This is a genomic window from Cohnella sp. GCM10020058 (genome assembly GCF_042683485.1).
GTDB lineage: Bacteria > Bacillota > Bacilli > Paenibacillales > Paenibacillaceae > Cohnella.
Genome location: NZ_JBHUJV010000009.1, coordinates 518,454 through 575,699, shown reverse-complemented (window position 1 = coordinate 575,699; position 57,246 = coordinate 518,454). Strand labels below are relative to the sequence as shown.

Genomic DNA, 57,246 nt, shown 5'->3' with positions numbered 1-57,246 from the left:
TTATCCTTTGACGGACCCCGCGGTCATGCCGTCGATGATGTAGCGTTGCAGCAGCAAATAGACGATAACGACGGGCGCCGAGACCAGCACGACATTGGCGAAGATCAAATTCCAGTCCGAGCTGTACGTGCCCAGGAAGTTGAAAATGGTCAGCGTCACCGTATAGTTGCGGGGACTGTTCAGGAAGTAGATCGTAATGCCGAAGTCGTTCCAGACGCCCATAAAAGAGATGATGATCAGCGTGACGGTCACCGGCCGCAGAAGCGGGAAAATGATGCCGAAGAACAGGCGGTACGGTCCGACCCCGTCCACGATGGCCGATTCGTCGATCTCGCGCGGAATGCTCTTGTAAAACCCGGTGTACAGGAAAGTGCCGAACGAGAAATTCGTTACCGACAGCATGACAACGGCCGCCAGATACGTCTTGACATGCAGATAGTACGTAATGAAGTAAGCGGGAATGATCTGCAGCGGGATCATCAAGCCGAGCAAGATGAATAAATAGAGCAGGCCGGACATTCGCGTGTTTTTGCGCTGCAGCGTAAAGGCGGTCATCGAGCAGAGCACGATGAGCAGCGCCACCGTGGCAAACGTGACGATCGCGCTGTTTTTCAGCCCGGTCAGCACGCCGCCGGCGTCGATCATCTCGGCATAGTTGGAGAGGAGGAACCACTTCCTCGGCAGCGCGAGGCTCATAGCCGCCGCGCCGGCTTTATCCTTGAACGAATTGACGACGATAAAATAGAGCGGGACAACGACGAGCAGGCTGAGAAGCAGCCCGGCCGCCTCCGCGGCCCAGCGCGGCCGCTTGCGGCTCATAGCTCCACCTCCTTGCGCGCGATCAGCTTCCACGTGGGCAGCGTGATCGCGATGACGATCAGCGACAGCAGGATGCTCGCGGCTGCGCCTTCGCCTAACCGGCCGCTGCCGAACGACTTGAACACCAGCGTGCCGAACACCTCCGTCGCCGAGCCGGGACCGCCTTGCGTCACCGCCTGCACGAGGTCGAACACTTTCAGCCCGCCGATCAGGTTGACGATCAGCGCGTTATTAAAGTAGGGGAGCACAAGCGGGAACGTAATCGATCGGAATTGCTGCCATTCCGAGGCACCCTCTAGATTGGCGCTTTCGTAGTAGTCCTTGGAGATCGACTGCAATCCCGCCAGCACGATCGCCATCGTGAAGCCCGACCACTTCCACGTCTCGATGCCGACGAGCGAATAGATGGCCAGATGCGGATCGGTCAGCCAGTCCGGCGCGATCGCGGCGAGGCCGACGGCGTGCAAGAAGCGGTTGATCATTCCGTTCGTCGGATGCATCGCCGAGGTAAAGAAAACGCCGACCGCCACCGTGCTGAGCACTGCCGGCAGGAAGGCCACCGTACGCAAATAGTTGGTCGTCCGCAGCTTGCGGTTGAGGAAGACGGCGAGCGCCGTGCCGATGCCGACCTTGAGCAGCGTCGTGGCGAAGGCGAAGACGAACGAATTGCGGATGGCCGCGCTGAGATAATCGTCGGTGAGCACATTCATGTAGTTGGTCCAGCCCGTGAAGCGGATGTCCGAGAATGAAAAGCGGCCGATGTTCGCAAACGAGAGCACGCCCCCGAAGAGCGACGGCACGAGGAAAAATACGGCGTACAGCAGCATGCCCGGCAGGATGAGCGTATACGTGTAAGGCTTGTTTTTCGTTGGTTTCATCTTGCTCCGCTCCTATTTGTGTAAGGAATCGCCCCTCCCGGGGAATGGAGAGAGGGGCGACCGGCTTTATTTCCAGTTCGGATCGTCTTTGGCCTTCGCGTTTTTGGCCGTTTCCTGATCGAGCGCCTGCGCTACCTGCTCCGCAGTCTTGCCTCCGGCGTAATAATCCTGCATGAACTTGTCGAACGAGCCGTACGGATACAGCTCTCCGTTGCCCTGCCAGTGCAGGATGCCCTTGCCGTCCTTGAGCGCCGCGTTCAGGTCGGCGATCGCCGGCGACAGCGCCACTTCCACTTTTTTGTTCAGGTAGATGCCCGGCTGCGCTTCGGCGAAAATTTGCTGCGCTTGCGCCGAGGCGATGAAGTCGACCGCGCGTTTGGCCAGCTCGACGTCCTTCGCGGAGGTCGTCACCGACAAGGAGCCCGGCGGCGAGATGTTGACGTAGTTGTCGCCGTTGAGCGGGAACGGGAACGCGCCGATGTCGTTCACCTTGTCCGGGAACTTCTTGATGATCTCCCCGATGAACCAGGTGCCGTTCACGTGCATGGCCGCCGTGCCGTCCGCGATCGCCTGCTGCGCGGAATCGTACGTATCGGACAGGTACGATTTGTTGACGTAGCCTTTGTCGATCAGGTCCTTGGACTTCTTGATCGTATCGATGAAGTTCGTCAGATCCGCGTAATGCTTCTTGTTCGTGTTCATGTCCTGCCAGAAGTCAGGGAACGACTTGCCGCTCTGCACGATGTCCTGCGAGAAGCCGAAGTGCGGAACCGTCTGCAGCGTCCACGTATCCTTGCCCGAGTAGTAGACCGGCGTCTTGCCCGCTTCCTTGATCTTCTCGCACACCGCCAGGAACTCGTCCCATGTTTTCGGAACCGTCAGGTTCAGGTCGGCGAACACCTTCTTGTTGTAGAACACGCCCATCAAGGTCGTCGCGTCGATCGGCACGGAATAATACTTGCCTTTGTACTTGTAAACGCCGTCCAACGCGCTCTCGTCGTAATCCGCGTAGCTGGCGAGCCCCGTCAGATCGACGAGCTTGTCGAGCGCGTCCGCGTTTTGATCCATCCATTTCGGCCCGTAGTTTTGCAACAGGTCCGGCAGATCGTTGGTGGCGATCTTCGTCTTCAGCAGCTGCTCGCCCTGGCTGCCGCCGGCAATTTTCTGAATATCCAGCTTGAAGCCGAGCTCGGAGGCATGATCGCCGATGTACTTCTCCAGCGCTTGCCAGCCCGGCGTGTACCAATCTGTGAACATGAGCAGCGACAGCGTCTTGACCTCCTGCGGCTTGCTGCCGGTCGAATCCGATGCCTGCGCCGTTTGCGAGGCCGCCGAGGATGCCGGTGCCGCCGAGGTTGCCGGAGATGCGCCTTCGTTTTTCCCGTTCGCTCCGCACGCCGCCAGCGAGAACGCCATCGTCGCCGAGAGCGCGGTCAGGAACAACGCTTTTTTATGCAGCCGCCTTTGTTGCATTTTTGTTTCGCCCCTTGTCGGTTGTTTGTTTTCGCACTTTGAATATAGCGAAGATTCGGAGGCGGAAGGATTGTATTTTTTTTAAAAACGCTTTATTTTTATTAAATATCCGCGCCATTACCTCGCGAGAGAAGCGACGCGATTGGGAGATGACACCGATGCACCGGCCGCTTCGCACCCGACTGAACAGCATCAAGTTCAAGCTGTCCGCCGCGATCCTCCTCTTGTTCGTCACGTTTATGTCCGTAACCGTATACATGTGGTACGCCAACTCGACGGCCGATGCCGAGCGGCAGGCGGGACAGGCCGCGGCCGCTATGATCAACGTTTCGAGCGACAATCTGGAGACGTCGCTGCGCGACATCGACAAGATCGTCGCGCTGCTCTCCGTCGACACCGGCGAATACATGAACGATCTCGTGCGCAAGTATATCGAGCAGTACGACACGATGGACAAGGTGGAACTGATCCATACCGAGCGGGAAATTCAGGACTATCTGGTCAACGTATCGATGTTCAAGCATTATCTGACCGGCGTCACCCTCTCCGATCTGGCGGGGCACACCATCGAGTACGGCGTGACGACCCCGTTCGACGCGCTGCGTTCGCAGCCTTCGTTCGGCGAGCTGACAGGCATGGAGAACGAAGCGCTGCTGCTGCCTCCCCACTTGAATCCGCGTCTTGGCAGCAGTGCAGACCCGCAGAAGGGCAAGGTTATTACGATCGCGCGGCCGATCCGCAGCGGCGGGCGGGCGATCGGCTTCGTCGCCGCGGACGTCGACTACGAGATCGTCGAGGACCTTTTCGCCACCAACATCCGCAATGCCGGCCGTATGCTCATCTTTAATACGCGAACGGGTCAGCCCGTGCTCGACCAGCCGGACCTCGGCCTGGCTCCCTCCGATCTTGAACGCCTCGTCTCGCGCCCGGATGCCGACGGGGGCAGCTTCTACGCCCGCTTGTCGACGGGAAATACGTTCGCGGTATATCGCACCTCCGCCTTCACCAAGTGGACGACGATGGTGCTGATTCCCAAGGCGAATCTGCTCGCGGGCTCCACCTCCACGCGCGACAAGATGCTGAACGTCTCGCTGCTGTTTTCCGCCGTCGCCGTCCTGCTCATCCTGTCCATGTCCTCGCTCCTCACCCGCAATCTGCTGCGGCTGGGACGGGCGCTGAAGGAGGTCGCCAAAAACAATCTCGACGTCGCGATCGAGACCAAGTCGCAGGACGAAATCGGCCAGCTGTACCATCAGTTCAATTCCATGACCCGCCGCATGAGCGACCTCGTCGCCGAAGTCCGCTCGACCGAGCGCGAACGCAGCCGGGCGGAGATCCGTGCGCTGCAGGCGCAGATCAATCCGCATTTCCTGCACAATACGCTCAATACAATCAAGTTCCTGTCGATCCTGCAGGGCGCCGACAACATCAAGCTGGTCGCCGAGTCGCTGTCCGGTCTGATGCACGCGCAAATGGACGGGCGGCCGTTCGTCAGCGTGGACGAGGAGATGGATTGCCTGCGCAGCTACTTCAGCATTCAGAAGTTCCGGTACAGCGATAAATTCGCGGTTCATTTCAGTCTGGAGGAGGGCGTCGGCAAGCTGATGATTCCGAAGATGCTGCTTCAGCCGATCGCGGAGAACGCGCTGCTGCACGGTATCGCGCCGCTGAAGACGCAGGGGGCGATCCAGGTCAAATTGTTCACGAGCGAGGCGCAGCTCAAAATTCGCGTGCAGGACAATGGCGTCGGCATGAGCCCCGGGCAGCTCGAGGCGCTGGAAGCGCCGGATGCCTCGCCCCCGGGCGCGGACCATATCGGTCTGGCCAATGTCCGTTCCCGGATTCGCACCCTGTTCGGGGAACCGTACGGCTTAAGCGTCTGGAGCGAGGCGCAGCGGTTCACGACGGTGGAGATGTCCTTTCCGATGCTGAGCGAGGAGGAGGCGATGCGTTATGTATAAAGCGCTGCTGGTCGACGATGAATTGCTCGTGCGGACGAATCTGAAGCTGATGCCGGACTGGCGGCAGCAAGGCTTCGCGCTATGCGGCGAAGCGGCGAACGGCGCCGAAGCGCTGGAAGTGATCGAGCGGGAGCGCCCCGATCTGGTCGTCTCCGATCTGCGCATGCCGGTCATGGACGGCCTGCAGCTCTCGGCCGAGCTTGCCCGCCGCTATCCGGGCTCCAAAATGATCGTACTGAGCAACTACGACGACTTCGACTACGTGAAGGGCACGCTGCAGAACGGCGCCGTCGACTACCTGCTCAAGCACCGGCTGAACGCGGCGTCGCTGGCCGCGGCGCTCGCCCGGGTCAAGGCGCTGCTCGACGCCCGGCCGCAGCGCACGGACGGCGAGCGCACGGACGCGAACCAGCGGCTGGCGCTGCGCACCCGGTTCATCACCCAATTGATCGCCGGGTTCCATTACAGCCCCGAGGAGATCGGACACCAGACCCGGACGCTGGATTTGAAGCTGGATACCAGTCAGCTCATCCCTGTCATTCTGTCGATCGACGATTACCGATCCCGGCAGTCCCGCTCGACGCTCAAAGCGGCCGAGCTGGAGCGCTTCTCCATCTTGAACATTGTCGAAGAGATCGCGGGCGAGCTCGGCAACGGCGCGGTCGGCCACATCGGCGGCGACCGGTTCGTCATCCTGTTCTCGTTTCCCAACGTTCGCAGCGAGAACGCATTGGCCCTTGCCGTCGGCGAAGCGATATCCCGCATCGCGAGCTGTCTGCGGACCTTCCTGAATCTGTCCGCCAGCTTCAGCATCGGGCCGACCTGCATGACGCCCGCACAGATTCCGCACGCCTACAAGCAGGCGGAGAAGCAGATGCAGGACCGCTTTCACCTGGGGAAAAACGTCGTGCTGCGAAATGCGTCGATCGTGCAAGAAAATGAAACGCTCGCCGGGCTGGAGATCGGGACGGAGAAAGACATGCTCGCCTGCCTGAAAACGCAGGACGCCGCCGGCCTGCTGTCGATTCTGGACGGTCTGTTCGCGCGAATCAAGGCGGCGGCGCTCAGCATGGCCGGCTCCCAGCTGCTGTTCAACGACCTGCTCAGCCTGCTGCACCGCGCCATCCGCGAGCATGGCCTGGAGCTGGGGGCGCTCTATGCGGACGCGGTTCCGCCGCATGAGCGTCTTGCCGCTTTCGAAACGCTGGAAGAGGTCAGGGCATGGTTCCGTTCGCTGTTCGAACGGTACTTCGAATTGCTGCAGGCCGACGAGGGAGGGAACTATTCCGGCTATACCGCGGAGGCGATCCGTTATATCCGCAGCCACCTCGCGGACAACATCTCGCTCACAGAAGTGGCGGAGCGAATCGGCATCAGCGGCGCTTACTTAAGCACGTTATTTAAAAACGAAGTCAAGATCGGCTTCGCCGAGTACTTGTCCGACGCCCGCCTCGAGCGGGCCAAGGCGTATTTGGAGGACGGCCGCGAGGACATCAAGGACATCGCCGCCTTGTGCGGCTTCAATAGCGCCAGCTATTTTTTTAAAACTTTTAAAAAGAAAACCGGCATGACGCCCTCGGAGTTCGCCCGCGGCCGCAGCTCGACTTGACCGTAGGGGCGTTGTCTGTAGCTCAAGTTTAGGATCGCGGCCGGACGGGAATTCGCGAATAAATCCATGTCCGTTGTACAGCCTATGCTTACGAAAAGACCGCCGAGAGGAAGCGAACGGATGCAGGTAGAAAACCGACTCCCTTCCGACGTACACGCCGTACGAACGTTAATCGCGAACGTCATCCTGATCGGCGAGACCGGAAGCGGCCGATGGGCGCTGGTCGATGCCGGCGTCGTCGGTTGCGCGGACGATATCGTCGAGTCGGCGACAGCTCGATTCGGAGATGCGCCTCCGGACGCGATCGTGCTGACGCACGGCCACTTCGATCATGTCGGTTCGCTGCGCCCGCTGCTGCGGCGCTGGCGCGTGCCCGTGTATGCGCATGAGCTGGAGCTGCCCTACTTAACCGGCCAAGCCGACTATCCCGAAGCGGATCCCGACGTCGGGGGCGGGCTCATGGCGCGGATCTCCCCGTTGTATCCGCACAAAGGGATCGACATCTCGGGCGTCGTACGCCCGCTGCCCGAGGACGGTACGATCCCGACGCTGCCGGAATGGCGCTGGGTGCATACGCCCGGCCACACCGAGGGACATGTCTCGCTGTTCCGCGAGCGCGACCGGACGGTGGTGGCCGGCGATGCCTTTATCACCGTGAAGCAAACGTCCGCGTTCGCGGTGCTCTTGCAGGAGGAGGAGATTCACGGTCCTCCGCCGTACTTCACCTTCGACTGGCGCCATGCCGCCGAGTCCGTCCGCAAGCTGGAAGCGTTGAAGCCGGCTGCCGCGATCACCGGCCACGGCAAGCCGATGGCGGGCGAGGCGCTGGCGGAGGGGCTGGCGGAACTCGCGCGTTCGTTCGAGGAGCTGGCGGTTCCGCGTCGCTAAGCAGAGAATCAATTGCCGATACCGACCTATTTGCATGCGCATGCAAAGGTGGCCGGGCGCTGACCTCGGGCGTTGCAGAATAGCGCAATTTTGAGCTATAGCGGCGCTTATGCGAGGCGGCGGGCGAGGCGCTGACCTCAGGCGTTGCAGAATAGCGCAATTTTGAGCTATTGCGGCGCTTATGCGAGGCGGCGAGCGAGGCGCTGACCGCGGGCGTTGCAGAATAGCGCAATTTTGAGCTATTGCGAGGCTTATGCGAGGCGGCGGGCCAGGCGCTGACCGCGGGCGTTGCAGAATAGCGCAATTTTGAGCTATTGCGGGGCTTATGCGAGGCGGCGGGCCAGGCGCTGACCTCGGGCATTGCAGGGCGGCGGGTGTTGCGTTGAATTTGGTGAACCGCCGATTAGCGCATTTTTACGCCCCTGCAAACCGGACATTTCTTTCCCGCCATCCTCCCGGCCGCCCCGCCACCATCAATCAACCCGCGCCATGCCAAGCTTTTTCCGTCCGACAGCTCCCCGCGGCGCGCGGACATCAATTGCATCGACGAAGGACCGGCTGACACAGCCGGTCCTTTTCAATTTATGTCCGTATTCCGCTGATCGCCGCGCGCCTACACTGGAGGCAGATCCAGATTAGGTCCGCCAGCGGACGGAAACGAGGTGCTTCGGATCATGGAGAAGGCATTAGCCGCATTACCGGTCCGAAAGGAAAAAGGCTATTGGTCCCGGCTCGGCGCGCGCATTGTCAAACATCGGGCGATGTATGTGCTCGCGCTGCCGGGCGTGCTGTTTTTTATTTTGTTCAAGCTCACCCCGCTGTGGGGCCTGCTGCTCGCCTTTAAGGACTACAATCCCTACTCGGGCTTCGCGGGCAGCGAGTGGGTGGGCTTCAAGCATTTTGCCGACCTGTTCGCCGACCGCAACTTCTACATCATGCTCCGCAACACGTTCGCCATCAACGTCTTCGGGCTCGTCTTCATGTTCCCGCTGCCCATCCTGCTCGCGCTCATGCTGAACGAGGTCCGACACGGCGCCTTCAAGCGCTTCAACCAATCCATCGTCTACCTGCCGCATTTCCTGTCCTGGGTCGTCGTGGCGAGCATGACCTTTTTCGTCCTTTCCTCAGACGTCGGCATCGTCAACAAGCTGATTGGCGAAGCCGGGCACGAGCCCATCAGCTTCCTTTCCGAATCGAAGTATTTCTGGAGCCTCATCACGGCGCAGACGATGTGGAAGGAAGCCGGCTGGGGCACGATCATCTTCCTCGCCGCGATGGCGGGCGTGGACCCGCAGCGATACGAGGCGGCTGTCGTGGACGGCGCGAGCCGGTTCCGCCAGATCTGGCACATCACGCTGCCGGCCATACGCCCCACGATCCTCATTCTGCTCATCCTGCGCCTCGGCCAGATGGCGGACGTCGGCTTCGAGCAGATGCTGCTCATGATGAACCCGCTGGTCATGCAGGTAGCCGAGGTGTTCGACACGTACGCTTACACGCAGGGCATCCTTCGCGGTCAGATCAGCACGGGCGTGACGGTCGGCATGTTCAAGGGCGTCGTCGGCTTCGTTCTCGTGATGGCATCCAACTATATCGTCAAAAAATCCGGCCAGGAAGGCATCTACTAAGGCCAGAAAGGGGCATTTCGCATGAGCTTCGTATCCCGCAAAAAAATGACGGCGTTCGACTGGATCAACTACACGCTGCTCGCCCTCATTTCCCTCGTCTGCGTATTTCCGTTCCTGTACGTGTTCAGTGTCTCTTTTACAGACCCTGATGTGTACGTGCCGCTTCGTTTCTATCTGTTCCCGGAAAAATGGTCGCTGGCCGCCTATTCCTACATTTTGTCGACGGACAGCTTTGCCAATGCGTTAAAAAGCACGGCATTCATCACCGCCGTCGGCACGATTCTGAATCTGGTTGTCACCTTCTCCCTCGCCTACGTGCTGACCAAGAAGGACGTGCCGGGACGGGGCCCGATGATGGGCTTCGTCATCTTCACGCTCGTCTTCAGCGCGGGCATCGTGCCGAACTACCTGCTGGTTCAAAACCTCGGACTGCTCAACTCCTACTGGTCGCTCATCTGGCCGGTTCTGACCAACGCCTGGAGCCTCATCATCATCAAGAGCTTCCTGGAGTCGCTGCCCTCGGAGCTGGAGGACGCCGCCCGCATCGACGGCTGCTCGGACATCGGCGTCTTCCTGCGCGTCGTCCTGCCCTTGTCCATGCCGGCGGTCGCGGCGTTCACGCTGTTCTTCGCCGTGTCCCACTGGAATACGTACTTCAACGCACTTATCTATCTGTCCGACGCCAAAAAGTGGACGCTGCAGGTGCTCGTCAAAACGCTCGTCATCGACTCGGACAACGCCGGCATGGCGGGCGCGGGAGGCGACGAACGCTCGGTCCCGCAGGAAACGATCCGCATGGCCTCGATCATGCTGGCGATGGCGCCGATCCTGCTCGTTTACCCGTTCCTGCAAAAGCACTTTGCGAAGGGCGTCATGCTCGGCTCGGTAAAGGGATGAGTTTTATGAATACGGGAGGTCGAACTCTTTTGGAAAACAACGAACGCGGCTGGTGGCACAAGCCCCAGCGCATCATTCAGACGAATCTGCAGGTCAAAGACACGCATCTGATCGAACCCCGCCGCCTGGCGCGACAAATGAAAGAGCTCGGCGCGACCGCCCTCGTGTTCAACGTCGGCGGCATCTATGCCTGGTACCCGTCCGAAGTCGAAGGCCATCATGTCAACGAATATTTGCCGCAGGACTTCGATTTGCTGAAGGGCGTCGTAGACGCCTGCCATGACGAGGGCATCCGCTTCATCGCCCGGCTCGACTTCAGCAAGACGGACGATATCGTCTATCTGAAACGGCCGGGATGGTTCGTGCGCAAGCAGGACGGACAGCCGGAGATCATCGGCGCGCATCGCCCCGGCGCATGGTCGCTCCTCATGAGCACGTGCTTGAATGCGGGCTATCGCAACGAAGACGTCGCCGTCCCGGTGCTGGACGAGGTGCTCTCGCGATACGACGTGGACGCCGTCTTTTTTAACGCGCCGCACTTTCTCCCATGCTGGTGCGGCATCTGCCAACGCAAGTACGAGCGGCTGTACGGCGTGACGCTGCCGCCGGACCCGGCTGCTTTCGCGGCGGATTGGCCGTCGGCATGCATCCGGGACAACATGGACAAGATGTACCGGTTCATCAAGGGCAAGCGGCCGGAGGTTCAGATGATTCTGTACTACAACCTGTACAAAGACAATCTGTACGACAGGCTAGAGACGACCGATCTGTTGTGCACGGAGCCGCAGGATGTGCTGTCCGAGGGTCACCGGCGGATTCCGGAGTTCTGGAAGCCTGCGCTCAGCATCAAACTCGGCCGCTCCGCGCACGGCGTCCCCGCGCCGCTCGGCATCGTCCACTCCAGCCCAGGGATGGAGTGGCGGCACATCGGCCTGCCGCCCGCGGAATACCGGTTCTGGCTGTCGCAGATCCCTGCGCACGGGGGCAGCATCTGGCATTCGCTCACCGGCATCCCGGAGACGATCGGCGACAAGCGGATCTTGGAGACGGTCGCGGCGCTCAACCGCGACGTCGCCAAGGTTGAGCCGTACATGGACGGCGCCGGGACGCTGGCGCAGGTCGCGCTGCTGTGGACGGCGAACGCGGCCGCCGAAGGTTGGGCGGACGGCCTGATCAACCGCCAGGTCCCGTTCGACGTGCTGCTCGAGGAGCAGGCGACGCCGGAGCGGCTCGCTCGCTACAAGGCGCTTATCGCACCGGAGGGCCTGGCGCTGACCGAAGGCATGGCCGCCACACTGGCCGGCTATGCCGCTGCGGGCGGGCATGTCATCGCCGAGGGCGATGCCGCCGACAAGCCCGAATGGCGGGACCTGCTCGGCGTCCGCGACCAGGGCGCTGCCGGCGAATTGCTGTCGGCCGCCTACCTGCGGTTCGAGGGCGCGGACAATCCGCTCCAGGCCGGGCTCGCGGACACGGAGCTGATCGCGCTGCGGGGCGCCGTCTACTATGCGCAGCCGACGGCGGAGACCGCGGTGCTGGCGACGCTCGTGCCGCCATTCGCCCCGCTCGAGTGCGTGGGCGCGCCGCCCGAACGGGCCTCGCTGCCCGTGATCCGCACCGACCTGCCGCTGGCGCTGCATCGCCGGAGCGGGCTCGGAGGCTTCCTGTACTTCCCGTTCTCGCTCAGCGGCATGCTCAATGAATTCAAGCTCGGCGAGCATTACCAGCTGCTCGCCAACGCGATCGACCTGGCCCTTGGCGAGGATAAGCTCGTCGAAATCACGAACTATCAGGGGCTGCAGGTCACGTTGTTCGAACGGGACGACTACGTATTGGTCCACCTGGTCAACGGCGCCGGCAGGAGGCCGCTCGCCACCAATCTCCCGCTGCACGATATCTCGCTGAAGCTGCGGCTCCCCGGCCGGCGCGTGGCGGACGTGCGCAGACTGATCGCGGAGGACGCGCTGCCGTACAGCGAGGTGGATGGCGTGGCGGTTATCGACGTTCCGAAGCTGGAGGTGTGGGAGTGCCTGCTCGTCCGGACGGAATCTGACAGTACAGCTTAGGGGGATCGCGGGTTGGCTGCGGAGTTGCACGGTCTTTCCGGGCAACTCGTCCCCTACGGCAAAGAAGCCCGCCCCATCGGGCAGGCTTCTACTGTTCCGCGTTCAGCGCAGAGACATGCGGTACTGCTTCGGCGACATCGACAGATGCCGCTGGAACGCCCGGTTCAGGTTGCGCTCGGAGTAGCCGATGAGCTCGGCGATCTCCGCCACGCTGTGATTCGTCTCCTCCAGCAGCTTTTTCGCGCGATCGACCTTGTACTTCATCAGGTACTCGATAAACGTCATGCCCGCCTCCTGCTTGAACAGCCGGCTCAGATACGACGGGCTCATGCTCACGTACTCCGCGCACTCGATCAGCGAAGGCATGCCCTGATGCGTCTCGATATAGGCGCACACCCGTTGCACGGCGATCCGCGTCGCGTTCGCCCGGCTCTCCTCGGTGATCTGCCGGTGCATCGGAAACAGAAACTCCACGAACCACTCCTGCACCTCGCGATACGTCTGCCTCGCTTTAAGCTGCTCGAACAGATTGTCCCCGAGATTGTCCAGCACCCCGTAGCCCATCTCCTCGAGCGATTGGATGATGGACGACAGCAGAATGTGATAACAATGCATCGCCGTATTGTACGATTCGGACTGCCGGATGCGCTCGTAAAAACGTCCCAGGGACGCTTCCGCCAGACCAAGCTCTCCTTGTAGCAGATGCTCCGTAATCTCCAGCTCCAGCTCCTTCGGATAATTGAACGTCGCCAGCTTGCCCGAAGGGGCCGGCAGCGCGTCGTAGCGGAAGATCCGGCGATGCTCGTCGAAAAGGCGCTGCTGCAGCGCAGCCTCGGCCTCCCGATACGATTCGGCCAGCAGATGAAGGCCTTGGCGCACGCCGCCAATGCCGACCGATACCGTGAACGACAGATGCGTCTTCAGCGCCTCGCATACCCGCTCGGCATAAGCGTCCAGCATGCCCGCGGCCTCCTCCTCGCGAACAGGCGCATCCCAGCGAAGTACGGCGACGGCCTCCCGATCCTCCTTGCCCACCACGTAGCCGCTCGCAAACGGCCCGTCCTCCAGCAGCTCCTGCATCACGTTTTTCACCGCAAACACGATGATCGGCCCCTCGCTGGGCAGAAACCGCTTCTCTTTAAACAGATTCTCGGGCCGCACGACCAGCACCGCGAATCCTCCCGTCGCCGGCATGCCGTACGCCTGTGCCTCCGCCTCGACCGCCTGCGGCTTGAGCGGCGCGGACGCCGTCAGCAGCTTGAGCACGAAGCGGTCGCGCAGATCGGGCTGAATCCGCTCGATGTAGGCGCGCAGCGACTCCGCCTGGTCGTTCAGATAGGCGAGGCTCGACCGGATATAACCGATCTCGTTGCCCCTGCCCGCCGCGCCGGGCCCGTGCCGCAGCTGCCGGCCGTACAGAATGAGCTTGTCGATCGGACTGTAGGCGAACTTGGACGAAGCGACGGTCAGCACGATGCCGAGCAATAGAATGACGAGTACCGAGCCGAGAACGAACAGCCGCATCCAGTTCAGCTGTCCGGCGATCGCGCTCTCCGGCAGCATCGAGATATAGGTACGCCCAAGCGCCGTCTTGTACGTCGCCGTCAGCACCTTGCCGCCATCCGCTTCCCCCATGACAAACTGTCCCTCGCCGCCGCTGCCGGACAGCACGCTCCGGAACAGCTCGACCGAGTCGGCTTGCTTGCCGAGGAGTGCCGCGTCGGAGGAGTGGAGCAGGATCGTGCCGTCCGCGTCCACGACGGCGTACGACTCCTCGCCAGCCGCCCCGCCGGACTGGAACAGCTGTCGGCCGAGATCCGCCGCCTTGAGCTCGTAGATCAGCGCGCCCACGGGCTGCCCGGTCCGCATGACCGGCAGCTGGCGAACGTACGAAATATAGCCGTTGCTCGCATAAGCCGGCAGATAGGACCAGCCCTCGCTGCGCGCCCCCTTCAGGACCGCCGCTATGTTCGCGCGCTCCGGCGAGTCTGCCAGCGTCGTCTTCCCGTAAGCGTTGGACAACACCGTATCCGATGCGGTCGCGTAGAACACGATATCCTGCACGAGGCTGCTCGCGTTTTTTTGCACGGTCATCAGGTCTAGCAGGCTCAATTGAATCACGTATTGTTCGGCAAAGCCCGGTCTGCCGAGCCACGAACGGATCGTAGCGTTGGCGGCGAGCTGCATCGACTGGTATTCGATATCCGTCATCAGATTCTCCGTCCGCTCCTGGAGCAGCGTCAGGGAGGTGAGGCTGTCGGCCTGGAATTGCGCCTCGATCTTGTTCACGGAGTACCGGTAATAAGCCAGGCCCAGGATCAGGATCGGAATCGTGACGGAGACGCATCCCAGCCAGACGAGCCTTCTGAAATAATGCGATCGCGGAAACGCCCGGTAGGCGGCTTGTCGGACTTTGTTCAGCAGCGGCTTCATCAGGACCTCCCTCGAAACGGCGGTTGGGGCGCGATAGACAAGGAAGGCAACCGGCTCCCGGCCGGTCGCCTTCCGCTTTTCTACAAGTCTTGCTTTGCCGGGTTTACGGGTTCATCGCTTTGTAGTTCTCGGCGAATTCCTTATAAGCTTTTTTGGCTTCCGGCAGATTGTTGATCTTGTCGACGAACTGCTTGTACTGGTCCATCGTGATCTGTCCGACGATCGCCTGCGTCACCATGGACTTCCACTCGTTCTGATACTTCGCCCAGACGTCGTTCCAGGTGTCGGAGATCAGATAAGCGAACGGGTCGATGCTCCCGATCTCGCCGAAATTCTGCACCTCTGCGATCTTGGCGTCGTTGTAAGCTTTATCGCCCGACGCGCTGATGACCTTGCCCCATTTTTGAGTGGCCAGGACGCCTGCGTTCTTGCTCGTCGTGTTGACTTCCTTCACGCCCTGCTCGGTCAGCACCTTCTGTCCGCCCTCGACCGTATGATGCACGCCTTCGACGCCGTAGTACGCCAGATCGGTCATTTCCGTCGAAGCCGTCTTCTCGAAGTAGTCGAGCAGCTTCCATACCTTCTCCTCCGGCACTTTCTTCGAGATCAGGAAGCTGCCGGTGCCGCCGAGCGTCAGATTGACCGCGTACGCCTTCGGGCCTTTAAGCGTCAGGTTCAGAATTTGCGCGTCCGGCTGGCCGTTTTTCTTAATCAGGTCCTCCCACTCCTTGTCCCACCAGATGCTGCGGGTGTAGGAGGCGGCGCGGCCGGTCGTGAACAGGTCCTGTGCCTGCGTGCGCTTCATGACGGAAAATTCCTTGGACAGCGCGCCCGTCTCGTACAGCTTGCGGAAGTAGGCGATCGCGTCCGTGTAGCCCGGGTTCAGGTTCGTGAAAATGAGCCCGCCCTCGTCGTTGTACGTCGGCTCCATCGCGCCGAATGCCGAAGCGAAGGATGCGTCGCCGTCACTGATGATGACCCCCCCGCCGATCAGGCCGAGCGTGTCCGCGCGTCCGTTGCCGTCCGGATCGCCTTTCGTGATTTTCACCAGCGCGTTCGCATATTCGTCGAGCGTCGTCGGCACCGGGATGCTCAGCTTATCGAGCCAATCCTTGCGGATCTTGATGCCCGGGTCGATCTGCGACCGGGAGCCGGGCAGCGAATAAATCTTGCCGTCGACCGTCCGGTACTTATAAGCGTTCTCCGGTACGTTGTTCTTCAGGTTCGGATACTTGCTGAAGTCTCCGAGGAACGGCGTCAGATCCCAGAACGCGCCGCCCTTGATCGCGTTGATCAGCGTCGGCCGCTTGAAGTCGGGCGCCGCCAGCACCTCCGGCAGCTGCGCCGAGGCCAGCAGCAGGTCCAGCTTCGTGTCGAGATCGCCGGACGGCACCCACTCGACGTTCAGCTTGGTGTTGGTCTCCTTCTGCCACGCGGTCCAGAAGGCGTCGTTCATGTCGGGTACTTCGTTGTACAGTCCCGCGAACATCTGGATGGGGAGCGGCTCGCCGTTGCTCTCGGTCTTGCCCGCTCCCTGGGAGCTCGCCTTCGTCGCGCCGCTATTGTCGGACGGAGCTGCGTTATTGTCCCCGTTGCCTCCGCACGCCGCGGTGCCTGTAATCGCTGTCAAAAGTACGGTTGCCAGCCATGCATTCTTTATCGTCGGCTTCATCCTGTCATGTCCTCCCCGGATTGAAATGCTCGGCGCAGGCTCGCTGCCGCCTTGGCCTGTCGCTGCAACCCTATCGTACGACCGCCGCCCAAGGCAAGGTAGGGACATTACTTGAATCGGCCCGGAAGAAAGAAATGTCCGCCGAAAACCCAGACAGGGCAAGGCTTGCGAGCGACGGCGGCAGCGTGCGGGTAAGAAAAGTCCGGTCTGGAGACGGGTGGTCAACCGCCCTCGCGGCCGCTCATCCGGGTGACGAATTCCTTGGGCGAGCACCGGTTGAAGCGCTTGAACAGCTTGTAAAACTGCGCGATGCTCGGCACGCCGGCTTGGAGCGCGGCCTCCGCGATGCTGATGTCCCGCGTCAGCAGCAGCCGCTCCGCGGCCTTGATCCGCTTGCGATTGACATAATCGACGAACGAACACCCCATCGCCGAACGGAAGTAGCGGATGAAGTAGTGATAGCTGAAATTGAGCAGCCTGCTGACCTCTTCGACCGTAATTCGGTCCTGCAGATGCCGGTCGACATAGTCCAGCGCCGGCCTGAGGCGCAGCAGGTCCGGCTCCGCCGCGGCAGGAAGCAAGCCTTCGTCGCCGTTCCGGACGAACAGCCAGAGCAGCCGCTGGATCGCGGAGCCCAGCGCCAGCTCGTAGCCGCGCGCGCGTCCCCGATACTCCTCGTACATATGCGCGATTAACGCGTACGTCTCTTGTCGGACCTCGGGCTTGTCGCGGAACAGGCTGTTCAGGCGCTCAAGCGGCGCAGCGCCGTCCCCCAAGCCGTATAGATAGGGCAGCGCGGCGCTTGCCATATGCCGGCCGAGGTCGACTTGCAGCACGACGAAGCGGACCGGCGCAGCGTCGGCGCGATGCGTGCGGTGCAGCTGGGAAGCGCCGAACAGCGCGACGTCGCCCGGTGCAAGACGCATGTAGCCTTCCTGCGTCTGCATCCCCATCTCGCCTTCGACCATCGCAAGCAGCTCGACCTCTTTATGATGATGCCAGGGCCCATACGCCTCCTGCGCGGGAGCCGGCGGGTTCATCCCGACCTCCCATATTTTCATGTACAGGAGCGGATGGCCATAGACAACGGCCTCTTCGCGGACCGGCTCGCGGAGATCGTCCGCCAACGTTGTCATCGCTTACACCTCGCTTGGGGCACAGGAGTTTTTGGAGCCCCCAGTATAGCACATATGTCATTTTTGGAGAATAATCGGTCAGCTTTGAAACTATTCTTGCCTGCGCGGCGAAGCCTATAATGTGGGGGTCACGGCTGAACGAAAACGAGGAGGATGGCGGCATGAAGGACGAATTGCGCGTGTTGATCTGGAACGAATTCCGTCACGAGAAAAATAACGAGAAGGTGAAGGCCGTCTACCCGGACGGCATCCACCGCGCAATCGGAGAAGGGCTCGGGCACGATCTGACGATCGGATACGCGACGCTCGACGAAGAAGAGCACGGCCTCTCCGAGCAGCGGCTGGAGGATACGGACGTCCTCGTCTGGTGGGGGCACAAAGCCCATCGCGAGGTGTCCGACGATATCGTCGAGCGCGTGCATAAGCGCGTCCTTGCGGGCATGGGCCTCATCGTGCTCCACTCGGGTCACTTCTCCAAAATCTTCAAGAAGCTGATGGGCACGACCTGCAACCTGAAATGGCGGGAAGCCGACGAGAAGGAGCGGCTGTGGGTCGTGTCGCCGGGTCATCCGATCGCAGAGGGCATCGGCGAATTTATCGAGCTGGAGCAGGAAGAGATGTACGGGGAGAGCTTCGAGATTCCCGCCCCCGACGAGCTCGTCTTCGTGAGCTGGTTCGAAGGAGGCGAGGTTTTCCGCAGCGGCTGCACTTACACGCGGGGACAGGGCAAGATCTTCTACTTCCGCCCCGGTCACGAGACGTATCCGACCTATTACAACGAAGAAGTCCGCAAGGTCATTCGCAACGCCGTGCATTGGGCCGCGCCGACGGGCCGGCCGGCCTCGCTGTTCGGCAACCGCCAGCCGCTTGAGCCGCTCAAGTCGCGGCAAGAGGCGTAACGGCATGACTGCGAGCAGGACCGACTTGCAAAAAACAGCCGATACGACCGGTACCGCCGATACGACGAATACGATGGGCAAAACCGAGGCGACCGCGATGACCGATACGATCGACAAGGCTGCCCGCAAATTCCGCCTCGTCCAGGTCGGCTGCGGCAATATGGCCCGGCGCTGGGTCAAATACGCGACGGGCCGGCCGGACATCGAGCTCGCCGCGCTCGTCGACATCCATCTGCCGGCTGCGGAGGCGCTGGCCCGGGAATTCGGCCTCGACTGCCCTTGCTACGCCGACCTCGGGACGGCGATCCGCGAGACCGGCGCCGATCTCGTCTTCGACGTGACGATCCCCCAGGTCCACAAGACCGTCGTGACGACGGCCGTCGGGCTCGGCTGCGACGTCATCGGCGAGAAGCCGATGGCGGTGACGATGGCGGACGCTTACGAGATCGAGGACATCGTGCGACGGCACGGGCGCCGCTACGCCATTATGCAGAACCGGCGCTTCGCCCGGCAGATCCGGGAAGCCCGCGGCTTGATCGCCCAGGGTTCGATCGGCAAGCCGGCGCATGCAACGGCGAATTTCTTCCTTGGCCCGCACTTCGGGGGCTTCCGGGAGACGATGGACCATCCGCTGCTGCTGGACATGGCGATTCATACGTTCGATCAGGCCCGCTATCTGCTGCAGGCCGATCCCGTGTCGGTGTACTGCCATGAATTTAACCCGTCCCACTCCTGGTATGCCGGCAACGCTTCGGCCGTCTGCATTTTCGAGATGAGCGACGGCTCGGTGTTCACTTATAACGGCTCCTGGTGCGCGGAAGGCGAGCCTACCTCCTGGCAGGGCGATTGGCGCGTCGTCGGGTCCGAAGGCACTTTGATCTGGGACGGCACGAACGATTCGTACTGCAGCGTGGCGGAAGGCGATCTGGGGCCCGGCGACCGGATGCATGCGTACAAGCGCATCGAGCCGTCCGCGCCCTGGACCGGGCATGAGGGACATGACGGCTGCTTCGACGAGATGTTGGCCGCGCTCGCCGAAGACCGGCCGGCCGAGACGGACTGCTCGGACAATCTGAAAAGCATGGCGATGGTGTTCGCCGCGATCGAGAGCGCGCGGAGCGGGGAAAAGGTACGCATCGGTCCCGGACAAGCGTATGATAGAGGTTAGCACCTCATACTAGCTGTCCATTTGGGAGGAGAACCCGCCATGCGCTTCGTAATTGCCCCGGATTCATACAAAGGCAGCCTGTCCTCGCGCGAGGTCGGCGCTATTATGGCGGCTGCGATCCGCCGTGAAATCCCGCAAGCCGAGATCGACGTCTTCCCGATGGCGGACGGCGGCGAGGGTACCGTCGAGGCGCTCGTCGGCGCCTGCGGCGGCCGCAGCGAGGAGATCGTCGTGCACGGCCCGCTGGAGCCGGGCGCCGCGGCGCTCATCGGCCTGATCGAGCAAGACGGCGAGCCTGTCTACGTCATCGAGACGGCGAATATATGCGGTCTGCCGATGATTGCTGCGGATCGCCGAGATCCGTACGCCGCGACCTCGCGCGGGCTCGGCGAAGCGATCGCGCACGCGCTGGACCGCGGCGCCCGGCGCCTGATCGTCGGGCTCGGCGGCAGCGCCGTGAACGACGGCGGCATCGGCATGCTGGCAGCGCTCGGCGTACGCTTCACGGATCGGGCCGGCCGTCTGCTGGAGGGCCGGGGCGCAGACCTGCTGCGCGTGGCCGCGGTCGACTGGAGCGGCCTGGATCCGCGGCTCGCGGCGTGCGCGATCACGGCGGCCAGCGACGTGACGAGTCCGTTGACGGGACCGGCGGGCGCTTCGCTCGTGTTCGGGCCGCAGAAGGGCGCAACGCCCGAGCAAGCGGCGGCGCTCGACGAAGCCATGGGCGCGTATGCGGCGCTGCTGGAGCAGCCGGACGGGCCCAGTGTCGGCGGAGCCCGGACGGTCATGCCGAGTCCGGCGGACGAGGCAGGCGAGATCGGGCTGACCGGTGCCGAGGCGGATAAAGCCGTCGCGAATGGACTGCGTCTGGCGGAGCGGCCCGGCGCCGGCGCCGCGGGCGGACTCGGCTTCGCGCTGCTGCGGCTCGGCGCCCGGATCGAATCCGGCGCCGAGGTCGCGGCGCGGGCGACGGGGCTAAAGCAGCGCATCGTCGGCGCCGATTGGGTGCTGACCGGCGAGGGGCGCACCGACGCGCAGACGCTGAGCGGCAAGCTGCCGTTCCGCGTCGCGGAATGGGCGGCGGCCGAAGGCGTCCCCGCGATTCTCGTGTCCGGCGGTCTCGGACCGGACATCGAGCCGCTCTACGAGGCGTTCGCCGCCGTCTTCCCGATCGTCGGCCGACCGTCGACGCTGGACGAGTGCCTGGCCGAGGCCGAGGACAACCTGGCGAGAACCGCGCGCAATGTCGCAAGACTGATCAAGACGAAGACATAACGCCGAGGAGCGTGAAAGACTTGAAAAAGATCGGATTCATCGGATTGGGGAACATGGGCTTGCCGATGACGAAAAACCTCTTAGAGGCTGGCTACGAAGTATACGGCTTGAATCGCAGCAAGCCGGCCGAAGAACGTCTGGCCGCGTCGGGCGGCCGAACCGGCTTAGAGCGCGCGCAATTGGCGGCGGAGATGGACCTGATCGTAACCTGCTTGCCGATGCCCGCCGACGTGGAGGAAGTTTACCTCGGACCCGACGGGCTCGTCGCTAGCGGCAGAGAAGGCCTGATCCTGGTCGACTGCAGCACGGTCGGACCCGCCTTGTCCCGTAAAGTCGGCGCGGCTGCGGCCGGACGCGGGCTCCGGTTCCTCGACGCGCCGGTCAGCGGCGGAACGACCGGCGCAGCCGCGGGCACGCTCAGCATCATGGTCGGCGGCGACGATGAGACGTTCCGTCTTGCGCAGCCGGTGCTGGCCGCAATGGGCAAGCAGATCGACCGCGTCGGTCCCGTCGGCAGCGGCTCCGTCGTCAAGCTTGTCAATCAGCTCATGGTCGGCATCCACACGCAGGCTGTCAGCGAAGCGCTGGCGCTGGGCAGAAAAGCGGAGTTGGACGAGGAGCAGCTGGTGAACGTGCTCCTGGCCAGCTTCGCCAGCAGCCGCATCCTCGACAGGCATTATAACAACCATATCGGACCCGAACGCTTCGAAGCCGGCTTCGCCATCAAGCTGCTTGCCAAGGATCTGACGCTGGCGGCCGAGCTCGCCGCAGAGTCGGGCGTCGGCCTGTCCGCGGGACGCCGGATCAAAGGTCTGCTCGACGGCGCCGTTCGCGACGGCTTCGCCGAACAGGATATGGCGGCGATGCTGAATTATCAGCTCCGGCGCGACGAACCAAGCGAGGCGGTCAAGCACTTCGCCGTCTTCCTGCCGATGAAGGACCCCGAGCTCAGCGTGAAGTACCGCGGGCAGCACCTGCAATTTCTGGCGGATCGCCGCGCCGAAGGCAAGCTTCATGCCAACGGCAGGTTCGTCGACGGCGCCGGCGGCCTCGTCATTTACAAGGCGCGTTCCCTGGAGGAAGCGGAATCCTGGGTGAAGCAGGATCCGTACGTCGTCCAGGGCGCCCGGGGCTATGAGATCCACGAGTGGGATATCGTCCTGGCGGACGAGGCATAGTCGACCCTTTTCAGCTCATTGCGCCCATAGATACCGCAAGTCCCCCTCAGGAGGCGCGCACGCTTCCGCCTGAAGGGGGCTCTTCTTTTTACCGCTTATTTCAACCACTCTACGGACAAGCCTTCGATCCGAATGTCCCCGTCCCCTCCCGCAAGTTCGACCGTATTGACCGGCCCCGGATCCAAGCGCACGGTGAGCGACGTTTGTCCGCCCTCTGCCCGCAACGCGTTCAGCAGCGAATAGTCGGCGCCGTTAACGACAAGCCGCAGCTTCGCCAGCCGCTCGTGCGTCGTATAATGCACCGCTAGCGCAGCCCGGCCCCCGTTGCCCCCGTCGACTTGGCGGAACTCGCAGGAAGACGATGCCCCTTGCATACCCACGACGGCGAAGGCTTCCCGCTCCGTGGCGACAATCGCCGCATCCCCGTCCGTTTTACAGTCGTTAACTGTGTAAAAAGTTCGCGCATTCGTCTCCGCGGAGTCGGCTTGGACGGCACGAACCCCTTCTTCCGTCTGCCGTACCGTGCGAATGGCGCCGTCCGCGTCAAATTGCAGCTCGTCGATGCATACGCTGCGCAAGTTGCCTTGCCCGGAGATCGCCTGGTTGTGATAAAACAGATACCATCGCCCCTTGTACTCGGCCACCGATCCGTGCGTCGTCGAGCAGCCCGTCGGCTCCAGAAAAATGCCGCGGTAGGTCCACGGGCCGAGCGGATGCTCGCTCGTCGCGTAGCGCATCCGATTGTTGTCGTGCAGATTGTCCGCGTAGGTCAAATAGTAGACGCCGTCGCGCTTGAACGTCCATGCCGCCTCGTGAAAATCCGCCAAACCGGCCATTTCGGCCATGCCGTCCTTCAAGGACATCATGTCGTCGTTCAGCTCGCCGCCCTGGCAGACGCCGCCCCCGCCGTAGTACATGTACGCACGCCCGTCGTCGTCCTGGAAGACGCACGGATCGATCATCGCGAAGCCGCCGAGCCCTTCGATAAAGCCGCGGTCGACGAACCCGCTTGCGGGCTTGTCGCTCGTGGCGACGCCAATCTTCCACGTGTCGTTCCAGTCGGAGCCGCTGGGATGCGGATAGTAGAAGTAATAGGTACCGTTCCGGTAAGCGCAGTCCGGCGCCCACATGAAGCCGCCTTCGGACCGTCCCCACGACACGTCGTCCGAACGCAGAATCTCTCCCTCATCCACCCAATTGACCATATCGTCCGACGAGAAAACATGGTAGCGGTCCATCAGATCGCAGCCCCGCGGCGGATCCATGTCGTGCGAGGCGTAAATATAGATTCTGCCGTCTTCCCATACATGGGCCGACGGATCGGCCGTGAAAATCGAGGTAATAATCGGGTTTTTCGCGTTCATGACACACTCTCCTTCGCGCGCGCGGCGCGTTTTCTCCCTCATTGTAAAACACGCGTCCGGGCGCTCCCATGAGGCGATCGAAAACGAAATCTGTCGATCTTGTCTTCTTTTCACCGCCCCAAACGCAAAAAAAAGCGGCCTCCGGAAGACGCGTCCTCCGAAAGCCGCCGCATGCCTTATTGATGAGTGGTCGGATGCGAAGCCGTGACCGGAATCTGACCCTTGAACATCCGGTTGATATCGCCCGCCAGACGCAGATAGAAATCCGAGGACAAGGCGACGCCGTCCGCGTCGAGCGTGAGGAAGTACTGGTTTGTCGGGATCATCGCGCTGTTCTCGGCGATCTTGGCGATAGCCGTGCCTTCGTCGTATTCGTCGAACATGGCGATGTAGCCGGTGTTGATGCCGAGCTGCTTCATCCGGTAAGCCTGCTGCCACATAAAGTCGCCGTGCAGCCGCGGATTCTCGTTGCGCGGGCCGCCCGTCATGTTGGACCATGCCGAACCGGGCCAGATGACGGGCTGATAGGCGATATTGCGCTGCTGCGTATAGGTAAAGTCAGGCCCGTACTGGTTCGTGCTGTAGCTGTCGACGTCGGCGAGTCCGTTCCGCCCGAAGCGTCCGACGAACCACGGCGAGAGCATGTCGAGCGATTCGTACACGCTCATAAAATCGGGCTTCGAATCATTGTTGCCAGTCCGCCAGTAAGTCGGCACGCCTCCGATCACATAGACGTTCTGCGTCTTGAACCAGTTGATCAGATTCTGGTGCTCGGCAGCCGTGCCCGGACGGTCGGTGAAGCCGATTCCCCAGATGCAGACGACAACTTTGCCGTTCTGCTTGGCGTAGGCGCTCGATGACGTCAGATGCATATTGTTCACGACGTTCGTCGTCCAATCGTGCTTGACCGCGTTCAGCCAGTTGCTCGCGTTCATGCCCGTGATGTCGTACATGACATAAAACTTACGGTTGTAAGTCTCCGCAGCATTCTTTACTTTTACGGCCACGCTGTCGCGGTTCGTCTTCCAGCTGTTCGGCGTATCGCTCTCGTCGGCCCCGAAGCGTTGAAGCGCAGCGCCGTCGATGTTGTACGTCTGCATCCACTCGAAGTGCTTGTTGACCGTCTCCTGGTCGTAGGAGGAGAAAAGCTTCGCCTGCGTGCCGTTGCCGAAGTTCGCCAGATTCGTCTGATACAGCTTCGAATATTCGCGAATGTCGGGGTACAGCTCGAAGTTCACGTTCGAGCCTGCGGTCGGCGCGCTGCTGTTTTTAGACCAGTGGACCCACCCTCCGTTGGGCGAGTTGTCTCCCTGCGCATTAAACCAGCCTTGGTAGCCGGCGAACAGCTTGCCGACGACATCGCCGCCGGACGTCGGCGCTCCCGTGCCGAACTTGAACCAGTTGAGGTTAAAAAGGTTGCCCGCGCCGCCAGTGAATTTCACGTACAAGTTGTGGATGCCCGCTGCGCCTGATATTTGCCCGCTTGCAGTCGTCCAATTCTGCCAGCCGCCCGTGCCGCTCACCGCGACGGTCCCGATCAGCGTTCCCGTCAAGCTGTCCAGCCGGAATTCGATCGCGCCGCCTCCGGCTGCGCTTGCTACGCGTGCCTGCACGCTTGCGGCTCCGCTGCCGAAGTCGACGCCGTTAAACAAAAGATAGTCGCCGCTGTCAATGAAGCCCACGTTCGATCCGCCGCCGGCATCGGATGTCGGCTCCGTTTGAATACCGGATTGACTGCTGTAGGCTTCCGCCTCGATCTGGTTAAAAGCCGACAGTCCCGACGCAAACTTGAACCAAAGCAGGTTGAACAAATTGCCGCTGCCGCCGGTAAACTTCAAATACAGCGTGTGAGCGCCGCTCGCGCCCGACGCGTTCGCCGTCACCGTCGTCCAGTTTTGCCAACCTCCCGTGCCCGGGACCTGCGCCGTGGCGACGAGCGTCCCGTTCACGCCGTCGAGCCTCGCTTCGATCGCGCCGCCGCTCGCGTTGCTGGCGACGCGGACCTGGAACGTGCTCGCGCCGCCGCCGAATTCGACGTTCGGAAAAGCGATATAGTCGCCGTTGTCGATAAAGGCGACGTTCTGTCCGCCTTCGCTCGAGGTCTCCAGTTGAATGCCGGACTGGCTGCTGTAGCCCGACGCCGCCGTCTGAACAAAAGCGGATGCGGCGGATGCGATCGACGGAGACCAGACCCCTTGGCCGAGCAGCAATGCCGCCGCCAGCAGCGCCGCGCAGAAACGCGGCCATGGCAGACGGTAACGTTTGTTGACGATCATCAATGCATACCTCCTCGTTCGTCTGAAAATTCGCCGGACATAGCCGGTCCTGTGCGCATCGTTTACGTATCGTGAAGCTTGCTTTGCCGCCGGGAAGCCTTGCTGATTGCCTATAGCCGCCTTGGTGACTTGGCGCTCTGATGACTTGGCGCTCCGATGACTTGGGACTCTCGAGACTTGGCGCTCCGATGCCTTGGGGCTTTCGAGACTTGGCGCTCTGATGACTTGGCGCTCTGGCGCCTTACATGCGAAACCTCTCGCGTCGGCCATTCCGCTTGCAACAACCCGCCTCGTCCCACCTCCCTCGCGATCGGCAGTTCGGTTGTGTAAGGGCTTTCAGATATGCCGACGCCGATCTGTCAAAAGCTTACAACCGTTAGAGGTTGTTGGTAAGGAGGCAATATTGAACTTAAGCGGACATTCCAAGCTTTTCGGCGACCAGCGAACCATGTCAGAAAAACCGTCAAGGGCAGATCGCCCTGACGGTCCTTTAAGTTTTGCGGATATCCGAAACCGAAGTCGCTCGGAACGCCTATCGGGGGCTCGTCCGCCAACCGTTCCAACGGTCCCGCATGTCGTCGCCAGCATCATTTTTTCGTCGTAATGCCTGCAAATATACATCTTTTTATGCCGATCTCGTCCCTCTGGTACAGAATAGATGCAAAAGCGCAGTTATTTTCCTTCATTAACCGGATTTCCGGCTTGCACGTTCCATTTACCTGCACATTTGCAGGTATTTCATCAAGTGGCGCTCGTTGGAAGAAAATACATGTACATATGCAGGTTTTTTTAACCACCAAACTTTCGACGCTCCGGTACGAGCATAGCGCGCTTCAGTGTCCACGAATTACGCGCACGATTTACACTTCCGCACCGTGGATTCGCTAAAACCGCCTACAACTCCGATTCAAGCCCGCTTTGGCACACTTGACGTAGCTGTGGTCCGCAAACGTATGCAATCCGGCTGCGCGCGCTCAAATAGCGAATCCTCGGTCCGCGGAGCGAACGATCCGATGGCAGGACGAACGGGGCCGCTTTACCGCAAAAAAGAAGCAGCCCCTCCCGAGGCTGCTTCTTCGCGCTATCCACGCTGCTACTGTACTTTCCGCGCCCAATGCCGGTGCGCTTCGATCGCTTCGACGAACGACTTGGCGAAGGACTCGTCCGGCGCAGCCGCCACGACGACGCCGGGCTCATTCCACGCCGGCTGGTTCACCGAGCCCGTCGCCTTGGCACCTTCAGGCGAAGGCGTGCCCACGCCGGCCGCGGTGAGCAGGTCCGCGCCTTCGCCGATCGCGGCGATCGGCTTGTAGTGACGGTACGCCTGGCGGACGAAGTCCACCGCCAACGGCTGCGCGAGCAGCGCGTCGACGCTCTCGCGGCCGCCCGCGACATAGACGGCGTCGAACAGGACGGAGTCCGCCGACTCCAGGTGGTGCATGACCTCGACCTGCCCGTCGGCGTCCGTCGGCAAGAAGCCAAGCTTCGTGCTCACCAGCTCCGCCGTGACGCCCGCCACGGCGAGCGGCGCGAGCACCTCCCGCAGCTCGGCGTCCGCGAACGTCTTGGCCGTCAACACGGCGACCTTGCGCGTCTTCGCCGACTTGGCCTTGTTCATGATGCTGAGCGCAGGCGACTTCATCGTCACTGCCGGCTGCGTCGTATCGGCGGGCGGCAGCGCCCCGATCGCATCGGCAAGCTGCGTCGCGAGGCCCGGATCGACCTGTGCGAATACGTCGACCGTCCGCTGGCGCACGTCCTTGTTCATCACCTTGCTCAGCTCGAACTGGAACGCCTTGATGATATGGAGCTGTTCTACCTCGGACAGGCTCTGATAGAACATGGCCGCCTGGCTGAAGTGATCCTTGAAGCTGTCGCTGCGGGCACGGATCTTGCGGCCTTCCACCTTTTCCGCGTAATGCTTGTACCCGCCCTCCGACTCCGGCGCAGGCGCAGGCGAATTGCCCGCGATGCCGTTCTTGTGATACGCAACCTGCCCCGGATTGATCGTCATGCGCGCCATGCCGTCGCGTTGATTGTTGTGGACCGGCGCAATCGGACGGTTGATCGGCAGCTCGTGGAAGTTCGGGCCGCCGACGCGCTTGAGCTGCGTATCGGTGTAGGAGAACAGGCGCCCCTGCAGCAGCGGATCGTTGGAGAAGTCGATGCCCGGCACGACATGCCCCGGGTGGAAGGCGACCTGCTCCGTTTCCGCGAAAAAGTTGTCCGTATTGCGGTTCAGCGTCATTTTCCCGATCAGCCGCACCGGCACGAGCTCCTCCGGCCACAGCTTGGTCGGATCGAGGATATCGAAGTCGAAGTTAAACTCCTCGTCCTCCCGAATCACCTGTACGCCGAATTCCCACTCCGGATAGTTGCCCTGCTCGATCGCGTCCCATAGGTCCCGACGGTGGAAATCCGGATCCTTACCCGCGATCTTCTGCGTCTCGTCCCAGACGGTCGAGTGGACGCCAAGCACCGGCTTCCAGTGAAACTTCACGAAGTGCGAGGCGCCATCCGCGTTGACGAACCGGAACGTGTGCACGCCGAAGCCCTCCATCATGCGATAGCTGCGCGGCAGCGCGCGGTCGCTCATCGCCCACATGACCATGTGCGCGGCCTCCGTGTTCGTCGTGACGAAGTCCCAGAACGTGTCGTGCGCCGATTGCGCCTGGGGCACTTCGTTGTGCGGCTCCGGCTTCACCGCATGGACGAAGTCGGGGAACTTGATCGCATCCTGGATGAAGAACACCGGGATGTTGTTGCCGACCAGGTCGTAGTTGCCTTCCTCTGTATAAAATTTAACGGCGAATCCCCGCACGTCGCGCACCGTATCGGCCGACCCGCGAGAGCCGGCGACAGTGGAGAAGCGGACGAAGACGGGCGTCTTGACGGAAGGGTCCTGCAGGAAGCCGGCCTTCGTAATGTCCGCCTGCGGTTCGTACACCTGGAAGAAGCCGTGCGCGCCGAAGCCTCTTGCATGAACGACCCGCTCAGGGATACGCTCATGGTCGAAGTGCGTCATTTTCTCGCGAAAATGGAAGTCCTCCAGCAGCGTCGGTCCCCGCTCGCCCGCCTTGAGGGAAAACTCGTCCTCCGCCATGCGCAGACCCTGATTCGTCGTCAGCTTCTGTCCGGTCGCATCTACCGTAAACTGCTCCAGCTGCTCGTCCTTGACTGTCTTTTCCGGCTTGCCGTCTTCCTTCTTCGCCATGAACTCGCATCCTCCTCGGTAATGGTCGTATTCACCAGCGTTTCCTATGTAGCGACAGTTAACCGGAACTTTTTACCCACGTTTATAACGAATTAAGCAGCTGTACCGAAAAATTCAAATCGAAGGCTGGCGGCGCTTCATTTTCGTGGAACACCGATTTTGCTATACTTAGATCATCATTCAAGGAGGTGACCCACATGGCCCAGGACGATCAGCTCGCGGTGTTGAAGGCGCTGTCCAACGAGACGCGTCTCAATATCCTGTGCTGGCTGCGGGACCCCGAAATGCAGTTCAGTCCCCAGCCTGCCGACGTGCAAACGACGTTTCCCGGCGGCGTCTGCGTGGGTAGCATTCAAGAAAAGGCCGGGCTGACGCAATCGGTCATCTCTTCCTACCTAGCCTCTATGCAAAAAGCCGGACTGCTCGAATCGCGCCGGTGCGGACAATGGACATACTATAGGCGGAACGAGCAAGGAATCGCGTCGTTTCTGAACGAATTGGCGGCTCAGATGCAGGCGAAGACGGACTTGCGGTAAAAGCTGCCGCTTGCGTTTGCCTACACTTATCTATATATTCATATTTATAGATATATAAAAATAAGGGCAACTGCCCCAAGGAGAGAAACGCATGAGCGCATCCCAATCCGCAACATCATTGTTTGAACCGTTCGCCCAAGGAAAACTGGAGCTCGACAGCCGGATCGTCATGGCCCCGATGACCCGCGGCTTCTCGCCGAACGGCGTCCCCGGTTCCGATGTGGCCGGTTACTACCGTCGCAGAGCGGAAAACAACGTCGGCCTGATCATCACGGAAGGCACGGTAATCAACCATCCCGCCGCCGCGGCCGATCGCAATGTTCCTCACTTCTACGGCGAGGCGGCGCTCAAGGGCTGGGCGAACGTCGTTCGCGAGGTCCACGAAGCCGGCGGCAAGATCGTTCCGCAGATCTGGCACGTGGGCACGGCGCGTCAGCGTGAGACGTTCCCCGATTCGGATGCCGCGCCGATCGGACCTTCCGGTCTGAGCCTGACCGGCGAGCCGGTGTCGGAGCCGCTGACGAAGGAGGAAATTCGAGGCCTCGTCGCAGGCTACGCGCAGGCAGCGGCCGATGCGAAGCGGATCGGCTTCGACGGCGTGGAGATTCACGGCGCGCACGGCTATTTGATCGATCAATTTTTCTGGGAAAATACGAATAAGCGGGACGACGAATACGGCGGCGATCTGGTCGGCCGCACGCGGTTCGCGGTCGAAGTCATCGAAGCGGTTCGCGCCGTCGTCGGCCCCGATTTCCCCATCGTCTTCCGCTTCTCGCAGTGGAAGCCGGTGGATTATGCAGCCAAGCTCGCGCCGACGGCGGAAGATCTCGAACGGTTCCTCGCCCCGCTGTCCGCGGCAGGCGTCGATATCTTCCACTGCTCCACGCGCCGCTTCTGGGAGCCTGAATTCGAGGGTTCGGACCTGAACCTGGCGGGCTGGACCAAGAAGCTGACCGGCAAGCCGACCATTACCGTCGGATCCGTCGGTCTCGACTCCGAGTTCACGAGCCTCTTTGCCGAAGGCAAAGGCGGCGACAACGTGGGCCTGGATGCGCTCGTCGAGCGTCTGGAGCGCGGGGAGTTCGATCTGGTCGCCGTAGGACGGGCGCTGCTGAACGACCCGGCATGGGCGAGGAAAATCCGCGAGGGACGTACGGAAGATCTTCAGGCGTTCACGAGGGAAGCGCTCGGCTCGCTCAGCTAATACCGGCAACTTGAAGGCGCGCGGAGCGATTCGCGCGCCTATCGCATGCTCCCCGGACAGTCCGCATGTTATAATTCTAGGACGCGCGGACATTCCCGCGGAACATCCAAGAACAAAGGAGCTTATCCCCTTGACTCAAGTCCGCAAAGTCATCATCGACGCCGACACCGGCATCGACGATGCGCTCGCCATTTTATACGCGCTCAAGTCTCCAGCACTTCACGTCGAGGGCATCACCACTGTCTTCGGCAACGTAGACGTGCAGCAAGCGACGGAGAATACGCTGCGCATCATCAAGCTGGCCTCGCCCGCTTACAAAGTACCCGTCGCGATCGGCGCCGACCGTCCGCTGAAGCGGCCGCCGACCGGCTTCTCCGCGCACGTGCACGGGCACAACGGCATCGGCGACGCCGAGCTTCCGCCGTCCGCACAGCGGGCGCTCGCGGAGCGCGCCGAAGACTTCATCGTCCGCAAGGCCGGCGAGCTGGACGGCGAGCTCGTCCTGATCACGCTCGGACGACTGACGAATGTCGCGCTCGCCCTGGCCAAGGATCCCGGTCTGGCGCGCAAGATCAAGCAGGTCTACGTGATGGGCGGCGCCGTCCAGGTCGCCGGCAACGTAACGCCGGTCGCCGAGGCGAACATCTGGGGCGACCCCGAAGCCGCCGACATCGTCTTCGCATCGGGCCTCGACATCGTGATGATCGGGCTCGACGTCACGATGAAGACGAACCTCGCCCAGGAACACCTGGATTTCCTGCAACGGCGCTGCCGGCCGGAGAATCGCGAGATCGTCGAGTTTCTTCGGACCTCGATGGCTTATTACTTCGAGTTCTACCGGCAAGCCAACCACTTCGTCGACGCCGCGCCGATGCACGACCCGCTCACGGTGCTCGCCGCCGAAGAACCCGGCCTTGTGACCAACCGTACGATGCGCGTCACCGTCGAGTGCGAGAGCGCGCTGTGCGCCGGCATGACGGTCGCGGATCTGCGGCCGAGCCCGAGCGTCGGCACGCCGATCCAGGTCAGCATAGACGTCGACGCCAAGACGGCGGTCGGCAAGCTGCTGTCGGTTTTTATCTGATATATGCGATAAGCGACAATCACAAGTCACCGAATCTGTCAGGCTGTACCATGACAGATTCGGTGACTTGTCTCACTTATGGGGGAATAACGATGACATTTAAAATGAAAGGGAGGTCAACAAGCTGCAAAGGAGAGCGTTTTCATGAATGACGATATTAAAAAAGTCGCGCTGGTTACGGGCGGCAATCAAGGCATCGGATTCGAGATCTGCCGCCAGCTCGGCCAAGCGGGCGTCCGCGTCCTCGTCGGCGCGCGGGATCTTGGCCGAGGGGCTGAAGCCGTCCGCATGCTGGTCGCCGAAGGCGCGGACGCAGCGAGCATCAGGCTGGACGTCACCGATCCAGGCCACGCGAGCGCGGCTGCGGAAGCCGTCGAGCAGCGGTACGGTAAGCTGGACATCCTCGTCAACAATGCTGGCGTGCTCTTGCCCGAATCGCGCCCGAGCGAGTCCGGTGCGGAGCTCGTCCGGCAAGTATACGAGACCAACGTGCTTGGTGTCGTCCGCGTTACGCAGGCCATGCTTCCCTTGCTCCGCAAGTCGCGGAGCGGCCGGATCGTCAACATGTCGAGCTCGCTTGCCTCGTTGCAGCTGCATGGCGATCCGTCGTTTGAGCTGGGGACGTTCCTGATGCTGGGCTACAACTCGTCCAAGACGGCGGTCAACGCGCTGACCGTCATGTGGGCCAAGGAACTCGCCGAGGCCGGCATTAAGGTCAATGCGGCGGATCCCGGCTATTGCGCCACCGCCATGACAGGGTATGCCTCCCCCAGGTTCGCTTCCGAAGGCGCGCGGGCGCCTGTCCGCCTTGCGTTGCTGCCGGACGACGGTCCGAGCGGCGGTTTTTTCGGAGACGAGGGTCCGATCCCCTGGTAAGCACAGGACGCAGCCCGGCGTCTTAAATGATGATCTCCTGGATGTTCAGATGCCGCTCCCGCTTCAGATCGATAAAGGTGCTGCCGACCTTCACGAGCGGATGCATATCCTCCTGCGGGTCGAGATAGACGACTTCTCCCCAGCGTCCGTCGCTCAGCTTGACCTGGCGGCCTAGCAAATGCTGGATAATCTGCTCGAGGAACACGCCCACGATGTAGGGGTCCAGCTCCCCGAACGAACCGTTGCGCATCTCGCTGACGACCCTGTAGAAGGGCATCGGCTCGTGATAGGGACGTCGGGAGGACATTGCGTGGAAAATGTCGGCTACCGCCACGACCCGGCTCATCGGATCCATCTCCATGTTCCGGATACCATAGGGATAGCCGCGTCTGTCGTCGCGTTCGTGGTGCTGCAGGGCGACCAGCGCCACCCGCGGATTTATTTTCCGGTTCGCCTTCAAAATCTCGTAGCCGTAAACCGTATGCAGCTTCATCTCCGCGTACTCGTCCGCCGTCAGCCTGCCCGGCTTGAGCAGGATCTCGTCGGCAATCCGCACCTTCCCCACGTCGTGCAGCGACGCAGCTAGCGACAGCAATGAGACTTCGTCATCCCCCCACCCCAGCCAGCGTCCGATCAGCGTGGAGAGCACGCTGACGCCGATGTTGTGCTGATGCGTATATTCATCCTTCGCTTTGACCGTATGGAACAGGCTAAACATGTCCTTGTTCTCCGAGATCTGCATGACCATCGGCGTCAGCGTGTGCTCGATCTCCTCCGGATCTAGATGGCCGACCTCCCGTACCCGCTCGAACATCTCCTTCGTGAACTGTACGGCCTGGGACATCAACGCGGCCGAATCCGCGTCCTGCGACGGTCTGTCCGTCCGCTCGGTCAGGCGGACCTCATCGGGATCCACCCGGTAGTTCTCCAGTAAATCGATATGCGCCTTCTCAAGTGCAACTCCTGCCGGCACGAGCACCAAGCCGTTGTGGACGATGTCGTCCTTGACCCTTCTGCCAAGGAGATCCGCATGTCTCATCGGGCTTTCCTCCTGTCGTCCATTTGGTTTTTTGGACGTCTCTTCCAGTTTAAACAATTTGACCTCTTACTTAAAGAGAACAAAATGATACCAGTATGCGACGGATGCGCCGGGTTGATTGGCCGGAACGGACCGCGGGTAATGGAGGATATCAAAGCGATGCATGAGCCGGAAGGAGGGTGTAGCGATGTCCATGCCTGAGCGTTATCTGGGTCAATCGGAGCTGCTGGAGGAGGACTACGAGCGTTCGCGCAGCAGCGAACCCGTCGCCGTCTCGTTCATTGAGTATTCCGCTTACTTCGCGATACTGCTTGGTTTGCTTTACTTTCTTGCCCAATACGTGCTTCCGAGTTTTCAAAATTAGACGGGGAGGGTTCTACGATGTCCATCGAACAACGCAACATTGAATACGAGCAACATAACGTAGAAAAAAAGTACGATTCGAGTCTCGTCGCCTCGACCTTCATCAAGTATGCCGCGTACGTCCTCATCTTCTTCGGCGTTCTGTACTTCCTGGCCCGCTATATCATTCCGAAGTTCTGAGTTGCGATCGATGATTGGCGCCGTAAAAAAGCAGGCAAGGCCGAACGCCCCTTCGCTGTCAGGGACGCTTGGCCTTGCCTGCTTGCCGTAGATCGGGTATTACTCGTCTTCCGGCAGGTGCGACGCGCAAAAGGCGGCCAGCTCGGCGAGCTCTTCGGGCTCTGCGTCCAGCGGCAGGTAGCGGTTCGTCGTCTTTTCCGTCCAGTCGCACGTCATGATGCCCGACGTCTCCTCTTCGACCTTGTAGACGATACGCGCGTAGACGCCGTGCTCCGAATAAAGCTCGTCCTCCTCGTCCACCTCGACCTCCAGCTTGAACTCGTATCTCCGCCCGCTCAGGATGCCGAACGGGTCTTTGACCAACTCGACCGAATATGCCGTTATGTTCATTTGATGCCCTCCCTTGAATTGACCGTGTTAACAGTATACAATGCCGGGGCGCGAAAACAACCGGCCGCGGCGGCGTCTATTCTCGGCGGAATCCGTCAATACTGACCGTCAGAGGGAGGCTGAGCGGCGCCATGGGAGATGCCAACGATCAGCGGCAGGAGAACGAGCGGTTTTTCGAGGAAGTAAAACGCAATTATATAACCGATATGAAGACGCGGTTCGGCTTCACGGACCTGCAGGCGACGCAGGCCGAGAGTCTGGCGAACTGGGCGTTCGACAGCGGCTTCGGAAGCGGATTCAGCTATGCGCGTTACGATGAAGCGATTGCCCGGCTGCGGCCGGGACGAAGGGCATGACGCGGCAAGAGAGTCTGACGGGCGCCCGTCAGACTCTTTTTTTGGCCGGATAGCGGCTGGGCGGAACTTTGCTTCCGCCCGCCCCTGCCTGCCGGCGCTTCGCGTCTTCGAGCAGGCACGCGACCCTGACCTTGTCCTGCATGATCCGTTCAATGTCGAACAAGACGGGAATCAGCGCGGACGTCGGCCCCTGCATGACCGTACCCCGCTGCTCGATGCCCAGTCCGAAGACGATCCGGAGCATACGGTACAGCCTGCGCTCGATAAGCGCGATATAATAGCGGGGCGCAAAGCGCTCCGCGTGATCGTAGAAAATCTCGAGGAAGGTGCCGAAGCGGCCCTGGCGCTGGTAGGCTTCGGCGATGCACAGCTTGTCGATCTCCCAGATGCGGTACGGGGACGCCCGAATCTCCGGCTCCGACGAGAAGGGATGCTTGTACGGCCCTTCGACCGTGCTGCGGGGGTTGCCCGGACGGTAAGGGATGAATTCGATCGTCCCGATCGTACGCCGGCGGACAAAGGGCATGCGCCCTCTGCGCAACAGTACGTATCGTATCCCCTCGATGGCGCAAGGATCGTTGCCCCATCCGTATTTGCTGCAGAAAAACGCCCAGGTCCGGCGGAACGACCGGTCCTGACGCCTACTTCCGACAAGCGCGTACATCGCGACTCCCCCTTATGTCAGGCTACGCCGAGTAAGGCCCATCCGGGTCCGCTTCGGTCTGATCCGATCCGGTAATTTCTTTCCGGCGCCTCTTAACGAGTCCGCGCCGCTGCAGCCGGGCCTATGCCCTGGCAGCCGCGACGCAGATCGCTGTCGACCGTCTAGCTGTCCAGGTCCGGCGGGCAATCTCCGCCGCCACCGCCACCAGGACCGCCGCCGCCCGGAGGGTGTACCGGCGGGAAGAACTTCATCGTCATCCTGACTTCGAGTACCTCAAGCACCGGACTCGTCCAATCCTTTTTCATAGAAACAACTCCCTTCAAGATAGAATGTAGGTCTTCCTATTCAGATACAAATTGTATCATCATGGGCAAATTCAGATTAGCACCGCTCTATGAGCCTGTCAATAGAAAATACCGATTCTAACGAATCGGTACTTGGCGCTTCCTTTCCTATTTTGACGGCTCGTTTGGAAGGTGTCATGCCTTTGCGCCCAGCGGGATTACGTCGATCGGACCAGATGCTCCCGCGTCAGGCTGTAGATGCGATGATGTTCCCAAACGCCGTTGATTTTTAAGTAGTATTCGGCCAGCCCCTCGTATTTGAATCCATTTTTTTCGATGACGCGAATCGATGCCAGGTTGCGCGGCATGACCGCAGCCTGAACGCGATGCAGCCCCGCCTCGCCGAACGCGAAGTCCACCGCCTGGCCGAGCGCCTCCGTCATAAGGCCGCGTCCGCCTTCCGCCTCGTCCATATAGTAGCCCAGCGTGCAGCTCTCCCATGCGCCATGCACGACATTGCTCAGATTCACGCGACCGACCAGCTTTTCCCGGTCCCGGAGGAAGATCCCGAAGCCGTACCCGCTGCCGCGTTCCCAATGCAGCTCGTCCTGATCGAGCATGTCGCGGATTCCCGCCGACGTGAACTCCCGCTCGGCGCGAACCGGCTCAAACGGCTTGAAGAAAGCGCGATTGACGCGCCGCAGCTCCAGCAGCGCAGTCGCATCCCCCGTTTTCAGCCTGCGTATGTATACGTTTGACATCGCTATTCCCCCTCCTTTCACCATTGCAAAAAAAGCTTCGCCTCTCCGAAGAAAGGCGAAGCCGGTCGGGCATTCCGCCCGTCGCTTTAATCCAACGTCGCTTCGTCCGGACCGAGCTCGCCGGTCGGCCAAGTCTCTTGAAGGCCATGCACAACGATCTCCAGACCGTCCGGGCCCTGCTCCTGAGCGGACATTCGGATGCCGTCCGGCAGCGGCTCGCCGGTCAGCAGCCGGCAGGCCATCTCCGGATCGTTCAGCGCGAGCAGCCGGAAAGCCTCGTCCTCCGCCGCGCGCTCCTTGATTTTGTTCACGTAGGCGTACGCTTGCTCCAATGACCAGCTCATCGCCGTCACTCCTCGCTAATCGGATTTCCGGTACTGCTCATTATTTATCCAGAAATCCGCCTCGCATACCACCTGCCGGCCGATTTGTCCGCGAAAGGCAAGAAGAACCGACGGCATTCGCGGTGAGCGCAGCCTTTAAACTTTAATCTCCAGCAGCTCGTACTGGATCGTACCTACCGGCGCTTCGACGCTGACCGCGTCGCCTACGGACTTGCCCATCAACGCCTTGCCGAGCGGGCTCTCATACGAGATTTTGGAAGCCAAGACGTCGGCTTCGGCGGGCCCTACGATCCGGTATTCGATAATCTCGTCGAATTCCTTGTCTTTGAGCACGACGGACGAGCCGATGGATACGGCGTCCCCTCCTGCGCTCTTGACGACGCGCGCCTTTTTCAGCATGCGATCGATCGTCAGTATGCGCGTCTCCATGAAGGCTTGCTCTTCCTTCGCGGAATGGTACTCGCTGTTCTCCTTCAAGTCCCCGTAGCTGATCGCCGTCTTGATCCGCGCCGCCAGCTCCCTGCGCTTCACCGTCTTCAGCTCTTCCAGCTCCTGCTCCAGCTGAGCTAATCCTTCCGCGGTCAAGATAACTTCATCGGATACCATTGGTCTGCCCCCATTAATTTTGATTTTAATTGCGTAACGCCGCCCTGATCGGCAAAAAAGTTCGGTTTTTGTAAGCATGGTTACAGAATTGACCTGCCCGCATCGGCGATAATGGAGAGCGAAGCCGTTCAAAGGAGAACCCCTTATGTACCGAACCTTCAAAAAAATGCTGCTCATCGGCCTCTGCGGCGCACTTGCGCTAGCCGTCGCCTGGCACCTGGTGAACGAAGCCTTCTGGAACGGCCCTCCCAAGCGGCAGGTGTCTTCCTCCTCCCTCAGCGGGAGCCCATCAGTCGTTCGAACAACTCATTATAGCATAGCCTAATCTTCGTTTTCGCGTGCAAGCCGAAGCCGTCGCATCCGACCGTTGACAAACGGGCCGAGGTGCTATATTTTTGTTGTACATACAAATGAATTGAGGGATACACGATGACGGACGCCTTGCCCGACGAAGGCTTTTTGCAGAGCTGCCTGTTTTTCACCGCGAACCGGCTCGGCCGGGCGATCACGCGCATTGCAGAGGAAGAGTTCGCGCCGACCGGCTTGACGCCGATGTACGGCTATGCGATCCGGCTCGTCAACGGAAGGCCCGGCATCACGCAGAAGGAGCTGGCGGAAAAGCTGAGCATCGCGCCCTCCACGCTGACGCGGTTCATCGACAAGCTCGAGACCAAGCAGCTCGTCCGCCGCAGCGTACAGGGCAAGACGGTGCTGCTCTATCCGACGCCCAAGGGAGAGGCGCTGGAGGGCGAGATCCGGCTTGCCTCCAAGCGCTTGAAGGCCAGATACAAGGAAATTCTGGGCGATGCGGCCGCCGATGCGCTATCCGACGGCATCTTGACGGCCGGCACGCGGCTGGAGAAGGGGGTAGCCGCCGATGCGCGCGAAAACTGACAAGCAGGAAGCGGGCGGGGGTGAAACGAGCGGCGGTACGGCGGGCGAAGTGAATACGAGGAGCGCGGCGAGCGGCGGTTATACGAGCAGAGAGGATAGCAGAGGTGCTTCGAGGAACGAGGATAGCGGAGGTGCTTCGAGGAACGAGGATAGCGGAGGTGCTTCGAGGAACGAGGATAGCGGAGGTGCTTCGAGGAACGAGAATAGCGGAGGTGCTTCGAGGAACGAGGATAGCGGAGGTGCTTCGAGGAACGAGGATAGCGGAGGTGCTTCGAGGAACGAGGTGGATGAAGGTATTACGATTGGCGCCGATAGCGGAATCGCCTCCACGCGCGACGGGAGATTCCACTACGGCTGGGTCGTGCTTGCCCTCACCTTCGCCACGCTGATCGTGTCGGCCGGGGTCCGTTCGATGCCCAGCATCTTCATGCTGCCCTTCGAGCAGGAATACGGCTGGAGCCGCAGCGGCATCTCGAGCGTCATCTCCGTCGGCATCCTGCTGTACGGCCTGATGGGTCCTTTCTCCGCGGCGCTGCTCCTGCGCTTCGGCATCCGCCGCATGACCGTGCTCTCGCTGGCCGTGCTCGCAGCCGGGCTGCTGGCCACGCCGTACATGACGGCGTTGTGGCAGTTCGAGCTGCTGTGGGGCGTCGTATCGGGGCTCGCGACCGGCATGATGGCCAACGTGCTCGGCGTCACGGTCGCGGGCCAGTGGTTCGCGCATCGCCGCGGCCTCGTCGTCGGCATTCTGACGGCCAGCGCCGCGACCGGACAGCTGCTGTTCCTGCCGCTGCTCGCGCGCATCACGGAGCAGGCGGGCTGGCGGTACGCCGTCTATGCGTCCGTCGGCGCGACGCTCGTCGTGCTGACCGCCGTCGCGATCTGGATGCGTAACCATCCCTACGACGTAGGCGCTGCATCGTACGGCGAGACGCGTATCGCGAAGCCGGCGCCGTTTCGCGGCAACCTGTTCCTCGCTCCGCTTGCGGCCCTGAGAGAGGGGGCGCGCACGAAGACGTTTTGGCTGCTCAGCGGCACGTTTTTCTTTTGCGGCTTCTCGACGAACGGCCTGATCGGCGCCCACTTGATCCCCGCATGCGGCGATTTCGGCATCCCGGAAGTAACGGCCGCGAGCATGCTCGCTCTAATGGGCCTGTTCGACCTCGTCGGCACGACGCTCTCCGGCTGGCTGTCCGACCGCTTCGACAGCCGCAAGCTGCTGTTCTGGTACTATGGCCTGCGCGGCTTGTCCTTGCTCTTCCTGCCCTACGCCCTGGGCGCGGGTCAGCCGCAGCTCACGCTGTTCACCGTCTTCTACGGGCTCGACTGGATCGCGACCGTCCCGCCGACCGTCAAGCTGTCGCAGGACGCCTTCGGCAAGGAGCGGGCCGGCATGATCTTCGGCTGGGTCGTCGTCACCCACCAGCTCGGCGCCTCCGTCGCGGCCTATGCGGCCGGTACCGTCCGGGAGTGGCTCGGCAGCTATCAGGTGCCGTTTTTCGCGGCAGGCTTCGTCTGTCTGATCGCGGCGCTCATGGCGCTGCGCATCGCGAAGCAGCGCGCGGCCGTGCGCGGAGCGGCGGCCTGAGGGTGCTGCCATGGCACAACCAAAAGGCCTTTGCAGCCCGCATGCCGGATTTTCCGGAAGTTGCGTGCCGTGAAGGCCTTTTACATGCCGTGACTCGAGCGATATTCCTGCAGATATGCATCTTTTTATCGGCCAGCATCCGTGGCTGCGGCAAGTACCTGCATATATACAGGTTTTCCGGCGGTGAGCCGGCTTTTGAAGACAATTCTGTTTAAATGCCTGCATATTTGCATTTATTTCGAGCAATTTGTCGCACACTCGGAATTTACCTGCAGATATGCAGCTTTTCATGCCGCCCTGACCACTGCATGATTTCGCACACCTCTACCCGCGGCATTTTTTCACTCGCCGTTGCTCCTAAACCCGCCCTACCACTCCTGCCGGGCCAGCAGCGACGACAGGAACACCAGCGCGAGCCCCTGACCCCAGCCCTGGATGCGCTTCTCCGACGTGTCCTTGTAGCCCTGGACGTCTCGCATGACGGCGGTTCCGGCCGATACGCCCGAGACCATGCCGTCCTCGGTGATCCGGTCCAGAATGCCGCGTACGGAACGGTTCACGGACTTGTTGTACAAACGGCCGCGCGACAGCAGCGCTGCGGCGATGCCGGCCGAGCCCGACGTCTCGAAATAAGACGACGGATCGTCCAGCACGGTGTGCCACAGCCCCGTCTCCTCGTCTTGCAGCCGCACGAGCGTGCTCAGTTGATCCCGCAGCGAGCCCTCGATGATCATAAACGACGCATGGTGCACGTCGACGAGCTCGAGCGCGCGCGCCATCGTCAGCGCCGCCCAGGCATTGCCCCGCGCCCAGAAGACGCCGGACATATGATTGCCGCCAATATTGTCCCAGCCATGGTAGTACAAGTTCGTCCGGGGGTCCTGCAGGCAGTTCTCGTGTCCGTGATACTGGCGAATGCCGTCCATAATGTAGTCCTGCCGGCCGAGCAGATGACCGACACGCAGCAGGAAGTAGCCCGCCATGAACATCGTGTCCACCCATGCCTGCTCCGGAAAGTCGTACGTATGCGAGTTGACCGTGTGCTGAAAGATGCCTTCGCCGAAGCGCACCGCCTCGTGCGTGAGGAATTCCGCCATCTCCGTCGCCTTATCCAGGTACAGCTGCTCGCCCGTAGCCTTATGCAGCGTGAGCAGCGAATGTCCCACCGAGACCGCGTTAACCGTCAACCTGGGAATGCCGTCCTCCAGCTGTTCGTCGACCCACGCCTTTAACTTTTCCACATACGCCTTGTTCCCGGTCGCCTCGTAGGCTTCGCATACGCCATAGAAGGCGACGCCCGCCGGCCAATCCCAGTTGAAGTCCATACGGAAAGTGCGGTCGACCACCTTATCGATTGCCGCGCGCACTTCCGCCTCGTCGAATTGCAATGCTGGCATGTCCGTTTCCCCCTTTGCGCCGATCATTATTTGAGTCCGCTGGTGCTGATGCCTTCCACGATATAACGCTGGAAGACGAAGAAGATAAGGAAGATCGGGACGAGCGACAGCGTGGCCATCGCGAACATGCCGCCCCAGTTGTTGACCGAATCGCCGTCGAGGAACATCTTGAGCGCCAGCGACACCGGATACAGCTTCGGATTGTTCAGGTACAGCAGCGGGTTGATGAAGTCGTCCCATCTCCAGTAGAAGGAGAAGATCGCGGCCGTGACGATCGACGGCACGATGAGCGGCAGGACGATACGGAAAAAGATGCCGTACTTGCTGCAGCCGTCCATCTTGGCCGCCTCGTCGAGGTCGTGCGGGATTGTGCGGATGAACTGCATAATCAAGAATACGAAGAACGGTACGGCGAAAAACTGCGGCACGATGACCGGTTTGAACGATGACAGCCAGCCGATCTTGGAGAACATCACGTACTGCGGAATCATCGTGACGTCGTGCGGCAGCATCATCGTCATCATCATGCAGCCGAACCAGAAGCCCTTGCCCGCGAACGGGATGCGCGCGAAGCCGTAAGCCACGACCGCAGAGGACGCGACCGCGCCGATCGTCGAGATCACCACGATGATGAGCGAATTTTTAAAGAACGTCGTGAACGTATTCCCCGCAAAGCCCGCCCAGCCACTCCGGTAGTTCTCCCATGCGATCCGGCTCGGGATCAAGTTGTACGCCTGCGAGAAAATCTCGCCGTTCGGTTTCAGAGAGCTGGAGATCATCCACAGAATCGGGTAGATCATGACGAGTGCAAGCAGGCCGACGATAAGATGGAATAAGATCGGTTTCCACCGTTTGCCCGGATTCGGCGCAATCTTCGTTTTTGCGGGGCTGCCCGCCAGCATCGCTTTTGCCGGAACCGCCATCTTAGCTCTCTCCCTTCGATTCGTAATGGACCCAGTACTTGGACGTCTGGAACAGAATCAGCGCGATGATGCCGACCGTTAGCAGCATGACCCAAGCCATGGCCGAGGCGTAACCCATCTGGGTAAATTGAAAAGCGCGTTTGTACAGGTACAACGAGTACAGCAGGGTACTGTCGAGCGGGCCGCCTTCGCCGCGGGAGATGACGTAGGCCGGCGTGAAGGTCATGAACGCGGAGATCGTCTGCATGATCAGGTTGAACAGGATGATCGGGCTCAGCATCGGCAGCGTGATTTTGAAGAAGCGGCGGACCGGGCCCGCGCCGTCCACGTTCGCGGCTTCGTGCAGCGATGCCGGGATGCTCTTGAGGCCGGCCAGGAAGATCAGCATCGAGGAGCCGAACTGCCAGACCGAGAGGGCGATCAGCGTCCAGATGGCCGTACCCGGCGAGCCGATCCAGGACGTGGTCGCATGGGCGCCGAACAAGTTCAGGAACGAGTTGAGCAGACCTTTGTCGCCGAACACTTGCGTCCACATGATCGACACGGCGACGCTGCCGCCGATCAACGAGGGCAGATAATAGGCGGAGCGGTAGAGGCCGATGCCGCCGATCGCCTTGTTCAGCAGCATCGCCACCGCCAGCGCGAATGCGAGCCGCAGCGGCACGCTCGCGACCACGTACGTGAACGTGACCCGCACCGATTTCCAGTATTGATCGTCGCCGGAGAACATCGTCTTATAGTTGTCGAACCCGACCCAATTCGGCGCCTCGAACAGGTTGTAGTCGGTGAACGAATAATACAGCGATGCCAGCATCGGGAACATCGTGAAGATCAGGAAGCCGATAATAAAAGGCGCGGTGAACAAGTATCCGACCAAATGATTGTTTTCCCGGAACTTTGTCATCTCGATCACTCCAATCTTGGTCGCGTACGCGAATGTAAGCGTATACCTTATACTCTAATTATAAATTTCAGGCCCAAAACCAGAAGGCAAAAAACCGTTCTCTTTGTTCAAAAAACAGGCCTCCCGCGGGTGGGAGGCCTGTTTTTGGGAGCTTCATCGGGCGGATAGACAGGCAGACAGACAGGCAGGCGAGGCAGACGTAAGCGAAGCCGTACTCTTTACCCTTAGGGGGGCCGGAGTTCGGCTAGTCTGTAAACTGTTGATCTACGTTGACAAGCTCACACTCGTAAGGCGCATCCCCCTTATTGCTCTGCATGCATACTTGTGTAGTCTGGCAGCTGATCACCGCTTTTCACACACATACCGCAAAAAACGGCCCCGCGCGATTGTTCGCGCAGGGACCGGCTCAGTGCCCGCCCGATAACCGGACGGCTTGAAGTCATTTGTTTTTCGCCAGAATCGCGTTCGCTTTCTCGCGGAACTCCGCTGCACCCTTTTCGACGGTAATCTGCTTATACAAAATCTTCTCGACCTCGGCCTTGAGCAGCGCGTCGACTTCGACGGCGCCCACCGGGTTCGGCGGGTTCATCTCGCTGCTGTTCTTCTCCGCCCAAGCGACGTAGTCGAACACTTTGGTCTGCTCCGGCGTCAGGTTTGGACGGATCGCTTCTTGAACCTTGGACGATACCGGCACGCCGCGCTCGCCGAGGATAACCTTGTTCGCTTCGACGTCGTTGATGAAGTAGTTGATGAAGTCGATGGCGGCATCCTTCACTTTGGACGAGTTGGCTACCGTAAAGTACATACTAGGCTTCAGGAAGAGCGCCTTGTTCGAATCCCAGCCCGGGACCGGCAGCAGATCGAGCTCGCGCTTCGCCGCGGCGGAGATGCCGATGAACTGGTTGGACCATTGGTTCGACGACAGCGCCGTGCCGAGCGCCACGAGATCCTCTTCGGGCGTTCCCTTGCTCTGCGACAGCTTGTCGAGCGACAGCGTGTAGCCCTTGTCGTACCATTCCTGATACTTGTTGTAATAATCGATAAAGAGCTTGTCGTCGTCGTAGCCGAGCTTCGTACCGTCCGCCGCATACAGCAGCTTGCCTTGGCCGCGCAGGTAGAACGGGAAGAAAACGTCATGACGCAAATCGCTGAACAGCAGCTTGCCCTGTGCCTTCGCCTTGTCTCCGAGCGCGACGAACTCATCCCACGTCCAACCTTTGTCGGCTGCCGGCTCTTCGATGCCGAGCGACTTCAACATGGCCGGGTCGACCATCATCGTGAGCGCGTTGGAACCTGCGTTCATCGCGTACAGCTTGCCGTCGAGCTTGCCGCCGGCGAGCGTCGTCTCGGCTACCGAGCTCACATCGAGCTTGCCGCTCTCGGTGTACGGGGTCAGATCGGCCAGCTGGTTGCGGCCCGCATACTGGTTAAGATAGGAGATATCCATCTGGATGACGTCGGGCAGCTGGTTGGCCGCCGCTTGCGGGGCGAGCTTCTTCCAGTAATCGTCGAACGCCGCGTATTCCGGCTCGATCGTCACGTTCGGGTGCAGCTTTTCATACATGTCGATCACTTTGAGCGTGTAGTCGTGGCGCGATTGTCCGCCCCACCAGGCTACGCGCACCGTGACCGGCTTGTCGTCGCTCTTGGCCGTCGCGCTCGCGCTGCTTGCGGCGCTGCCGGTTGCGGCAGCACTGCTCGCGTTGCCATCGTTATTCCCGGAGCCGCAGGCGGCAAGACCGACCATCAAGCTCGCGGCGACCAGCGTCGTCGTTAATTTCTTCATATTTCGTTCCTCCCCCAGGATCGATGAATGCCGTAATTGATAGTGCTTACATTTACTATTATTGCGTTTATGCGGGAGGATTTTAACTCAAAAAACAGAGGTGTTTGTATAAAAAACAGAGTTCGGAAAGCGCTTTATCGGTGTGCCTCGCAGGCTTCTGCCATGCATGATTCTTGTGCATGATCGCGATGCCGGCCACCGCCGCGCCACCGGGAAGATCCATCTCCCACAGGTCTTGTGCATGCAGCCGCCGCCGCGAACGAGCAAGCCCGCTCCTTTAGCCCAAGCTCTTGATATATTCCGAAGGCGTGCAGCCTGCGTATCTTTTGAAAATCTGGCTGAAATACTGCGGATTATCCCCAAAGCCCAGCCGCTCGGCCAGCTCGAAGATTTTCACGTCGGGCTCGGCGGCGATGTCCGCCATCGCCTGCTTGATGCGCGACTGGGTGACGAAGGCGGAAAACTTTTCTCCCGTTTCTTTTTTGAAAAGCTTGCCCAAATAATCGGCGTTCATGTACAGCATTTCCTGCGCCACCCAGTTCAGCGACAGCTCCGGATTGGCAAGCTGGGCCTCGACGATCGCGATCACCTTGCGCACGATAGCGCTATGCTTGTTCACGTTCTGCTCGTAGTTCCATCGCGCGATCTCCTTGGCCGCCTCTTCCAAAAAGGCTTGAATCGCATGGAGCGTCGTCAACTCGACCAGCGCGGGTAACTTTCGGTAATAGTCGCCCATTCGCCCAGGCTCGCACAGCCGGATCAGCGCGACGAACTGCTGAAGCACGTACGACTTGGCGACGCCGATGTCGAGCTGGGCTTCCTTCAAGCCGCCGATGAATTCGGTCAGCGCGGCCTCAGCCTCCTCGAGATTACCCGATCGCACGGCCATGCACAGCCGTTCTTCGTCGTACGCGAACGAATCGTCCCGGCTCGGCAAAAGCGTATCCTTGCGCGTGATCAGGCTGCCCTCCTCGACGTAGAAGCCGTAGTTCAGGCAGGACAACGTCTCCCTGTACAAACCGCGCGCGTTGGTAATGTGATCGGGCTCGCTTAGCGCGACCGTCGTTTTCAGCTTATAGTAGCTTTGGAAAATATCGCGTATGCGGCCCAGCTTGTGCTGGAGCCCTTCGCCGTCGCCTTCCTCCCGGATGACCAGCAGCACATGATCGCCGATGGTCGTGCTGAGCAGCGGCTGCGCGAGCACGTCGCCCGCGATGTTCCGCACCGCGAACAGATGCTCGAACTCGAACGGCGCTTGCAGCTGGAACAGGATCAGCCGCACCCGGTAATCGTAGTCGAGCTTGAACAGCTGTCTGTACCGCTCCCAATCCCGGATGCCGAACGTCTTGTTCGTCACGAACTCCTTCAGGAATTGCTCTTTGACGTGCGGCATGACGGCATCCATCTCTGTCTTCATTTGCTGCAAAAACGCTTCGCGCCGCGCCTCCTGGCCGAGCTCGGCGATCAGCTCGGCGAGCGCGCCGGCGATCTTGTGCTCGTTGGTCGGCTTGAGGAGATAATGCTTGACGCCGTAATGCATCGCGCGGCTCGCATATTCGAATTCGCCGAAGCCCGACAGCACGATAAACCGGATATGCGGGTAAGCTTCGCTCGCTTTTTCCACCAGCTGCAAACCGTCCATGATCGGCATCTTGACGTCCGTGATGACGATATCCGGCGCGAGCTCCGCTATTCGCTCGAACGCCTCCGCGCCGTTGCGCGCCGTGCCGGCGAGAACGGTGCCCGCCGAAGCCCAATCGACGATGCGGGAGATGCCTTCCAAAATGAGCCGTTCGTCGTCTACCAGCAATACCTTGTACATGGTCAATCCTCCTTCATTCCGCTCGACTCGATCCGCGCATCCTCGGCGGGCAGCGCCAGCGTGACGCGGGTGCCGCGTCCCGGCTCGCTCTCCACGCGGACGCCGTAGGCTTCGCCGAACGCGATCTTGATGCGCTCGTCGATGTTGAGCAGGCCGATGCCCCTGCCCTGGCCTCGTGCTTCTCCGCTGCGGAGCCGCTCCAGCATGCGGGTGTCCATTCCCGGCCCCGAATCCTCGACGGTCAGCAGCAGCCCCTCCGAAGATGACTCCCTGGCGCGGATCACGATTCGGCAGGGCGACATCGAAGGCTCAACCGCGTAGTTGACGGCGTTCTCGAGTAAAGGCTGCAGCGTCAGCTTGGGGATGGTGCGCCCCAGGAGCGCGTCCGGAATGTCCGTTTCGAATTCCAGGCGTTCCTCGAACCGATACTTCTGGATCGTCACGTAGCTTTCCACGAGCCCCAGCTCCTCACGCAGCGGGATAAGCGGGTCGCCGAGCGAGATCGAATTGCGCAGCAGGAAGCCGAGCGCCTCGACCATCTGAGAGATTTGCGGCTGCCGGTTGATCTTGGCCATCCAATTGATCGACTCGAGCGTGTTGTACAAAAAATGCGGATTGATCTGCGCCTGAAGCGCCTTGAATTCGGTTTCTTTCACCAGCAGCCGGCTCTTGAAATTCTCCGTAATCAGCGTGTTGATGCGCTCGATCATGATGCGGAACGAACGGTGCAGCAAGCCGACCTCGTCGCGCGGCACGCTGGCCGTGTCCATCGACAAAAGGTTGGCTTCCTCGAAGTTGCCCCGTTCGGCGAGCCGCATGCGGGCGATCAGATCGTCAATCGGGCGTGTCATGCTGCGCGAAAACCGGAAGCCCCACGCGATCACCACGACGAGGAGACCGACGAACACGAACACGACGAGCTCCTTGATGAAAATGATGCGTTCGAAGATTTGGTTGAACGGCGTCAGGTTGAAGTACATCCAACCCGAATTGCCCGATTCGATATGCGATACGAAGTACCGTTCGCCGCCGAAGCTGCCGACGAAATACCCGCTGCCGTTACGGCTCTCCTGCTCGTCCAACCCGACGTCCGCAAACGCAGGATGAACGGGATATACGATGTCCGAGCCGGACCGGATAAGCAGCTCGCCTTCCGCAGGCGCATTTTCGCGCACGATTCGCTCGATATTGATGCGGATGACGAGCATGCCGAGCCGCTTGAGGCTGAAGTCGGTGCCCTCGTAAGCCCGCACCTTTCTCGCTGTGACCAGCGCATTGTCGCTCTCGTCCGGATAGAGCAGCACCTGCTCCCCCTCCGCCCGGTCGGACCGGCTTAACAGGTCCGCGACTTTCGCGTCGTTCAGCGCCTTGATGTTTCCCGCTGCATTCTCGTGGCCGAGCGCATCGTACAGCTGGATCGAGAGCAAGTACGGCTCCGTGCCGGTATAGTTGAGCAGCCGGTCGACGAGATCGCGCCGCAGCAGCAGCCGGTCGTAATCGCTGGTCTCCGGATTCGCGATTTTCTTCAGCAGCGACTGGACCTGTCCGTCCGCCATCACGTTGTACGAGATCTGCCGGATGCGCTTCAGCTCCGCTTCGATGGCGGAGGAGGACAGATTCAGCACCTGCGACGACTTGGTGTAAATCTGGCTGTCGTAAATGGAAAACGCGTACTGCTGCACGAGCAGCGTCGCGGAAAAAGAAAGCGCCACGATGAGCGCAATCAGCAAGGACAGCTTGTTGCGTATCCGCATGTTGCGGTAAAAATCGAATCCGAACCGTTTGCGCATCGGAATATGCTCCTTCGCGGGAGGACGGGCTTCAGGAACGCCGGAGCACGCGGACAAGCAAGCGCCGCTCGGCGGACAAGCCGGCCGTTAAGCCTCATTTTACTACACATCTCGGCATCTCCGCCCCGCTGCGAATCAGGGGGAAATGTTCAAAATTCAGAGGAATCCGCCGGGGCCGGCGAGCATGCTAAGAAAAACCGTCCGCGTAGATCGCAGATCGCCCTGACGGTCCTTTAAGTTTGGCGGATATCCGCAACTGGAGTGGCGCGGAATGCCTGTCGATGGCTCATCCGACATCCTTTCCAATGGGTCCGCGTATCGTCAATGGGCCCGCGTATCGTCGCCCGCGCCGTTCTTTCGCGGCAATGCCTGCAAATATACATCTATTTCCGCCGATGTCGACCCTTTTAAACAGGATAGATGCAAAAGCGCAGTTATTTTACGCCTTCAGCCGGATTTCCGGCTTGCGTATTGCATTTACCTGCACATTTGCAGGAATTTCATCAAGTGTCGCGTGTCGGCTGAAAATACATGTACAAATGCAGGCTTTATAAACCGCCAAACTTTCGAAAGCTCCAGTATGTGGATAGCGCGCTTCATTGTCCGCGAATGCCGCCCCCTATACTGTCTGTTCTTCAAAAAAAGGGATAAAGCAGAATTATCGCTCTGCTTCATCCCTTTTGGCCGGCTATGCTGCTGCGTATCGATTACAGATTGTCGACCGGCGCAACGCCCGTGAACGGAATCTCGCCGAACAACGCGCGTACGAACGCCTCGTGGGAAGCCGGCACGTTGCTGTACGCATTCACGGCGACCGGCGCCATGTCGAAGTAGTCGGCGATGAGGTACGGCGAGCCGAAGGAGGCTACGACTGTCTTATCCCTGCCGGCCGTCAACGCGCTCCAGCAAGCGGAGGCTTCCTCGGCGCTGAAAGCGAGCGGCCCCATCGGATGATGATGCCGCAGGATCGGCGCATAGACGATCAGGTCGACCTCCGGCTCCCGCTCGATCAGATCCTCGTACCAGACGTTGCGGATGAGTTCCGCCTCGACACCTCGCCGCTCGAACGCTTCCTTGAGCGTGATCAGGTCGTCGTAGTCGGCCGTCGACGGACTGATGCCGATGATGAGCGCCTTGCGCACCGCGCTGGACGCCAGCGGCAGCAGGCCGTCCTCGTCTCGGACGAGCGTCAGCGCACCCTCCGCTACGCTTTGCGCCGTGCGCTCCGCGAAGGCGGCGATGTCGGCTTGTTCCAGGCTGACACCCGGTACCTCCACCTCATAAGCAGGCTCGCTCGTTGCGGAAGCTTCGCCGCGCGCCGCGATCGCAGGCGCTTCTTCCTTCGCCGCCAGCACGCCGAACCGACGCTTCATTTGCAGCACGCGCTCCACCGCATCGTCCAGCCGTTCCATCGTCAGCTCGCCCGTCTCCAGCGCTCTTTCCGCCGCCTCGAAGTACGTCAGCTCCGGCCACAGCAGCATGTCCGTCCCTGCGTTCAGCGTGTGCAGGTAAGCCTCGTTGCGCTCGTACCATTTCAGATAGCCGCCCATGATCAGCGCGTCGCTGACGATGGCGCCCTTGAAGCCCATCTGCTGCTTAAGCAGCACATCGCTCAGCTCCGCAGACAGCGTCGCCGGCAGGTAGCGGCTGCCAAGAGCGGTCTGTGACTGGAACGCGGGCAGCGCGATATGCCCCGTCATGATGGACGCGACCCCGTCGTCGACGAGCGCCTGGAACACCGCGCCGTGCTGCGCGAGCCATTCCTCGCGCGACAGCGAATTGACCGTCGTCGACATATGCTGATCGCGATAGTCGACGCCGTCGCCCGGGAAGTGCTTCGCCGTCGCCGCCAACCCGTAATCCTGCATGCCTCGCACGACCGCCTTCAAGAGCGGAATTGCCCAAGCGGGCTTGTCGGAGATCGCCCGGATCGCCGTAATCGGATTAAAGCGGTTGACGTTCAGGTCGGCGACCGGCGAGAACGTCCAGTTCACGCCCGCAAGACCCGCCTCAAGCGCGGTCGCCTTGCCGTAATCGTACGCGAGCTGCTCGCTGCGCGTGGCGCCGAGCGCCATCGGAAACGGCAGCTTCGTGAGGCCGGGAATCATGCTGCCGCAGCCATTTTCCAGATCCGAGGCGAAGATGAGCGGGATGCGGGTCGCCGCCCGATACTGCTCGGTCGCTTCTTTTACCTGCTCGAAGCCGTTGCTTGTCATGACATCCTTGATAATCTCGGCGCCGACAAAAAAGCCGCCAACCGGGTAACGCTCCAAAAAGGCTTCAAGACTGCCGTGCTTTTCAATTTCTTGCGCCCGGCCGGACAGCAGGACGACGGTCTGCCCGATTTTCTCCCTGATGGACAAGTCCGCGAGCCTGACGTCGAGAAGCGCCGAATCGTTGTTCGTAAGCAAGGTACTCTCCCCTTCCAAGCATGCATGCCGGTCGTGCCGGCCTTTGCGCTGTAAGTGCGTTCATCGACCAGTATGGGGTCTTGGGCGGGGCGCGCCTACTGTAAAATATCCAATTTTGTTGCCTGACGGACTGTCCATTTTTAACTTTACTGTACGGAGGCGGACAGGACGAAAAAAAGAAGCGCTCCAGCGTCATGAAAATGACTTGGGGCGCTTCTTCAACTGTCTAATCGGCCAACGCGACGGATTACAGGATGACGCCATCCTTAAAAATGGCGATCTCGCGGAATCCGTTCCGCTCGTTGTTCGTCTGCTTCTCGCCGGAGGCGAGCGAGACGATCTGCGCGAGCAGTTCGTCCCGCAGCGCGTCCATGCTCATGCCCTCGATCAGACGGCCCGCGTTGAAGTCGATCCAGTTTTTCTTGCGGGCCGCGAGCTGCGTGTTGGTGGCGATCTTCACGGTCGGTACCGGGCCGCCGAACGGCGTGCCGCGCCCGGTCGTGAACAGCACGACATGCGCGCCCGCGGCGGACAGGGCGGTGACCGAGACGAGATCGTTGCCCGGCGCCTGCACGAGATTGAGCCCCGGCTTGCGCGAAGGTTCGCCGTACGCCAGCACGTCGGTGACCGTCGCGTGGCCGCCTTTTTGCGTACAGCCGAGCGACTTCTCCTCGAGCGTCGTGATGCCGCCGTCCTTGTTGCCCGGCGACGGATTCTCGTAGATCTCCTGGCCGTGGCGGATAAAATAATCCTTGAAGTCGTTGACGAGCTTCACGATGTCCCCGAAAACGGCCTCGTCGGCCGCACGCTCCATGAGAATCGTCTCCGCGCCGAACATCTCCGGCACCTCGGTCAGCAGCGCCGTGCCGCCGACCGACGTGATGGCGTCGGCCACCCGGCCGACGAGCGGGTTGGCGGTGATGCCGGAGAAACCGTCGGAGCCCCCGCATTTGAGCCCTATGCGGAGCTTGGACAGGGGCACCTCCGTCCGGGTGAAGCGCTCCGCGTAATCGACCAGCTCGCCGATCAGCGACAGCCCCTCTTCCAGCTCGTCTTCGACCTCCTGCGACTTCATAAACTTCACGCGCTCGGGGCTGTAATCGCCGATGACCTTCTTAAAGGCGTCGACCTGGTTGTTCTCGCAGCCGAGGCCGATGACGAGCACGCCGGCCGCGTTGCCGTGACGCACGAGCGCAGCCAGCAGCTTCTGCGTGGCGGTCAGGTCGTCTCCGAGCTGCGAGCAGCCGTACGGATGCGGAAAGTGGAACACGCCGTCGATGCCTCGCCCCTCGAACTGCCGCGACGCCAGACGGGCGAGCGTCTCGCACGTCTTGTTGATGCAGCCGACGGTGTTCACGATCCAGATCTCGTTGCGGATGCCGACTTCGCCGTCGTCGCGTACGTAGCCTTTGAAGGTGGATTGTCCGACGGGAAAGGCAGTCTCCGGGGATGCAGATTGCGCAGCGGTTCCACCGGGCGGATCGCCGGGTGCCGAATCCGCTGCGAACGCGCCGCCTGCTTCTGAGAGCGGCTTATACGTATAATTCAGCACCGCGCCGAGACCCGTCTTGAGATTGTGCGTATGCACCCATTGGCCGGCCGCGATGTCTTCCTTCGCGATGCCGATCGAATAACCGAACTTGTTCACGTGCTGTCCGGCCGCGACCGGCCGGATCAGCAGCTTGTGCCCGCGCGGCACGTCCTGCAGCGCGCGCACCGTGCCCTCGACGCCCGCGCCGTCCGACCAATCTACGGTCTCCCCGGCAGGAATGTCGCGCAGCGCGATCGCCACCTGGTCGCGCGGATTCAGCACGACGGTGTCGCTCGCTGCGACAGCCGCAACGGTTGCCGCTGCCGATCCTGCTGCTTCGGCACCGCCAACGATGCCGGCCGCCGCCTGCGTCCTATCCGTCTCGCTCATGATGCGCTCGCCTCCATTTTCGTCAACGTTCCGGTCAGCGCCGCGCGCAGCCCTTCGATTTCAGCAAGATCCCGTCCCCACCAACCGGTGCGGCCGAGGATGTCCGCCACGAGAGCTTCCATTGCCAGCTCTCCCCGGTCCAGACGCGCCCATAGCCCGGCCAGGTCCGCCAGCGCCGCCGCGTCGTCGCGCAACGCAACGGGCTCGCCGTTCAGCCGGCTGCCCGAGAATCCGCCGTCCCCCGTCTCCCGTGCGCGGTACAGCCGCAGCAGCGAGGCGAACGCCTCCACGATCCGCGGCGGCAGTCCGCCGGTTCGCTCTGTGTATGCTTCAAGCGTCGGCAGCAGCCGCACCTTGAACTTGGACAGGCTGTTCAGCGCGATATCCGACAGCTTGTGCCGGACGTGCGGATTCGCGAAGCGCTCCAGCACCTCGCCCGCGTAGCGGCGCATGTCTTCCTCCGGCAGCGGCACCGACGGCACGATCTCGTTCATGATCGCGTCGCGGATCCATTCGCCGTAAACCGGATGCGTGACCGCCTCGCCGACCGTCTCCAGCCCGTTCAGCAGCCCGACGCTCGCCATCAGCGTGTGCGCGCCGTTCAGGATGCGCACCTTGCGCAACTGATACGGCCGCAGGTCGTCCGTCCACAGCACGTTCAGTCCGGCGCTCGCCAGCGGCAGCCGCGCGTCCAGCGCGGCCTCTCCCTCGATCGCCCACAGATGATACGGCTCCGCCGCATTAAGCAGCCGGTCTTCTGCACCCAGTGCAGCAAAGCGCGCCTCGGCCTCCTCCGCCGGATAACCGGTCACGATCCGGTCGACGAGATTGTTGAGAAAACGGTTGTGCTCGCGGATCCACGCTTTGAACGCCTCCGGCAATCCCCAGTCCTCCGCATGCCGCAGCACGATTTCCCGCAGTTTGTCGCCGTTGTGCTCGACCAGCTCGCATGGGAGCAGCAGCATTCCCTTCGCCGGATCGCCGCCGAACGTCTCGAACCGCCGGTACAGCAGCGCCGTCAGCTTGCCCGGATACGACAGAATCGGCCGCTCCGGCTGCCATTCGGACGCCTGGTAGACCAGCCCTGCCTCTGTCGTGTTGGAGACGACGATCTCGAGCGCCGGCTCTTCCCCCAGCGCCAGGAAACGATTCCACTCCGCGTATGGATCGACTGTCAGCGCGAACACCGAGACCAGGTCCAGCTCGTCGACCGGACGGCCGTCCTGCAGACCCCGAATCCACTGGTAATACAAGCCGTCCTGCTCCCGCAATTCGGCCAGCTTGACCGCGCCCGACGGTCGCGGTTGACAGACGACTACGCTGCCTTCGAACAGCCCCTGCCGATTGCACCGGTCGATCATCCAATCCGCGAAGCCCCGCAGGAAATTGCCTTCCCCGATCTGCAGCACCTTGACCGGATATGCCTTCATCCAGTCGTAACGCGCAACCGCCGCTTCGTTCAGCGTCACCCGGCTCAGACGAGGCAGCGTCGCCAAGTCCTCGGCAGTTGCTGCGTTCGCTGCGTCAGCGCGCTCCGCGCCCGCGCCCCCGCTCATACGCCGCTCTCCGTCCGCGCGATCTCGATGCGGGCGGCGTCGGCGTTGAACCGGAAGTAGGCTTCCGCGTTGCGGTAGCAGACGCCCTCGACAATCTCGCCGAGCAGCTCCGTGTTGGCCGGCACGAGGCCCGACTCGACCCATTCGCCGAGCAGATTGCACAGAATACGGCGGAAATACTCATGCCGCGGATACGACAGGAAGCTGCGGGAATCCGTCAGCATGCCGACGAATCGGCTCAGCAGCCCCATGTTCGCGAGCGACTTCAGCTGCGCGAGCATGCCGTCGATCGTATCGTTGAACCACCAGGCGGAGCCGAGCTGGATTTTGCCGGGAATGCCATCCCCCTGGAAGCTGCCGATAATCGAGGCCAGCACGTCGTTGTCCCCGGCGTTGAGCGAATACAGAATCGTGCGAGGCAGGCCGCCCTGCTTCTCGATCCCGTCGAGCAGCTTGACGAGCGGACCCGCGAGCGCGCCCGCGTTGATCGAATCGAAGCCGGTATCGGGGCCGAGGCGCTCGAACATCGCCGTATTGTTGTTGCGATGCGCATGGATGTGCAGCTGCATCGTCCAGCCGCGCGCGGCATACTGGCGGCCCAGGAACAACAGCGTAAACGTCTTGTACTGCGCCTCTTCGTGAAGGGACACGGCTTCCCCGCGCAGCGCCTTCTCGTAGATCGCCGCGGCCTGCTCCTGCGTCGCTTCCGCATGCATGACGGTATCGATCGCATGGTCGGACAGCAGGCAGCCGGTGTCGTGGAAAAATTGTACGCGCTCACCCAGCGCCTTCAAGAGCATGCCGTAGTCGGACAGCTCATAGCCGCAAGCCTCGCGAAGTCGGCCCAGCCAGGGGAGGAACGTCGCCCGGTTGATCTCCAGCGCCTTGTCAGGACGGAACGACGGGCGCACCTGGAATCCGTGGCGGTCCTCTTCGATCAACTTGCGGTGGTATTCGAGCGTGTCCGCCGGGTCGTCGGTCGTGCAGACGACGCGAACGTTCGAGCCGCGCACGAGGTCCTGCGGCGTGAAGCCGCCTCCGCTGATCTTGGCGTTCGCCTTTTCCCAGATGACCGGCGCGTTCTTCTCGTTGATCAGCTCGTCGATACCGAACAGGCGGCGCAGCTCGAGATGCGACCAATGATAGAGCGGATTGCCGATTGTCATCGGCACGGTTTTCGCATAGGCCAGAAACCGGTCGTAGTCGGAGACGCCGTCGCCCCCGGTGACGTATTGCTCCGGGATGCCGTTCGCGCGCATCGCCCGCCACTTGTAGTGATCCCCGTACAGCCACACCTCGGTCAGGTTCGCGAACGGTTCATTGTCGTAGATTGCCTTGGGATCGAGATGGCAATGGTAATCGATAATCGGCATCGGCGCAGCGAATTGCTCGTAAAGCATCGCGGCCGTATCGGTATTCAGCAGGAAGCGGTCGTCCATGAACGCTCTCACAGGATAATCAACCTCCACATCGTAATATGCAATCGCTTTCCATCCACAGCGTACCGCAAAAAAGGTTGGAAGTCTCCGCGATTTTTGCTTATATTATAAAAAATCAACTTATTTTGCTCGGATGCAGACGATCGAGCTCAGGTTAAAGCGGAAAGGAGAGGCGCGGATGTACGACGAGGCGGACGCTTTGACCTACGGCGACGAAGAATCGGACTTTTACTACCACCGCATACGCCGGACCCGGCCCTTCGAACGGACCAACCACTACCACCGCACGTACGAAATTTATTACCTCGTTTCGGGCGAGCGGCTCTACTTTATTAAAGAAGAAACGCATCATATCGCCGCCGGCTCGCTCGTATTCATCGACAAGCAGCAGGTGCACAAATCCTCGATGAAGGACTCGCACGCGCATGAGCGCGTCGTCATCAACTTCAGCGACGCCTTTCTGGGCATGGAGCGGCTGCCATACTACGACGAGCTGTTCCGCATGTTCCGCGGCGGATCGCGCGTCTTCCGCCTGTCGTCCTACGAGCAGACCGGCGTGCTCGCCCTGCTGAACCGGATGGGCGCCGAAATTGCAGGCCGTCAGCCGGGCTTCGAGACCGGGCTGCGCCTGCTTCTCGCGGAGCTGCTGCTGCTGGCTTCCCGGCTGCCGGATTCCGGCGACGAGGAAGGACAGGCTGCGGCCCATCCGCTTCACAGCAAGATCGCGGACGTCGTCAGACATTTGAATGCGCGCTACTCGGACAACGTGACTTTGCCGGACCTGGCCGCCCGCTTTTACATGAGCCCCTCTCACCTCAGCCGAACCTTCAAGGCGGTGACCGGCTTTACGCTGGTCGGCTATCTGAACCTGATCCGGGTGCGGGAAGCGCAGACGCTGCTGCGCGAAACGAACCGCAAGATCATCGACGTCGCGGCGGCGTGCGGCTTCGAGAGCGTGACGCATTTCGAGCGCACGTTCAAAAAGACGGCCAAGCTGACGCCGATGCAGTACCGCAAGCTGCACGATCGGCCGCATGGCTAGACCCGGACAGCCAAGCCCGCCCGGATTCGTCCCGGCGCCCGGACTAGCCGCAAAGACGCCACCCCGGACGGAGAGGCGCCTGTCGCTCATGCGCTTTGTATTATAATCGGTCTTTTTAATAAAACTTCACGAGCTCGTCGACCTTGACCGCCTGGCCGGTGCGAATCGACTTGTTCGCCGCGATACCCGTCAAAATGGAGCGCGCGCCGTCGACGTGATTCGCCGCGCGATGGTACTCGTCCTCCACCGGGA

General features: G+C 61.2%; 48 protein-coding genes (1 of these 48 cut by a window edge). 21 read left to right on the top strand and 27 right to left on the bottom strand.

Annotated features, from left to right (window positions below):
* The 3 genes from ACFSR7_RS17990 to ACFSR7_RS17980 all read right to left on the bottom strand — a co-directional run bounded on the left by ACFSR7_RS17990 (nucleotide 1) and on the right by ACFSR7_RS17980 (nucleotide 3,170).
* Nucleotides 1-819: a carbohydrate ABC transporter permease gene (locus tag ACFSR7_RS17990; RefSeq protein ID WP_378163895.1), complete on the bottom strand. Its 819-nt coding sequence runs from the start codon at nucleotides 817-819 to the stop codon at nucleotides 1-3.
* Nucleotides 816-1,697, bottom strand: a complete 882-nt coding sequence (locus tag ACFSR7_RS17985) for a carbohydrate ABC transporter permease (RefSeq protein WP_378163893.1) — start codon at nucleotides 1,695-1,697, stop codon at nucleotides 816-818. The genes ACFSR7_RS17990 and ACFSR7_RS17985 overlap by 4 nt, the downstream gene beginning before the upstream one ends.
* A 66-nt stretch (nucleotides 1,698-1,763) precedes the next feature.
* Nucleotides 1,764-3,170 (bottom strand): ABC transporter substrate-binding protein, encoded by a 1,407-nt coding sequence (locus tag ACFSR7_RS17980; protein ID WP_378163891.1) that lies wholly within the window; start codon nucleotides 3,168-3,170, stop codon nucleotides 1,764-1,766.
* 158 nt (nucleotides 3,171-3,328) lie between these two features.
* On the opposite strand from ACFSR7_RS17980, the gene ACFSR7_RS17975 reads away from it, so the two are divergent.
* The 6 genes from ACFSR7_RS17975 (at nucleotide 3,329) to ACFSR7_RS17950 (ending at nucleotide 12,219) form a co-directional block, all read left to right on the top strand.
* Entirely contained in the window at nucleotides 3,329-5,131 is a 1,803-nt protein-coding gene (locus ACFSR7_RS17975) for a cache domain-containing sensor histidine kinase (RefSeq protein WP_378163889.1), read from the top strand.
* Nucleotides 5,124-6,740, top strand: coding sequence for a response regulator (locus ACFSR7_RS17970; RefSeq protein ID WP_378163888.1), 1,617 nt, complete (start codon nucleotides 5,124-5,126; stop codon nucleotides 6,738-6,740). Before ACFSR7_RS17975 ends, ACFSR7_RS17970 begins: the two co-directional genes overlap by 8 nt.
* A 120-nt stretch (nucleotides 6,741-6,860) precedes the next feature.
* Nucleotides 6,861-7,628 carry an MBL fold metallo-hydrolase gene (locus ACFSR7_RS17965; protein WP_378163886.1) on the top strand — a complete coding sequence of 256 codons (768 nt, stop codon included), beginning with the start codon at nucleotides 6,861-6,863 and terminating at the stop codon, nucleotides 7,626-7,628.
* 674 nt (nucleotides 7,629-8,302) lie between these two features.
* Entirely contained in the window at nucleotides 8,303-9,256 is a 954-nt protein-coding gene (locus ACFSR7_RS17960) for an ABC transporter permease (protein WP_378163885.1), read from the top strand.
* 21 nt (nucleotides 9,257-9,277) lie between these two features.
* The gene (locus ACFSR7_RS17955) at nucleotides 9,278-10,153 is read left to right on the top strand and encodes a carbohydrate ABC transporter permease (RefSeq protein ID WP_378163884.1); all 876 of its coding nucleotides are present in this window, start codon (nucleotides 9,278-9,280) and stop codon (nucleotides 10,151-10,153) included.
* 29 nt (nucleotides 10,154-10,182) lie between these two features.
* Nucleotides 10,183-12,219: an alpha-amylase family protein gene (locus tag ACFSR7_RS17950; protein WP_378163883.1), complete on the top strand. Its 2,037-nt coding sequence runs from the start codon at nucleotides 10,183-10,185 to the stop codon at nucleotides 12,217-12,219.
* A 102-nt stretch (nucleotides 12,220-12,321) separates the two neighbouring features.
* On the opposite strand, the gene ACFSR7_RS17945 is transcribed toward ACFSR7_RS17950, so the two are convergent.
* The 3 genes from ACFSR7_RS17945 to ACFSR7_RS17935 form a co-directional block, all read right to left on the bottom strand.
* Nucleotides 12,322-14,652 (bottom strand): helix-turn-helix domain-containing protein, encoded by a 2,331-nt coding sequence (locus ACFSR7_RS17945; RefSeq protein ID WP_378163881.1) that lies wholly within the window; start codon nucleotides 14,650-14,652, stop codon nucleotides 12,322-12,324.
* Between the two features lie 103 nt (nucleotides 14,653-14,755).
* On the bottom strand, nucleotides 14,756-16,324 hold the full coding sequence (locus tag ACFSR7_RS17940) for a type 2 periplasmic-binding domain-containing protein (RefSeq protein WP_378163879.1): 1,569 nt from the start codon (nucleotides 16,322-16,324) through the stop codon (nucleotides 14,756-14,758).
* 221 nt (nucleotides 16,325-16,545) lie between these two features.
* A complete protein-coding gene (locus ACFSR7_RS17935; protein WP_378163876.1) occupies nucleotides 16,546-17,460 on the bottom strand; it encodes a helix-turn-helix transcriptional regulator in 915 nt (304 codons plus the stop codon).
* A gap of 161 nt (nucleotides 17,461-17,621) precedes the next feature.
* Here ACFSR7_RS17935 and ACFSR7_RS17930 point away from each other — a divergent pair, with 161 nt between their 5' ends.
* From ACFSR7_RS17930 to ACFSR7_RS17915, 4 genes are read left to right on the top strand one after another with little or no spacing between them, the layout of a single operon-like run.
* Nucleotides 17,622-18,359, top strand: a complete 738-nt coding sequence (locus ACFSR7_RS17930) for a ThuA domain-containing protein (protein ID WP_378163874.1) — start codon at nucleotides 17,622-17,624, stop codon at nucleotides 18,357-18,359.
* Nucleotides 18,360-18,363: 4 nt separating this feature from the next.
* Nucleotides 18,364-19,527 (top strand): Gfo/Idh/MocA family protein, encoded by a 1,164-nt coding sequence (locus ACFSR7_RS17925; protein ID WP_378163872.1) that lies wholly within the window; start codon nucleotides 18,364-18,366, stop codon nucleotides 19,525-19,527.
* 39 nt (nucleotides 19,528-19,566) lie between these two features.
* Nucleotides 19,567-20,802 (top strand): glycerate kinase family protein, encoded by a 1,236-nt coding sequence (locus tag ACFSR7_RS17920; protein WP_378163870.1) that lies wholly within the window; start codon nucleotides 19,567-19,569, stop codon nucleotides 20,800-20,802.
* A gap of 20 nt (nucleotides 20,803-20,822) precedes the next feature.
* Nucleotides 20,823-21,980 (top strand): NAD(P)-binding domain-containing protein, encoded by a 1,158-nt coding sequence (locus ACFSR7_RS17915; RefSeq protein ID WP_378163868.1) that lies wholly within the window; start codon nucleotides 20,823-20,825, stop codon nucleotides 21,978-21,980.
* 95 nt (nucleotides 21,981-22,075) lie between these two features.
* On the opposite strand, the gene ACFSR7_RS17910 is transcribed toward ACFSR7_RS17915, so the two are convergent.
* From ACFSR7_RS17910 to ACFSR7_RS17900, 3 genes are all read right to left on the bottom strand, one after another.
* Entirely contained in the window at nucleotides 22,076-23,344 is a 1,269-nt protein-coding gene (locus ACFSR7_RS17910) for a family 43 glycosylhydrolase (RefSeq protein WP_378163866.1), read from the bottom strand.
* Between the two features lie 176 nt (nucleotides 23,345-23,520).
* The gene (locus ACFSR7_RS17905; RefSeq protein ID WP_378163864.1) at nucleotides 23,521-25,620 is read right to left on the bottom strand and encodes a carbohydrate-binding protein; all 2,100 of its coding nucleotides are present in this window, start codon (nucleotides 25,618-25,620) and stop codon (nucleotides 23,521-23,523) included.
* Nucleotides 25,621-26,713: 1,093 nt separating this feature from the next.
* Nucleotides 26,714-28,834 carry a catalase gene (locus ACFSR7_RS17900; protein ID WP_378163862.1) on the bottom strand — a complete coding sequence of 707 codons (2,121 nt, stop codon included), beginning with the start codon at nucleotides 28,832-28,834 and terminating at the stop codon, nucleotides 26,714-26,716.
* A gap of 197 nt (nucleotides 28,835-29,031) precedes the next feature.
* Here ACFSR7_RS17900 and ACFSR7_RS17895 point away from each other — a divergent pair, with 197 nt between their 5' ends.
* The 4 genes from ACFSR7_RS17895 to ACFSR7_RS17880 all read left to right on the top strand — a co-directional run bounded on the left by ACFSR7_RS17895 (nucleotide 29,032) and on the right by ACFSR7_RS17880 (nucleotide 32,534).
* Entirely contained in the window at nucleotides 29,032-29,370 is a 339-nt protein-coding gene (locus ACFSR7_RS17895) for an ArsR/SmtB family transcription factor (RefSeq protein ID WP_378163860.1), read from the top strand.
* Nucleotides 29,371-29,461: 91 nt separating this feature from the next.
* Nucleotides 29,462-30,574 carry an NADH:flavin oxidoreductase gene (locus ACFSR7_RS17890; RefSeq protein WP_378163858.1) on the top strand — a complete coding sequence of 371 codons (1,113 nt, stop codon included), beginning with the start codon at nucleotides 29,462-29,464 and terminating at the stop codon, nucleotides 30,572-30,574.
* A 130-nt stretch (nucleotides 30,575-30,704) separates the two neighbouring features.
* Nucleotides 30,705-31,658: a nucleoside hydrolase gene (locus ACFSR7_RS17885; protein ID WP_378163856.1), complete on the top strand. Its 954-nt coding sequence runs from the start codon at nucleotides 30,705-30,707 to the stop codon at nucleotides 31,656-31,658.
* A gap of 144 nt (nucleotides 31,659-31,802) precedes the next feature.
* Nucleotides 31,803-32,534 carry an SDR family oxidoreductase gene (locus ACFSR7_RS17880; RefSeq protein ID WP_378163854.1) on the top strand — a complete coding sequence of 244 codons (732 nt, stop codon included), beginning with the start codon at nucleotides 31,803-31,805 and terminating at the stop codon, nucleotides 32,532-32,534.
* A 22-nt stretch (nucleotides 32,535-32,556) separates the two neighbouring features.
* On the opposite strand, the gene ACFSR7_RS17875 is transcribed toward ACFSR7_RS17880, so the two are convergent.
* Nucleotides 32,557-33,573 (bottom strand): HD-GYP domain-containing protein, encoded by a 1,017-nt coding sequence (locus ACFSR7_RS17875; RefSeq protein ID WP_378163853.1) that lies wholly within the window; start codon nucleotides 33,571-33,573, stop codon nucleotides 32,557-32,559.
* A 187-nt stretch (nucleotides 33,574-33,760) separates the two neighbouring features.
* On the opposite strand from ACFSR7_RS17875, the gene ACFSR7_RS17870 reads away from it, so the two are divergent.
* Nucleotides 33,761-33,937 (top strand): hypothetical protein, encoded by a 177-nt coding sequence (locus tag ACFSR7_RS17870; protein ID WP_378163851.1) that lies wholly within the window; start codon nucleotides 33,761-33,763, stop codon nucleotides 33,935-33,937.
* Nucleotides 33,938-33,954: 17 nt separating this feature from the next.
* Nucleotides 33,955-34,116, top strand: a complete 162-nt coding sequence (locus ACFSR7_RS17865) for a hypothetical protein (protein WP_378123473.1) — start codon at nucleotides 33,955-33,957, stop codon at nucleotides 34,114-34,116.
* Between the two features lie 99 nt (nucleotides 34,117-34,215).
* Here the strand turns inward: ACFSR7_RS17865 and ACFSR7_RS17860 are convergent, their stop codons facing one another.
* Nucleotides 34,216-34,506 (bottom strand): DUF6509 family protein, encoded by a 291-nt coding sequence (locus tag ACFSR7_RS17860; protein ID WP_378163849.1) that lies wholly within the window; start codon nucleotides 34,504-34,506, stop codon nucleotides 34,216-34,218.
* Between the two features lie 131 nt (nucleotides 34,507-34,637).
* On the opposite strand from ACFSR7_RS17860, the gene ACFSR7_RS17855 reads away from it, so the two are divergent.
* Nucleotides 34,638-34,862, top strand: a complete 225-nt coding sequence (locus ACFSR7_RS17855; protein WP_378163847.1) for a hypothetical protein — start codon at nucleotides 34,638-34,640, stop codon at nucleotides 34,860-34,862.
* Nucleotides 34,863-34,890: 28 nt separating this feature from the next.
* Here the strand turns inward: ACFSR7_RS17855 and ACFSR7_RS17850 are convergent, their stop codons facing one another.
* The 5 genes from ACFSR7_RS17850 to greA all read right to left on the bottom strand — a co-directional run bounded on the left by ACFSR7_RS17850 (nucleotide 34,891) and on the right by greA (nucleotide 37,521).
* Nucleotides 34,891-35,526 carry a hypothetical protein gene (locus ACFSR7_RS17850; protein WP_378163845.1) on the bottom strand — a complete coding sequence of 212 codons (636 nt, stop codon included), beginning with the start codon at nucleotides 35,524-35,526 and terminating at the stop codon, nucleotides 34,891-34,893.
* Between the two features lie 161 nt (nucleotides 35,527-35,687).
* Nucleotides 35,688-35,831, bottom strand: a complete 144-nt coding sequence (locus ACFSR7_RS17845; protein ID WP_378163843.1) for a paeninodin family lasso peptide — start codon at nucleotides 35,829-35,831, stop codon at nucleotides 35,688-35,690.
* A 197-nt stretch (nucleotides 35,832-36,028) separates the two neighbouring features.
* Nucleotides 36,029-36,571 (bottom strand): GNAT family N-acetyltransferase, encoded by a 543-nt coding sequence (locus tag ACFSR7_RS17840; RefSeq protein ID WP_378163841.1) that lies wholly within the window; start codon nucleotides 36,569-36,571, stop codon nucleotides 36,029-36,031.
* Between the two features lie 86 nt (nucleotides 36,572-36,657).
* Nucleotides 36,658-36,915 (bottom strand): hypothetical protein, encoded by a 258-nt coding sequence (locus ACFSR7_RS17835; RefSeq protein WP_378163839.1) that lies wholly within the window; start codon nucleotides 36,913-36,915, stop codon nucleotides 36,658-36,660.
* A 135-nt stretch (nucleotides 36,916-37,050) separates the two neighbouring features.
* Nucleotides 37,051-37,521, bottom strand: coding sequence for a transcription elongation factor GreA (gene greA / locus ACFSR7_RS17830; RefSeq protein WP_378163838.1), 471 nt, complete (start codon nucleotides 37,519-37,521; stop codon nucleotides 37,051-37,053).
* A gap of 145 nt (nucleotides 37,522-37,666) precedes the next feature.
* Here greA and ACFSR7_RS17825 point away from each other — a divergent pair, with 145 nt between their 5' ends.
* The 3 genes from ACFSR7_RS17825 to ACFSR7_RS17815 all read left to right on the top strand — a co-directional run bounded on the left by ACFSR7_RS17825 (nucleotide 37,667) and on the right by ACFSR7_RS17815 (nucleotide 40,003).
* Nucleotides 37,667-37,846, top strand: coding sequence for a hypothetical protein (locus ACFSR7_RS17825; protein WP_378163836.1), 180 nt, complete (start codon nucleotides 37,667-37,669; stop codon nucleotides 37,844-37,846).
* Between the two features lie 104 nt (nucleotides 37,847-37,950).
* On the top strand, nucleotides 37,951-38,415 hold the full coding sequence (locus tag ACFSR7_RS17820) for a MarR family winged helix-turn-helix transcriptional regulator (RefSeq protein ID WP_378163834.1): 465 nt from the start codon (nucleotides 37,951-37,953) through the stop codon (nucleotides 38,413-38,415).
* On the top strand, nucleotides 38,399-40,003 hold the full coding sequence (locus ACFSR7_RS17815) for an MFS transporter (protein ID WP_378163832.1): 1,605 nt from the start codon (nucleotides 38,399-38,401) through the stop codon (nucleotides 40,001-40,003). Before ACFSR7_RS17820 ends, ACFSR7_RS17815 begins: the two co-directional genes overlap by 17 nt.
* A gap of 368 nt (nucleotides 40,004-40,371) precedes the next feature.
* On the opposite strand, the gene ACFSR7_RS17810 is transcribed toward ACFSR7_RS17815, so the two are convergent.
* The 10 genes from ACFSR7_RS17810 to uxaC all read right to left on the bottom strand — a co-directional run bounded on the left by ACFSR7_RS17810 (nucleotide 40,372) and on the right by uxaC (nucleotide 55,964).
* Nucleotides 40,372-41,400: a glycoside hydrolase family 88/105 protein gene (locus tag ACFSR7_RS17810; protein ID WP_378163830.1), complete on the bottom strand. Its 1,029-nt coding sequence runs from the start codon at nucleotides 41,398-41,400 to the stop codon at nucleotides 40,372-40,374.
* A gap of 26 nt (nucleotides 41,401-41,426) precedes the next feature.
* Entirely contained in the window at nucleotides 41,427-42,200 is a 774-nt protein-coding gene (locus ACFSR7_RS17805) for a carbohydrate ABC transporter permease (protein WP_378164627.1), read from the bottom strand.
* Nucleotides 42,201-42,324: 124 nt separating this feature from the next.
* On the bottom strand, nucleotides 42,325-43,227 hold the full coding sequence (locus tag ACFSR7_RS17800) for a carbohydrate ABC transporter permease (protein WP_378163828.1): 903 nt from the start codon (nucleotides 43,225-43,227) through the stop codon (nucleotides 42,325-42,327).
* 439 nt (nucleotides 43,228-43,666) lie between these two features.
* Nucleotides 43,667-45,013, bottom strand: a complete 1,347-nt coding sequence (locus ACFSR7_RS17795) for an ABC transporter substrate-binding protein (RefSeq protein ID WP_378163827.1) — start codon at nucleotides 45,011-45,013, stop codon at nucleotides 43,667-43,669.
* A 277-nt stretch (nucleotides 45,014-45,290) separates the two neighbouring features.
* Nucleotides 45,291-46,835: a response regulator transcription factor gene (locus ACFSR7_RS17790; RefSeq protein ID WP_378163825.1), complete on the bottom strand. Its 1,545-nt coding sequence runs from the start codon at nucleotides 46,833-46,835 to the stop codon at nucleotides 45,291-45,293.
* Nucleotides 46,836-46,837: 2 nt separating this feature from the next.
* Nucleotides 46,838-48,625: a sensor histidine kinase gene (locus ACFSR7_RS17785; protein ID WP_378163823.1), complete on the bottom strand. Its 1,788-nt coding sequence runs from the start codon at nucleotides 48,623-48,625 to the stop codon at nucleotides 46,838-46,840.
* A 707-nt stretch (nucleotides 48,626-49,332) separates the two neighbouring features.
* A complete protein-coding gene (locus ACFSR7_RS17780) occupies nucleotides 49,333-51,036 on the bottom strand; it encodes a glycoside hydrolase family 3 protein (protein ID WP_378163822.1) in 1,704 nt (567 codons plus the stop codon).
* A gap of 247 nt (nucleotides 51,037-51,283) precedes the next feature.
* On the bottom strand, nucleotides 51,284-52,957 hold the full coding sequence (locus tag ACFSR7_RS17775; protein ID WP_378163820.1) for a UxaA family hydrolase: 1,674 nt from the start codon (nucleotides 52,955-52,957) through the stop codon (nucleotides 51,284-51,286).
* A complete protein-coding gene (locus tag ACFSR7_RS17770; protein ID WP_378163818.1) occupies nucleotides 52,954-54,513 on the bottom strand; it encodes a tagaturonate reductase in 1,560 nt (519 codons plus the stop codon). The genes ACFSR7_RS17775 and ACFSR7_RS17770 overlap by 4 nt, the downstream gene beginning before the upstream one ends.
* Complete coding sequence (uxaC, locus tag ACFSR7_RS17765) at nucleotides 54,510-55,964, bottom strand: glucuronate isomerase (protein WP_378163816.1); 1,455 nt, start codon at nucleotides 55,962-55,964, stop codon at nucleotides 54,510-54,512. The genes ACFSR7_RS17770 and uxaC overlap by 4 nt, the downstream gene beginning before the upstream one ends.
* Nucleotides 55,965-56,130: 166 nt before the next feature.
* Between uxaC and ACFSR7_RS17760 the strand changes: the two genes are divergently transcribed.
* Entirely contained in the window at nucleotides 56,131-56,994 is an 864-nt protein-coding gene (locus tag ACFSR7_RS17760) for a helix-turn-helix domain-containing protein (RefSeq protein ID WP_378163814.1), read from the top strand.
* A gap of 115 nt (nucleotides 56,995-57,109) precedes the next feature.
* On the opposite strand, the gene ACFSR7_RS17755 is transcribed toward ACFSR7_RS17760, so the two are convergent.
* Nucleotides 57,110-57,246, bottom strand: partial view of a Gfo/Idh/MocA family protein gene (locus ACFSR7_RS17755; RefSeq protein WP_378163812.1) — the 3' portion only. The gene runs 1,153 nt beyond the window's last position; only the last 137 of its 1,290 coding nucleotides appear in the window; its start codon lies off the right edge, out of view; it ends in the stop codon at nucleotides 57,110-57,112.

Excerpts from the sequence above, each read along its gene's own strand:
- ACFSR7_RS17990 (WP_378163895.1), bottom strand. The coding sequence starts at position 819 with ATGAGCCGCAAGCGGCCGCGCTGGGCCGCGGAGGCGGCCGGGCTGCTT.
- ACFSR7_RS17985 (WP_378163893.1), bottom strand. The coding sequence starts at position 1,697 with ATGAAACCAACGAAAAACAAGCCTTACACGTATACGCTCATCCTGCCG.
- ACFSR7_RS17980 (WP_378163891.1), bottom strand. The coding sequence starts at position 3,170 with ATGCAACAAAGGCGGCTGCATAAAAAAGCGTTGTTCCTGACCGCGCTC.
- ACFSR7_RS17975 (WP_378163889.1), top strand. The coding sequence starts at position 3,329 with ATGCACCGGCCGCTTCGCACCCGACTGAACAGCATCAAGTTCAAGCTG.
- ACFSR7_RS17970 (WP_378163888.1), top strand. The coding sequence starts at position 5,124 with ATGTATAAAGCGCTGCTGGTCGACGATGAATTGCTCGTGCGGACGAAT.
- ACFSR7_RS17965 (WP_378163886.1), top strand. The coding sequence starts at position 6,861 with ATGCAGGTAGAAAACCGACTCCCTTCCGACGTACACGCCGTACGAACG.
- ACFSR7_RS17960 (WP_378163885.1), top strand. The coding sequence starts at position 8,303 with ATGGAGAAGGCATTAGCCGCATTACCGGTCCGAAAGGAAAAAGGCTAT.
- ACFSR7_RS17955 (WP_378163884.1), top strand. The coding sequence starts at position 9,278 with ATGAGCTTCGTATCCCGCAAAAAAATGACGGCGTTCGACTGGATCAAC.
- ACFSR7_RS17945 (WP_378163881.1), bottom strand. The coding sequence starts at position 14,652 with ATGAAGCCGCTGCTGAACAAAGTCCGACAAGCCGCCTACCGGGCGTTT.
- ACFSR7_RS17940 (WP_378163879.1), bottom strand. The coding sequence starts at position 16,324 with ATGAAGCCGACGATAAAGAATGCATGGCTGGCAACCGTACTTTTGACA.
- ACFSR7_RS17935 (WP_378163876.1), bottom strand. The coding sequence starts at position 17,460 with ATGACAACGTTGGCGGACGATCTCCGCGAGCCGGTCCGCGAAGAGGCC.
- ACFSR7_RS17930 (WP_378163874.1), top strand. The coding sequence starts at position 17,622 with ATGAAGGACGAATTGCGCGTGTTGATCTGGAACGAATTCCGTCACGAG.
- ACFSR7_RS17925 (WP_378163872.1), top strand. The coding sequence starts at position 18,364 with ATGACTGCGAGCAGGACCGACTTGCAAAAAACAGCCGATACGACCGGT.
- ACFSR7_RS17920 (WP_378163870.1), top strand. The coding sequence starts at position 19,567 with ATGCGCTTCGTAATTGCCCCGGATTCATACAAAGGCAGCCTGTCCTCG.
- ACFSR7_RS17910 (WP_378163866.1), bottom strand. The coding sequence starts at position 23,344 with ATGAACGCGAAAAACCCGATTATTACCTCGATTTTCACGGCCGATCCG.
- ACFSR7_RS17905 (WP_378163864.1), bottom strand. The coding sequence starts at position 25,620 with ATGATCGTCAACAAACGTTACCGTCTGCCATGGCCGCGTTTCTGCGCG.
- ACFSR7_RS17900 (WP_378163862.1), bottom strand. The coding sequence starts at position 28,834 with ATGGCGAAGAAGGAAGACGGCAAGCCGGAAAAGACAGTCAAGGACGAG.
- ACFSR7_RS17895 (WP_378163860.1), top strand. The coding sequence starts at position 29,032 with ATGGCCCAGGACGATCAGCTCGCGGTGTTGAAGGCGCTGTCCAACGAG.
- ACFSR7_RS17890 (WP_378163858.1), top strand. The coding sequence starts at position 29,462 with ATGAGCGCATCCCAATCCGCAACATCATTGTTTGAACCGTTCGCCCAA.
- ACFSR7_RS17880 (WP_378163854.1), top strand. The coding sequence starts at position 31,803 with ATGAATGACGATATTAAAAAAGTCGCGCTGGTTACGGGCGGCAATCAA.
- ACFSR7_RS17875 (WP_378163853.1), bottom strand. The coding sequence starts at position 33,573 with ATGAGACATGCGGATCTCCTTGGCAGAAGGGTCAAGGACGACATCGTC.
- ACFSR7_RS17870 (WP_378163851.1), top strand. The coding sequence starts at position 33,761 with ATGTCCATGCCTGAGCGTTATCTGGGTCAATCGGAGCTGCTGGAGGAG.
- ACFSR7_RS17865 (WP_378123473.1), top strand. The coding sequence starts at position 33,955 with ATGTCCATCGAACAACGCAACATTGAATACGAGCAACATAACGTAGAA.
- ACFSR7_RS17860 (WP_378163849.1), bottom strand. The coding sequence starts at position 34,506 with ATGAACATAACGGCATATTCGGTCGAGTTGGTCAAAGACCCGTTCGGC.
- ACFSR7_RS17855 (WP_378163847.1), top strand. The coding sequence starts at position 34,638 with ATGGGAGATGCCAACGATCAGCGGCAGGAGAACGAGCGGTTTTTCGAG.
- ACFSR7_RS17850 (WP_378163845.1), bottom strand. The coding sequence starts at position 35,526 with ATGTACGCGCTTGTCGGAAGTAGGCGTCAGGACCGGTCGTTCCGCCGG.
- ACFSR7_RS17845 (WP_378163843.1), bottom strand. The coding sequence starts at position 35,831 with ATGAAAAAGGATTGGACGAGTCCGGTGCTTGAGGTACTCGAAGTCAGG.
- ACFSR7_RS17840 (WP_378163841.1), bottom strand. The coding sequence starts at position 36,571 with ATGTCAAACGTATACATACGCAGGCTGAAAACGGGGGATGCGACTGCG.
- ACFSR7_RS17835 (WP_378163839.1), bottom strand. The coding sequence starts at position 36,915 with ATGAGCTGGTCATTGGAGCAAGCGTACGCCTACGTGAACAAAATCAAG.
- greA (WP_378163838.1), bottom strand. The coding sequence starts at position 37,521 with ATGGTATCCGATGAAGTTATCTTGACCGCGGAAGGATTAGCTCAGCTG.
- ACFSR7_RS17825 (WP_378163836.1), top strand. The coding sequence starts at position 37,667 with ATGTACCGAACCTTCAAAAAAATGCTGCTCATCGGCCTCTGCGGCGCA.
- ACFSR7_RS17820 (WP_378163834.1), top strand. The coding sequence starts at position 37,951 with ATGACGGACGCCTTGCCCGACGAAGGCTTTTTGCAGAGCTGCCTGTTT.
- ACFSR7_RS17815 (WP_378163832.1), top strand. The coding sequence starts at position 38,399 with ATGCGCGCGAAAACTGACAAGCAGGAAGCGGGCGGGGGTGAAACGAGC.
- ACFSR7_RS17810 (WP_378163830.1), bottom strand. The coding sequence starts at position 41,400 with ATGCCAGCATTGCAATTCGACGAGGCGGAAGTGCGCGCGGCAATCGAT.
- ACFSR7_RS17805 (WP_378164627.1), bottom strand. The coding sequence starts at position 42,200 with ATGATCTACCCGATTCTGTGGATGATCTCCAGCTCTCTGAAACCGAAC.
- ACFSR7_RS17800 (WP_378163828.1), bottom strand. The coding sequence starts at position 43,227 with ATGACAAAGTTCCGGGAAAACAATCATTTGGTCGGATACTTGTTCACC.
- ACFSR7_RS17795 (WP_378163827.1), bottom strand. The coding sequence starts at position 45,013 with ATGAAGAAATTAACGACGACGCTGGTCGCCGCGAGCTTGATGGTCGGT.
- ACFSR7_RS17790 (WP_378163825.1), bottom strand. The coding sequence starts at position 46,835 with ATGTACAAGGTATTGCTGGTAGACGACGAACGGCTCATTTTGGAAGGC.
- ACFSR7_RS17785 (WP_378163823.1), bottom strand. The coding sequence starts at position 48,625 with ATGCGCAAACGGTTCGGATTCGATTTTTACCGCAACATGCGGATACGC.
- ACFSR7_RS17775 (WP_378163820.1), bottom strand. The coding sequence starts at position 52,957 with ATGAGCGAGACGGATAGGACGCAGGCGGCGGCCGGCATCGTTGGCGGT.
- ACFSR7_RS17770 (WP_378163818.1), bottom strand. The coding sequence starts at position 54,513 with ATGAGCGGGGGCGCGGGCGCGGAGCGCGCTGACGCAGCGAACGCAGCA.
- ACFSR7_RS17760 (WP_378163814.1), top strand. The coding sequence starts at position 56,131 with ATGTACGACGAGGCGGACGCTTTGACCTACGGCGACGAAGAATCGGAC.